Raw genomic sequence first — 54,447 nt, forward strand, 5'->3', positions numbered from 1 at the left:
GCTGAAGCTGTTTTTAGACATACAGGATGGAAAAAATTTATTGGTTTATGCAATGGACCAGTCAATATGATTAAGGATATTGAACATATCTTAAATGTCAAAGAAGATGACCAATTAGATGTCAAGATTGGTGGAATCAATCATATGATCTATGCGTTAGATATTACATTAAATGGAGAAAATGCCAATAGAAAGCTTATTGACACAATGATTGATCAGGGAAATAGGGAATCTTTGAAGAACATTGTTGATATTCCATGGTCAAAAGAATTTTTAAATAGCTATGGATATTTAGGAATTGGGTACTTGCGTTATTATTTACAAAAACAGCAGATGTTAGAACATTGCCAGGAAGATGCCGCAAAAGGACAATGTCGTGCCCAAGTTGTTAAAAAGGTTGAAAAAGAATTGTTTGAAAAATATAAAGATGAGACTCTTGATGTCAAACCAAAAGAATTGGAACAAAGAGGTGGGGCTTATTATAGTGATGCAGCCTGTAATTTGATTTCATCTTTATACAATGATAAAGGAGATATTCAAGTTGTTGATACATTAAATCAAGGAGCTATTTCTAATATGCCAGATGATGTTGTGGTAGAAGTCAGCTGCAAGATTACCAAAGATGGACCTATACCAATTCCTGTTGGAGAATTGCCATTACAGACAGTTGGATTAATTCATCAATTAAAAGCCTTTGAAATTTTAACAACAAATGTAGCATTGAGTGGTAACTATGATGATGCTTTGGTTGCTATGACAATTAACCCACTTGTCCAAAGTGAAATCACTGCCAAAAAGATACTGGATGAAATGCTAGAAGCTCATAAAAAATATTTACCTCAATTTTACAAATAAAAATTGAAAAAGCATCCCATAATTGTCTTTCCTATATTGATTTTAATAATATAAAAGTATGAAAAAAGATGTCTGACTTTGATGAGGTCAAGCATCTTTTTTCGTACTCACAGTTTTATGAATATATGTTTATATAATAATGTTATAAATGTTGACTAAGATAAAGCACAATATCCTGTTTGTTCAATAATATACTGTCCTTGTGAAGAGAGAAGATATTCTTTTAGCTTTTTGACATTATCTTTTTGATTTGACTTTAATGTGACACAATACAAATAAGTAGAAATAGGATATGTTTGATTTTTAATATTCTCAGTTGTTGGCTTAATACCATCTACAGATAATATTTTCACATCTTGTTCTTGATGAAGGCCTTCTAGGAAATATCTAAACGTATATCCAATGGCATCTTTTTCGCCATTATATTGCGCCGTATCACTAATAATACCTGTCATTGCTGAAACATATTCATATTGAAGGGGTTCTTTTAATGAAAGATCACCCATGAAATAAGTCATCATAGCTTGACTGCCAGATCTTTCTGGTCTTTGAAAAGCAAGGATTTCTTTATTTTTTCCACCAACATCTTTCCAATTGGTGATATCCCCGTGATAGATATCTTTAATTTGTTGTGTTGATAAGTTAGATACAGGATTGCCTTTATTTACAAAGAAGACAAAAGCTTCCTGACCAATAGGTGTATACTCAAATTCAACACCAGCTTCTTTAGCTTCTTCCAATTGTGACTGAGATGGTTTGGCTCCAAAAAACATATCAACTTCTCCATTGATTAAACGTGAATAACCGACAGATGTGTTTGTAAATGTAACAATTTTTCCATTGGTATTATAGTTATAGAAGTCTTCTGTTTCACTATAAGCTTTTTCTATCTGATCAATATCTTTATAGACAGCTTTTGCAATGGCACTATAAACAGGATAACAGGCTTCAGCTCCATCGAGAATAGGCATATCTTTTTCGTTTTCAATCACCAAAGTGCTCGGTTCCTGAAGCTCTACAAGCTGACTATTTTCACTATAAGGAGTAAAAGCGGAGAGATCTGTGCTGGAATAACCATTCATATAGTCAAAATCATGTCCACCTTTGTATTTGTGTGATGGGCTAGTTTGATAGATATAGATACTTGTAGTTGTTGTTATGATCATCGCTAAGGACCATAAAATTATACGACGTGTTTGGATTTGAGGTTTTGTCATTGCATAAATAATTATCAAATGAGCTAAGAGAATAACAATAGGACTTATAAAAGCAACGGAATAAAATCCTAAAAAAGTAGCAGAAATAAATAACGGACTAAAAGGAATAGCAATCATATAGAAGATATTCCAGTAGGGAGAAGATAAATAGCCTTGAGATAATATGAAAGAAATAGATAATGCTGTTGAAATTAATATTACAAGGAAAGATTGGAAAAGAAAATAGTTTTCATTCAAATGATTTTTTCTTTTGAGTCTAAATGTGTAAATCCATAAAAAGAGAATCATCAAAAAAGAATAGATTTGAGGTGCAAATGTAAATCCAAAAGCAGGTAAAGAGAGAAGAAAATAAAGTAAGAAATAACGAAAAAAGAAATATTTAAAATATTGCTTCATAGATATAACCTCCTATCTTGATTGTAATACAAAGATGTGTATGATGAGTGAAAAAGTATTTGAATACTTATGTTTTTTATTATTGTTGTTTATGGAGAGAATAAGCAACATGCATCTCAATATTCTTTTGTTAGTGATGGACAAGTTTATAAAAAGATATAGATGATTCCTATATTCTTGATGTTTATATGTTAGATGGAGATTCTTGTTATACAGATGACTAGACTTTATATGATTAGAATCTTCAAGTTATACAAAAAAATCAGCTAAAAAGCTGATTACTCTGTTTCCACTAAAATACAGGCCAAAATAGGTGTAATGCCTTGATCTTTCATATATTGTAATAACTGATCATCATATGTGCCAGGTTGCATCCAGGCATATCGAATACCGATACCAGACATTTCATCTACATAATCGTATGCAAACTTTTTATTTACAACAAAGACGACAACATCTATTGGATGATCAATGGCTTCTAATGATGGATAAATATTATAATCTTCAATCGTTTGATATTTTGGTGAAACACCATAAGTTTGATAACCTTTTTCTAATAAACGTTTAAATATTTTATAACCATATTTTTCTTGATTAGGAGTCACTCCTACAACCGCAAAATGATAATATTTTTCTAAGATATCTTTAGGATTCATAAACTCACCTCAAAAGTATTATAACATATGCCAGATTTTATTCATAATAAAAAAAGATATGAAAGGGTGAAATTCATTTTTATTTGATAATAAGATAATATTATGAAAAGAAATCAAATTGATAATATCACTATTTTATGCTAAGATGATACAGATTAAAGGAGTGATAAAAATGTATGATGTGATTGTTGTAGGAGGTGGGCATGCTGGTATTGAAGCATCTTTAGCCTCATCAAGAATTGGTAAAAAAACATTGCTGGTTACATCAAATTTTGAAAATGTTGGCTCTATGCCATGTAATACATCTATTGGAGGACCAGCAAAAGGAATCATAGTTAGAGAAATTGATGCCTTAGGTGGTCAGATGGGAAAAACAGCTGATGCAACATATTTACAGATGAAGATGTTAAATACAGCGAAAGGGCCAGGTGTTCAATCGTTACGTGCACAAGCGGATAAAAAAGCCTATCCACGTTATATGCAAACTATCTTAAAACAACAGGAAAATTTAGATATTGTTGAAGGTATGGTAGAGGGTTTAATGATTGAAAATCAGACAGTCAAAGGTGTTGTTTTGGATAATGGAAAAACTTATGAAGGAAAAACTGTCATTTTAACAACAGGAACTTATTTAAAAGCTGAAATTCTTGTAGGTGATCAAAAAACACCGAGTGGTCCAGATCAACAAAAACAATCATTATATTTATCTGATCAGTTAAAAGATTTAGGATTCCGTATTCAAAGATTAAAAACAGGAACACCACCAAGAGTAGAAATCAATAGTGTAGATTATTCAAAGACACAATTACAGCCAGGTACCGATGAACCACTTGCTTTTAGTTATGAAACAACAACATTTATTCCTATTGAACAGCAAACTCCTTGTTATTTAACATATACAAATGAAAGAACACATAAAATTATTAGAGATAACTTATCAAAATGTAGTATGTATTCAGGTATTGTCAAAGGAGTAGGACCAAGATATTGTCCTTCTATTGAAGATAAAATAGTGAAATTCTCTGATAAGCCACAACATCAAATTTTCTTAGAACCAGAATCTAAAGAGATGAATACAATTTATGTGCAAGGTTTTTCAACATCCATGCCTCATGATATTCAAGAACAAATGATTCGTACAATCCCAGGATTAGAAAATTGTCAAATCTTAAAATATGCTTATGCTATTGAATATGATGCAATCGATCCACTACAGTTATGGCCATCATTAGAAACAAAAGTCATCAAAAATCTTTTTACAGCAGGACAAATTAATGGAACAAGTGGATATGAGGAAGCTGCAGCACAAGGTTTAATAGCAGGAATTAATGCTGTTAAGAAGATTAATCATGAAGAACCATTGATTTTAAAAAGAGATGAAGCTTATATTGGTGTTATGATTGATGATTTAGTCACAAAAGGAACAAAAGAACCTTATCGTATGTTGACATCTCGAGCTGAATATCGATTATTATTGCGTCATGATAATGCTGATGAAAGATTAAGGCAACATGGTTATGATGCACATTTGGTTAGCAAAGAGGTATATCAGGCTTATTTGGAAAAGATGAAACATATTCATAATGAAATAGAAAGACTAGATAGTATTCGTTTTACACCAAAACATGAAATCAATGAATTATTAGTACAATTAGGTTCTACACCATTAAAAGAAGGTGTCAGTGCTAAAGAATTATTACAGAGACCAGAAATGGATTATCAGAAATTAAAACCCTATATTGATGATGCTCATTTGACATCGGAAGAAGAAAAAAGAGTCACAATTCTTATTAAGTATAAAGGATATATTGATAAGACTTTACGACAGGTAGAGAAACAAAGAAAAATGGAAGAAAAACAGATTCCACAAGATATTGATTATGAAGATGTTTTAAATCTTTCATTAGAAGCTAAACAGAAATTATCTGAAATTCGACCAGTTACAATTGCTCAGGCATCAAGAATTTCAGGTATCAATCCAGCTGATATTTCAGTCTTGTTGATCTATTTGAAACAACATTATTAAGAGGTATATATGAATCAGGAACAATTTATACAAGCCCTTTTAGATAAAGGTATAACATTATCATCAAAACAACTTGAACAGTTTGAAAACTATTATCAGACATTAGTTGAATGGAATCAAAAAATGAATTTAACAGCCATTACTCAAAAAGAAGATGTTTATCTCAAACATTTCTATGATTCATTAACGATTTCATTTGATTATGCATTGTCCAATCAATCTTTATGTGATGTAGGAGCGGGTGCAGGTTTTCCTTCTATTCCTTTAAAGATTGTCTTTCCAGAATTAAAAGTTACAATCGTGGACTCACTTTCAAAACGTATTACATTTTTAAATCATTTAATTCAAGTTTTAGATTTAAAGGATGTTCATGCGATAAGTGCGAGAGCAGAAGAATACGCAAAAACTCATCGTGAATCATTTGATATTGTCACAGCAAGAGCTGTCGCTAGATTAAATATTTTAGATGAATTATGCTTACCTTTAGTGAAAGTTGATGGAGATTTTATAACTTTAAAAGGATTAAAGGCGCAAGAAGAATTACAGGAAGCAAAACAGGGTATAGAAAAACTTGGTGGAAAGGTCATCAAACAGGAAAGCTTCACATTAACAGATGAGAATGATCATCGTTGTAATATTTATATACATAAGGTAAAAAGTACACCTTCTCAATATCCTAGAGATTTTAGTAGAATCAAAAAGAAACCTTTATAACGCATCAATCGATGCGTTTTTTCGTATATGAATATTGATTTAAGTTTATAATAAATAAGTGAACAAATAACTAAATAACTAAACAAATAAGTGAATAACTAAAGAAATAACTTAAATATTAAGTGAAATAATGAAAAATAACTTAAATTTTATTGATTTAAGTGAAATAATGTTTAATCCTGAGTTTAGAAAAATTTTCTCTTTATATAGACAAAAATAATGAGAAAATCAGATAATTATATCTAATTATGCAAACTTCTCTTCTATTTTGTCTTGTGAACAATTATAATAAAAGTATAGGAACATAAGGGGAAAGGGGAGAAATTGATTATGCGATGTGATGTTTGTGATACAAAAATACCACCAGGAAGTGATACATGTCCAAATTGTGGCTATCGTATACGAAAAAGTCATGTTAGCAGTACTGCAGTTAATCAGACAAAAACATCAACTGAATATCCAGAACCTGAAGTTTTTCAAAACCGTAGAAAAAGAGTACGTAGGAATAGGACGCAATATCGTACAAATCAAAATGTATCTTCTTATATAAAAAGGATATTGGTTGTGATTGTTATTGCGGGTGTTATAGCTAATATTGTGCCTTTAATTATCGGTGTTGTCGATCACTTATCTTTTTCAGAGGAAGTTTCAACAATAAGTGGTGAATCTTTTGAAGAAGGCATCAATGATGGATATGATGATGGGACGATGGACTATGCATTAACCTATGAACAGGATATTGAAAGTTTTTTAAAGGATAATTTACAATTAGAAGAAGTTGATGTGAATGAAAGTTACTATATTTATGAAGATGAAGGCGTTCAAGCTTATACAAATATAAGTGGTCATGATGATATAATGAATGTTACAGTGGCATTGACTTTTTATGGACAAACATTGGAAAGACAAAATATAACGATTTCATGGAATAATGATGGTACCATACAAGAATTTCCATTAAGTTTAGATGACAATAAGTTGAATATGATGAATGATAAGTTCAATACTCAAATTCAAGATACAATTTCAAAGTATGCACCTTTGATGGAAACAGATGAAGATGATAAAACACGTCATGTTGTGAGTGATTATACAGATAATAGTAGTCTGTATTTAAGTGAAACCGTTGAAGGAGATCGTCAGGAATGTTTTACGTATCTATCAATAGGTCAGGATATTGGCTAAAGCTAATATCTTTTTTTTGTATATTTTGTTTTCTTTCTTTTTGTCTGAAAGCATTTTATAATGAAATAAAGGAGGGAGAATGATGCGTTGTGATGTCTGTCATACAAAAATACCACCTGGGAGTACAACTTGCCCAAATTGTGGTTATCGTGTAAAAAAAGAAACAACAGCAACTTATGTGCAAAATCAGAATACAACATCTACATCCAAACGTCCTCAAAAGAGCATTCCTTATAAAAGAATAGTTAAGGTTATTCTTATTGTTGTTGTGGCTTTCTTTTTGATAAAAATGTTGATAAGCATAGGCTCTTTCATCATGGCAGCGCCTGAAGAAACATATGTAGAAAATATAACACCTGAAGAAGATTCACCATTACAAGAATATATAGATGATGGTAAGGATGATGGAACAGCTGAAACAGCTTTGCAATATCGTGATGAGATTATAAATTTATTTAATGATTTGGATATGGAAATGATTGATCAATATGAGAATGTCTATGATTATGGGCAAGGAGTCAATGCAAGTTTTAATATTTCAGCTCAAAAAAATAATATTGAGTATACATTGAGGGCGTCATTTGTTCAATCATCACTCACTGATCAGGCAGTGAGCCTTTCATGGGAGAGCGAAGAGAGTATCAGAGAACAGAAACCAGATTTAGATGTTGAAACAATAGAAGTTTTAAGTCATCAAATCCAAAGAGATATGTTGGATATATTGGATCAGTATCGTACAAAACTGCAACAGGAAGATCAATCTTCTTATAAAATTAATCAATATTTGGATGATTATAGTGTTTATTTAAGCGAAAGTTATTATTTGCATATTTATCATTATTATTATTCGGTGAATGCCAAGATGTAAAAGCTATATTTATGATGATGTTGATATGAGAAATGTTTTTTATAAATTCTATTCATAACTCGTGTTTTTTGTTAAAATATAATTAAAGAAAAGAGGGTAGGAGTATGAAAGATATTATATTAGGAAGTACAGGAATTCAAGTTAAACAAAATGCTTTTGGTGCTTTGCCAATTCAAAGGGTTAGCTTAGAAGAAGCTATCAAAATTATAAGAAAAGCTTATGATGGTGATATGCGATTTTTTGATACGGCGAGAGCCTATAGTGACAGTGAAGAAAAATTAGGGAAAGCTTTAAGTATTTATCCACGAGAAAGTTATTATTTAGCAACCAAAACAATGGCCAAAACACCAGAAGAATTTTGGAAACAATTGAATACATCTTTAGAGTTATTACAAACAGATTATATTGATATATATCAGTTCCATTGTGCTGAAACAGTGTATCAGCCAGGGGATGGAACAGGGATGTATGAATGTATGTTGAAAGCTAAAGAAGAGGGTAAAATTCGTCATATTGGTATTACTGCCCATTTAATACAAGTTGCCATGGATGCAGTGGATTCTCATCTTTATGAAACAATTCAATTTCCATTTAGTTATTTATCTTCTTCAAAGGAAGAAGAACTGGTTCAAAAAAGCAAAGAAGCTGATATGGGATTTATTGCTATGAAGGGATTGGCAGGTGGTTTAATTAATCAATCTAAACCAGCGATGGCATATATGAGTCAGTTTGATAATGTTTTACCTATTTGGGGAATTCAAAAGGAAAGTGAATTGGATGAATGGTTATCTTATATGGATGAAACACCTGTCATTGATGAAGATATGAAAGCTTTTATTGAAAAAGAAAAAGAAGAATTGTCTGGTGATTTCTGTCGTGGATGTGGATATTGTATGCCTTGTCCTGTCGGAATTATGATTAATCAATGTGCACGTATGTCATTGATGTTAAGAAGATCACCTTCACAAAACTGGTTAACAGAGGAAATGCAAGCTGAAATGAAGAAAATCGAAAATTGTTTACATTGTGGACAATGTTCTCGTAAATGTCCGTATGAATTAGATACACCAGCATTACTGCAAAAGAATTATGAAGATTATCAAAAGGTTTTATCAGGAGAGGTTAAAGTACAATAGGGAGGAAGACAATGAGTAAGATTATATTTTTAGATGTTGATGGGACATTAATTGACTATGAAGCAAAATTACCTGCTTCTGCTGCAAAAGCTGTGAATGAGGCACGTGCAAATGGACACAAAGTTTACATCTGTACAGGATGTTCAAAAGCAGAAATTGAACAACGTCATTTATGTGAATTAGATGGAATGATTGGTGGTAATGGAGCCTATGTAGAAGATCATGGACATGTGGTGATGCATCAGGGATTATCTAAGGAAGATGTGAAACATATTGTTGATTGGTGTAATGAAAGACATTTAGGTTTTTATTTAGAAGCAAACAGTGGTATGTATTGTAATGATTACATGTATGAACAAGGGCCTGAAACCATGGTTAAATATGCCCAAGGCAAAGGAGCTGACTTATCTCAGGCAGAAGAATCATCAAAACGTTTTATTGATGGATTTATTCATTTGCAGGGAGAAGATCTTTATAGAGATGATGTTAATAAAATCAGTTTCATTTTAAGTAGCTATCAGGATCATTTAGATTCTAAAAAAGAATTTCCTCATTTAATTGCAAATACTTGGGGTGGAAAAGGTGAAGTTGCTTTATATGGTGATCTAGGACCAGCAGGTATTACAAAGAGACATGCTATTGAAGTTTTACTTGAATACTTAGGGGCGGATGCCAAAGATACAATATCTTTTGGTGATGCGAAAATTGATTTATCGATGTTTGAATGCTGTGCATATAATGTCGCCATGGGAAATGGTGGAGAAGAGATTAAAGCAGCTGCAGATTATATTACAACTGATGTCAATGATGATGGATTGTATAATGCTTTTAAATATTTAAAACTCATTGATTAATTGTGTTGCAAAAGAAAAGTTTATAGGACTTTTCTTTTGTTTTTGTTATAAAGATGTTATAATAGAACAACAGGTTATAAGGAGAGGATTTTGTGAAAGAACCGACATATAAATTTATAGATATTCATTCAATAGAAGCCAATGATCATCAGCCAAGAACACATTTTGAAAATGAAAAAATACAAGAACTGGCTGTTTCAATTCAACAAAATGGTTTATTACAGCCTATTGTTGTCAGACCATATCAGGGGAAATATCAAATTGTTGTAGGGGAAAGACGTTATCGTGCTTGTCTTCTGGCAGGTATTGAAGAAGTCCCATGTCTGGTTCAGGAATATGATGAAGAGCAAACAGCAACAGCTGCTATTGTAGAAAATGTTCAAAGAGAAAACTTATCTGCGATTGAAGAAGCATTGGCTTATCAGCAAATCTTAGATACACAAAATATCACACAGGAAGAGCTCGCTAAAAAAGTGGGGAAAAAACAGTCTACAATTGCCAACAAATTAAGACTTTTACAATTACCAATGACAGTTCAGGAAGCAGTCAGAAGAAAAGATATTTCAGAACGTCATGCTAGAGCTTTATTAAAGTTAGATACAACAGCTAAACAAAATAATATGTTAAGAGAAATCATGGATAAAGGTTTAAATGTTGAACAGACTGAACAAAAAATTAAAAGTAAGATTGAACCTAAAAAACCTAAGCCTAAGACAAAGAGTATTTCACAGAATTTAAAAATAGCAATGAATACTATTGATCAGGCAGCAAAAATGGTTGAACAAGCTGGAGTAGAAACAACAGTGGATATTTCAGAAACAGATGAAGAAGTGATTTATGTTATAAAGATGAAAAAATAGTGTTCACTATAAATTTTATTAAAGTCATTTATAATATTGCTATTAGGAAAAGCATATGTTATGATACAAGATAGATATATCTATTATGTTTGCCGCCGGGTAAACTGAAAAGCATTGATTTCGTATCGTTAGGCCATAGAAGATGCGAAAGTCAATGTTTTTTATTTTGTATGGAAGGAGAGATAAAATATGAAAGAAATGCGTCGTAAAAGACAAGCTTTATCAAATGAAGAATGTATAGAGATTTTAAATAGAGGAACTTCAGGGGTTTTGTCATTATGTGGAAATGCAAAGGAACCCTATGGTGTTCCTTTGAGTTATGTATATGATAATCATAAAATCTATTTCCATTGTGCAAAAAGTGGCTATAAACTAGATCTGATAGAAGAAAATGAGAAAGCTTCATTTTGTGTTATTGATCAGGACAACATTGTTCCAGAAAAATATACAACTTATTTTTGTAGTGTTATTGTTTTTGGAAACATACGTGTCATTGAAGATGATAAGGAAAAACGTCATGCGATTGAAACACTAGCAAGCAAATATTCACCAGCAGAAAGTAGGCAAAGTCGTCAAGAAGAAATAGAAAAGTTCTGGAAAACATTATGTATATTGGAACTTGATATCAAAGAGATAACAGGAAAACAGGCTATTGAACTTGTTAAAGAGTCTTGAGGGAGAAAAAATGAAGAAGAGTTGTTTTTATGAATATATCAAATATACATCTTTGAATGTGATGGGAATGATTGGATTATCTTGTTATATTTTAGCAGATACATTTTTTGTTTCAAAAGGACTTGGAACCAATGGATTAACAGCTTTAAATTTAGCTATTCCTATTTATAGTTTTATTCATGGAAGTGGATTAATGATTGGTATGGGTGGAGGAACAAAGTATTCTATTTTCAAAAGTCAGAATCATCATTCATCAGCCAATCAAATATTTACTCATTCAGTAGCACTGGCAGGTGTTTTTGCTCTTGTCTTTGTTTTGATTGGGTTATTTTGTTCAAAATCCATCATTACATTATTTGGTGGAGAAGGTGAAGTCTTTGAAATGGCTGTCACTTATTTGAGAGTTATTTTATTGTTTGCGCCAGCATTTTTATTAAATAATGTCTTACTATGTTTTGTACGTAATGATGGAGCGCCGCAGCTTTCCATGGCAGCTATGATTGGTGGGAGTTTATCCAATGTTGTTTTGGATTATATTTTTATTTTCCCTTGTCAGATGGGAATCTTTGGTGCTGTATTTGCGACTGGGTTAGCACCTATCATCAGTATGATGATTTTATCTCCACATTTTTTACGTAAACAGAATCAGTTTCATTTCACAAAATGTCGAATGCGTATATCCTCTTGTCTAAGTATTTTATCTAGTGGAGTTCCATCATTGGTGACAGAAGTTTCTTCAGGCATTGTGATGATTGTCTTTAATGCTATGATTCTTCATTTAGCAGGTAATGTTGGTGTTGCTGCATATGGTGTCATTGCCAATTTAAGTTTAGTCGTGATTGCTATTTATACAGGTATAGCTCAGGGAATTCAACCATTGATGAGTCGTTATTACGGTATGAATCGTTTTGATTTTATTCATAAAGTATTGCGTTATGCCCTGATTACAATGATCATGGTGTCTGTATTGATTTACAGTATTGTCTTTTTTGGAGCGGAACAAGTGACTCAAATCTTTAATAGTGAACATAACGCTATATTACAAACAATTGCAACAAATGGTTTACAATTATATTTTATAGCTTGTCCATTTGCTGGATTTAATATTATTATATCGATGTATTTAACTTCTACAGAAAATCCATTGCCAGCACATATCATTTCTATTTTAAGAGGTTTTGTAATTATTATACCAATGGCATTTGTATTATCATGGATTTTTCATATTCAAGGAGTCTGGTGTGCATTTCCAGCAACAGAACTTATTGTTGCGGTTATAGGTATGACATTCTTTTTAAGAATTAAAAAAACTGCGTGATTCGCAGTTTTTATCATTTATTCAAATGTGACACAAACAGGTGATGGGATTTCTATAGTAGAATCAGATAAAACTAGTTCTTCTGTTTCTTCATTAAATGTCATAACTTGCAGTAAGTGACTACCCTGACAGGCAATAATCAGATAGCGATCATCAAGAATTTGAAAATCTCGAGGTTCTTTTTGAGTATGAACCATATACAATAATGAAATTTTTCCACTTTCCTGATTGACTCTATACATAGCAATACTATCATGTCCACGATTAGATACAAAAAGATGATGACCACTTTGTGTCAAACGGATAGCCGCGGCACTTGAAAAGCCTTTAAAATGTCTAGGAATACAATGAATAGCTTGAATCAATTGAAAGTGTCCTTGATAATATTTAAAGACCATAATGTTATTCGCAATTTCATTAACAAGATACGCAAAACGACCATCTTTTGAAAAAATCATATGACGAGGGCCAGAACCTGGCATAATATTTAAAGTATAATCAGAGTCTTCTGATAAGACACCATCATGATAACGATACATAATGACTTTATCAGCACCTAAATCAACGGAGTAAACAAATTCCTTATCAGGTGTTATACCAACATAATGAGCGTGAGGACCCGTCTGACGTTTTAAAAGATCTGGACCTAATCCGACATGATGAACAGCACATATTTTTCTGGCAATAGCACCATTTTCTAATTGATATGAAGCAGTTGCACCCACATGGTAATTAGCAGCAAAAAGATAGCGATGTTGCTGATCAACACATAAATGTGTATAAGAACGCCCACTGGAATGATAATTATTATTTAAAATGAGTTCATCTTTGTAGATAGAAAAGCTTCCTAAACCACCACCAGTACTATGAGAATTGGCATTTTTATAGGCAACATATAACATATGATCATCGCATATCATATAAGAAGGGTAATCTTGTGTTTCAATTTGTTGTATACGTTTCATTGATAATGTTTCTTCATCAAATTTCATGATATAAATTCCTTTATCATGATGTTTTCCATAACTAGAGACATAAAAGACTTTCATTGGTTAAACTCCTTTCGCTATATAAATTATTTTATCATAATATTTTATGAAATAAATAAAAAAACAAATGAAAAATAGATAATTAGTAAAAAGAATTAAAAATAAAAATGAAGAAAGGCTTTTCTAATGAAAGAATTTGTAATACAATAGTTACTATATTGAGAAGGAGGAAGCCGAATATGGATGATAAGTTATTATTAAGTTTATTACAAAAAAATGCGAGGATGAAAATTACTGATTTAGCGGCCGCCTTAGATGAATCGAAAGATAATGTTATTGAGCGATTAACAGATTTAGAAAAGAAGAAAGTGATTTGTGGTTATCATACAATTGTCAATTGGGATTTAACAAATACGGAAATTGTAACAGCATTGATTCAAGTCAATGCAAGTCCTGAAAGAGAATATGGTTATGATCGTATTGCAAGTCATATTTATAAATTTGATGAAGTAGATACAATGTATTTATTAAGTGGAAGTTTTGAGTTTGTATGTATTGTGAAAGGAAAGACAATGCAGGAAGTGGCTCACTTTGTGGCAAGTAAACTTGCATGTGTAGATGGAGTGACAGGAACATCAACTTATTTTGTATTAAAACAATATAAAAATAATGGTGTTGTTTTAATTGAAGATGAAGATGGAAAAAATGATAGATTGGTGGTGACTCCATAATGGATTATAATGATATTTTAAGTGATAGAGTCAAAACAATTAAACCAAGTGGTATTAGAAAATTCTTTGATTTAGCTTCACAGATGGAAGATGTGATATCTTTAGGGGTTGGAGAACCAGATTTTACAACACCTTGGGCAATTCGAGAAGCTGCTATTTATTCCATTGAAAAAGGAAGAACGTTCTATACGGCTAATCAAGGATTACAGGAGTTAAGAGAAGAAATCTGTCGATATTATCATGAACGTTTTCATGTGGATTATAATGCTAAGGATAACTGTATTGTGACTGTTGGTGGATCAGAAGGCATTGATATCGCGATTCGTGCAATATTAAATCCTGGGGATGAAATGATTGTTTTGGATCCTGGATATGTAGCTTATACACCAGGAGTAGAGCTTGCTGGTGGGATTCCTGTCACAATTAATTTACGTCAGGAAGATGAATTTAAATTAACACCAGAGCTTTTAAAAGCAGCTATTACTCCAAAAACAAAAGCATTATTGATTAATTATCCATCTAATCCAACAGGTGGGTTTATGACAAAGAGTGATTATGAAAAGATTGTTCCTATTATTAAGGAAGCTGGTCTTATTGTGATATCAGATGAAATTTATGCAGAATTGAGTTATGAAGAAGAATTTTGCTCGATTGCTTCATTTGATGAAATCAAAGATCAAGTCATTGTTGTCAGTGGATTTTCTAAAGCATTTGCGATGACAGGATGGCGTTTGGGTTATGTTCTTGCGAATGCTGTATTTACAAAAGCTATGAATAAAATTCATCAATATATTATCATGTCTGCTCCTTCAGCTGCACAATATGGGGCTATTGAAGGATTAAGACATTGTTATGATGAAGTATTGAAAATGCGTGATTCATATAAAGCAAGAAGAAACTTTTTGGTTAAAACATTTAATGATATGGGGTTAGAAACATTTAAACCTCAAGGAGCTTTCTATGTTTTTCCATGTATTCGTTCAACTGGACTCACATCTGATGAATTCTGTGAAAAACTATTAGAAGATCAAAAAGTAGCTTGTGTTCCTGGAACGGCATTTGGACCAGCAGGAGAAGGATTTATTCGTGTTTCTTATGCTTATAGTCTTGAAGAACTAAAAATTGCAACTCAGAAAATAAAAATCTTTGTAGATAAATGTAGAGCATCACATGATTAGAGTATTATTATGTTGTGGGGGAGGCTTTTCATCAAGTTATGTAGCTGAAAGGATGAAAAAGGAGATTATTGCGAAAGGCTTATCAGATCAACTCGAAATGGAGTTTTCTCCTTTTTCTCTTGTTTTAGAAAAGATAGATAACTTTGATATTATTATTTGTTGTCCACATTTAAATATTTATGTTAAACAGCTACTAGAAAAGACAGATGTTCAAGTCCCTATTTATGTTTTGCCACCAAGAATGTATGGAAATATGGAGATTGAAGAAATCTATCAGGATGTGATAGATTTGCTTGAAATTTATCAGCAGACACATATGAATCCTGTCCATTTTCCAGGTGAGGATAATGTATTAAAAATAACAAGACAAAAAGCCTATAAACATGTTTATCAAAAGTAAGACTTCAAAATTCTTACTTTTTTTGTTGAAATGAGACTATATTTTTTATTGGTAACAGTATAGAATATAAATGTGTGAGAATGAAAGAAAAGAGTATACCAGAAAAGAGGGAACAAAGATGTGGGTATTTTATGCATTTGGCTCAGCATTTTTTGCTGGTATAACTGCTGTCTTGGCAAAATGCGGTATACATCATACCCATTCACATGTAGCGACAACTTTAAGAACAATTGTTGTTTTGATTTTTTCTTGGATGATGGTTTTGATTGTAGGATCATTGGATGAAATAGTAAATTTATCTTATCAAACACTTCTTTTTTTAGTCTTATCTGGTCTTTCGACAGGAGCATCATGGTTATGTTATTTTAGAGCTTTACAATTAGGAAACATTAATAAAGTGGCTGCGATAGATAAAACGAGTGTTGTTTTGACAATGATTTTAAGTTTTATTTTATTTCATGAAGCAGTCAATATTTATAAAATTATGGGAATGATTTTAATGATGAGTGGAACTTTTTTGATGTTGGAGAAAAAAGAAACAAATCAAAAAGAAGAAAATCATTGGTTGATTTATGCTGTATTATCAGTTGTTTTTGCTAGTTTAACAACCATCTTAGGAAAAGTAGGCATTAGTCATATTGACAGCCATTTGGGAACAGCCATTCGTACAAGTGTTGTTTTGGTGATGGCTTGGGTTGTTGTGTTTGCTACACACACTCAAAGTTGCGTTAAAGAAGTTCCAAAAAAGGAACTGATTTATATTTTCTTATCAGGTATTGCCACAGGGGCATCATGGTTATGTTTTTATAGAGCCTTGCAGATTGGACCAGCTAGTCTTGTCACACCGATTGATAAACTGAGTATCTTAGTGACGGTACTTTTCTCTTATATTGTTTTTCGTGAAAAACTATATTTCAAATCTTTTATTGGATTGATAATGATTGTTATAGGAACGCTGATTATGTTGTTTTAATCATAAAGAAAACAGGATGCTTTTAGACATCCTGTTTTTGTTTGTCTTTTTGACTTTCTCTTTTTAACATTTCTTCATAACTGAACATACAGCCACAATAATTTTGACGATACATGCCATATTCTTTTGTCATTTGTGTTGATTTTAAATAACCATTGTTTTTCTTAAAATCAGCATATAAGAATTTTGGTGCATCACTTTGCCATTGATCACCAATTTCATTAATCCATTGACTATTTTTATGTGGTGACACACTTAAAACAGTTGTCCAATAATCATAATGATTGATTTTTGCATAATCAAATGTTTTACGCATTCTCAAGCTATAACAAAGACGACATCTGATACTTCCTTCTGGATAATCTTTTAAAGGATAAAGATGAGAAATCCATTCACTATTATTATAAGGATCTTCAATGACTTGAATGTTTTGATTGAAATCATCATTAGATCTTTCAATAAAAGATAATAATTCATGGAAACGTCTTTGATATTCATCGGATGGATAAATATTGGAATTGGAATAATAGATTGTGATTTCAAAATGCTCGCATAATTCTTTAATCACATTGCTAGAACATGGTCCACAACAAACATGTAATAATAATGTTGGTTTCTGATCACCGATTTTTTGTAGTTCTTCCTGTAATTTTAAATCATAATTGATTTTCATTATTGAATAAACATGCAATCACCAAATGAGAAGAAACGATATTTTTCTTCTACAGCATGATGATAAGCTTTCATAATATAGTCTTTATCAGCAAATGCACTCACAAGCATGACTAATGTTGATTTAGGAAGATGGAAATTGGTAATCAGAGCATCAATAGCTTCAAATTGATAACCTGGATAAATAAAGATATCAGTACTTTCCTGGGTAGCTTGAAATTTTCCATATTTTTTAAAGTTGGCTTCAAGTGTTCTTGTTGAAGTCGTTCCAACACTGATGATGCGCTGTCCATTAGCTTTGGCTTGATTCAGTTTGTTGGCAGTATCTTCATCAATCATATAAAATTCACTATGCATATGATGTTCTAATACATCATCAACTTTCACTGGTCTAAAAGTTCCTAGACCTACATGTAAAGTGACATCTAGGATTTCAACACCTTTTTCTTGAACTTTCTTTAAAATATCTTCAGTAAAATGTAAACCAGCAGTAGGTGCTGCAGCACTTCCTTCTACTTTGGCATAAACGGTCTGATAACGATTAGGGTCTTCAAGCTTTTCCTTGATATAAGGAGGGAGTGGCATTGTTCCAAGATGATCTAAGACTTCATAGAAAATGCCTTCATACATCATTTGAAAATGACGAATACCTTCTTCTCCAATATGTACACATTTGGCTTTTAAAGAACCATCTCCAAAAGTAATGACAGTATCCACTTTCACAATACGTGCATTTCCCACAAGACATTCCCATACATCTTCACCTAAATCTTTAAGAAGCAAGACTTCAACATGACCACCAGTTTCTTCTTTAATTCCATAAAGTCTGGCAGGAATGACTTTTGTATTGTTTCTTACTAAAATATCACCTTTATGAAGATAGTCTAAAATATCATAAAAATGCTTATCTTCAATCGTTCTTGTTTTTCTATCTAAGACCATTAAACGAGAAGTATCTCTTTTTTGTAGAGGAGTCTGTGCAATTAATTCCTCTGGTAAATCATAATCAAATTCGCTAATTTTCATTTAAAACGCCCTTTCATAAACATCTCGACCATAACTATTTAAAAATTCTTCTTTAAAATCTAATAAACGATCTTCTTGAATAGCTTTTCTTATATCTTCACTTAATTGAAGCAAGAAAGCAACATTATGAATAGATAATAAACTCTTTCCAAATAATTCATCACATTTATGTAAATGTCTTAAATAAGCACGTGTATAGTTTTGACATGTATAACAATGACATTTGTCATCGATAGGCGTAAAGTCATATTTATATTTTTCATTATTGATGTTCATACGTCCATGATGTGTCATTAACGCCCCATGTCTTGCGACTCTTGTTGGTAAAACACAGTCAAACATATCAATACCACGAATAGCCCCTTCAATCAAATCAATTGGGTTCCCAACACCCATTAAGTAACGTGGTTTATCCTGAGGGAGCCATTTCACTGCATCATCAATCATTTTATACATGACATCTTTAGGTTCACCAACACTTGTTCCACCGATAGAATATCCAGGAAAATCCATTTTGACTAATTCTTTAGCTGACAGTTCTCTTAAATCCTCAAATTCTCCACCTTGTACAATACCAAATAAAGCCTGATCTTTTCTTTTATGAGCATCTTGACCACGTTTTGCCCAACGCAGAGTTCTTTCCACACTTTTTTTCATATATTCATGTGTAGAAGGATATGGTGCACATTCATCAAAGCTCATGATAATATCAGCTCCTAAATCATTTTGAATTTGAATAGATTTTTCAGGAGATAAAAATAATTTTTTCCCATCAACAATACTTTTAAATGTGACTCCTTCTTCTTCAATCTTTCTTGTCTTTCCTAAAGAGAAGACTTGAAAACCACCACTATCAGTTAAAATAGGACCATCATAATTCATAAATTTATGTAATCCACCAGCCATTTTGACAACATCTTCACCAGGTCTTAACCATAAATGATAAGTATTTGCTAAAATGACTTGAGAATGCATTTCTTTTAATTGTTCTGGAGAAATACCTTTCACTGTTGCCAGTGTTCCTACTGGCATAAACATAGGTGTTTCAACATCACCATGTGGTGTATGTAAAATACCATATCTCGCACCAGATTGTTTACAAACATGTTTTAATTCATACCAAAAACCTTCCATTTTTTCACCTCTTTTTTAGCATACTCATTATACATGAAAGGATGTATAAGTTCAAATTTTATTGATTGAAATTCTATGAAAAAGAAAAGAGTATATAAAATAAAGATAAAGGATGTAACTGTTATAGAATATATTTGGATAGTTTTATTGGGAATTGCTATGGTAGGGAAACCTGATCTATTGTGGAAAATCGAACATTTCTGGGATGTGAAGAATGGAGAACCTTCAGAGTTATATATCGCTTTGATGCGTGTTATGGGAACGTTTTGTATTATTGGTTCTATTATATTTTTAATGACTCTTTTTATTTAAAATCCTCCAATCAAAGTTTATGATCATAGCAGTTCTCAATCATCTATATGTCAATATCATATGACTAAATCTAGATTTAGTAAATCGTGATTTAGTATAAAAAGCTCATGAGATATTCATAAAAGAGAGTTTCCTGTGGATACAAAATATAGACAGAGGAATATATTATTGAACTGTTCATTTCTTTAGTTTTTGCTATGCTTTTGGATCTTCAAATTTATCTCTACTAAAAAATGCTGTTACAAGCTCAGAAAGACAAAAATATTAAGCTTTATGAACTCAATAATATAGTCAATGTTGAGATCTGAAAAATAAATGGGTTGCTTTTTTTATTGGCAACTTTTTAATATATATTGACTTTATTCATATTGCGTCTATGCATATAAGATATAGTTTTTAAATGTTAATAAAATATTATGAAATAAAGGATTGATAAAAAATGGACATATATAAGAAAAAGTATTGTGTCATTTTGGGTATGATTTTATTTGTTTTAATGGGAATAGGATCTCTTTGGGATTATCAAATTTCGCTGTTTTTCTATGATCCTTATAACATCTTTGGTGTTTTCTTGGCTAGTTATGGGCATTTGCCTGCTTTATTATGTATGGCAGTGGCAGGAACTTTATTATTACGTATGATAGATCAGAGCATGAAAATAAAAATGATATTTTATTATGCACTAGCGTTTCTTTTCAATCTTATTGCAGTGATAGGAATGACATTGGGGCCATTATTATATATTCCTGAAATGACAACATTATTAAGCTTAGTAATAGCTATTGGTATTGTAGGAATTGTTGATGTATTGGTTTATCAGTTGAGCCTTCATGTTTCTCATGAGACAATAAAAAAGATTGTGCTTTTCATTTTATTAGTTGTTGTGATTGAACAGCTTGTCATTAATGGGATTAAAATTGTATGGGAAAGACCTCGTATGAGATTGATTAGCAGTCGCAATGATGTGAGTTTTCAGCCTTGGTGGGTTATAGGAAATTCTATCAAAGAACAACTGATGGCATCAGGTATATCAAGTGAGGAATTTAAATCATTTCCATCAGCTCATACGGCCAATGCTGCTTGTGCGATGATATTATGCACGTGGCCTTTACTTGATAAAAGATTAAAAGGAAAAGAAAATTTATTATTTTTTATAGGAGTTTGTTTTACTTTTTTGGTTGCTTTTTCAAGAATTATTATGGGGGCTCATTTTTTAACAGATGTTGTTGTAGGTATGGCTATATGTCTTATGATACAAATCGTCATAGTACAGTTTGTTTTTAAAAAATCAAAGACGAGATTTTATGAGAAATGAAAAAGAGGATATGCATCCTCTAATCAAAAGTTACATATTCATTTTTTAATGGTGGAATGACTTTTAAGTCATCCACTTTTAATAAACAGAAATTTCCATTGATATCTGGATCATATTGAACATCAATTGTTCCTGTAACTTCAATCCATTCATTAGGAATCAGTTGTTTAGCAGATGGATGTTCACAAACCATACCAATTAAAGATGTATCTTCTTCACAACAAACCATAGCTAAACGTCCTAACACAAAACCATCTTCTAACTGTTTATCACGGCCAATGAATTTACCTCTCAGAGTCACTTTCTTGTGATTATATTTATCAGGATGATCTAAAGCATCCATACAGAAAAGACCGAAATCATGATCTAAAACGTTAATATAATCTTGATGAATATCGAATGGTAATTCATCATCTTCTAAAGTATTGACAGTACCATCTTCTTTTTCATAGATAATCTGACATGTAGAATTGATAGCTTTAATATTATTTCTAAGGAATGATTTTTTAATAGAATCATCAATTCTGTTAAAAATCAATAAATCACTATGAACAACATGTTGATATAATAAAGAACGCATATTTTGAATATACAAAGCAAAAGTTTGAGCATTGATAGTTGTTAAAACTTGGACAACTTCCCAACCTTCAGGTTTATCACATTCAATAAGATGATCAACATTAAACATACCATTGACTTCCATTAAAACTTGAGTTGGATGATATTTCTTTTCCATTTCAGTTAAAAAATCAAGGTTGAATTCATCTTCTTTATGAATATATACCAAATCACAATTAAATGATTCAATGTCTTCCTGATTATATTCTTTTTCACCTTGTTCACTGACAATTAATAAAGTCTTTTCGTTGCTGCAGAAATCTGTTGTCGTAATTGTATCAATAATAAATGAAGATTTTCCGCTATCTAAAAATCCTGTAAATAAATAGATTCTTGTATTCATTATTCTACTCCAAACAATTCACAAATTTTATCTTCTAATAAATCTTTACCAATCACACAAAGACGACCAGTATAATCAGCACTACCATAACGAATTTCATATTCTCCAGGCACTAAATCAAAATGTAACCATTTCTTATCTGGTGTAGGTAAAATACCTTTAGCACGCAAGATATCTCCATAATCATGAGATGAAGATAAAATCTGAAGAATTTTGTCTAATTGTTCGTGTGTATAAGTATGAATAGTTTCTTTTCCTAAACTTGTAAATACTTCATCAGCATGATGGTGGTGATGACCACACCCGCATTCATGGTCATGGTGATGCTCGTGATGGCATTCTTCATGGTCGTGGTGATGATGGTGACAACATTCATGATGTTCATCATGATGATGACAATGTTCGCCATGTTCATGATGATGTTCGTGGTGATGGCAATGTTCACCAGGTTCATGATGATGACCACATTCTGGACAAATATCTGCTTCTTTCATTAAAACATCCTGTAAAGAATTTTGATTCTCCATTGTTTGTAAAATCGTTTCGCTACTTAATTCCTCCCAAGGTGTTGTGATAATGGCAGCTGTTGTATTCATAGATTTAATAATATCAATAGCTTCCTGAATCTTATCTTGTTGGACATCCTGAGTACGACTTAAAATAATAGTAGAAGCATATTCAATCTGATTATTGAAGAATTCTCCAAAATTCAATGAATATGTTTTACATTTCTTCACATCAATAACAGTACAGAAACTATTCAATTCGAGTTCTTCACTGTGAACATTTTGAACAGCTTTAATGACATCAGAAAGTTTACCTACTCCTGATGGTTCAATAATAATACGATCAGGATGATATTGAGCAACAACTTGCTTTAAAGCTTCGCTAAAATCACCAACTAATGAACAACAAATGCATCCAGAGTTCATTTCTGTAATTTCAATTCCAGCTTCTTTTAAGAAGCTTCCATCTATACCAATTTCACCAAATTCATTTTCAATTAAAACAACTTTTTCATTTCCTAAACAATCTTGAATAAGCTTTTTGATTAATGTTGTCTTTCCAGCTCCTAAGAAACCAGAAATAATATCTACTTTACTCATTTATTCGACCTTCTTTCTGTTTTGTATTATAGCACTCGTATTTTTAACAAGCAAATGAAATAACATACAATTCTCTTGATAAAAAGATTGAATAAGACTATAATTGTTAGCGTACTAATAATTAGTATGCTAATGAAAGGAGGAAAATCATGAAAACACCTTTTTATATGTTAGTTTTTAAAGCTTTTCATGCGCAAAGACAAAAGAATCGAATGAATATGAATGCTTTTCGTTTATCACCCGGTCAACCGAAAGTATTACGATATATTCAAAATCATAAAGATTGTAAATTAAAAGATATCGCAAAAGAATGTGATATTGAAAGTGCTACAGTAAGTAAGATTCTTGATAACTTAGAAGAAAAAGGCATGATTACAAAAGCTATAAATCCTCAAAATAAACGTGCTTATCAACTGAATTTAACAATTGAAGGAGAAAAGGCTTTAGAAAAGTGGGACGAACATTGTTTAGAAATAGAACAGATTTCTTTAAAAGGATTTAGTGAAAAAGAGAAACAGCAGTTTCAAGACTATTTATCTCGTATGTATACGAATTTAACAGGAAAAGAGATTTTATAGGAGGGGAAAATATGATCAAACGTTTATGGCCATATGCAAAAAAATATCAACGTTATTTTTTACTGGCATGTGCCTGTATTATTGGAGAAACAGTTTTTGAACTTGTGATACCTGTATTGATGGCTAATATTATTGATGTAGGTGTAGCCAATAAAGATACAAATTATATTGTCATACAAGGCATACTGATGATTGTTTGTGCCTGCATTGCTTATGTTTTAGGAGTCTTATATGCTCGTTTTGCAGCTACGGCAGGACAAGGATTTGGAGCCGAATTGAGAAAAGATGAATTTGAAAAAGTTCAGAATTTTTCTTTTGCGAATACTGATCATTTTTCAACGTCGTCTTTAATTACCCGTTTAACAAGTGACGTTATTATCATTCAAAATGCGATATGTAATGGAATTAGACCATTAGTCAGAGCACCCTTTATGCTTTTGTTGGCATTATTTTTTACTTTTACTATTAATGCAAAATTAGCTCTTATATTTTTGGTTTCTACACCTATATTGGGGATTGGATTATTTGTCATCGTAAGAAAAGTTGGACCACTGTTTAAGTTTATGCAATCAAGTATGGATAATATTAATACAATTGTCCAGGAAAATTTAAATGCTATTCGTGTTGTTAAATCATATGTTAGAGAGGGGTATGAATCTGAAAAATTTGAAGGCATGAATGAAAATTTAAGAGAGAATAGTGAAAAAGCCTTTCGTACTTCAGTATGGAATATGCCATTATTTCAATATGTGATGTATCTGACGATTGTTTCTATTTTATTTTTTGGTGGACAGATGATTTTAGCTGGAACGATGAAAGTTGGAGAATTGACTGGTTTTTTAAGCTATGTCATGCAGATATTAAATGCATTGATGATGATTTCTAATGTCTTTTTAATGTTAACAAGATCTATTGCCAGTTGTGAACGTATTATTGAAGTGCTTGATGAAGTACCAGATATACACGATCCACAAAATACATCAGAAATTGTTGAAAATGGTACGATTGATTTTCACCATGTTTATTTTAAATATAAATCAACAGCTAAAGAATATGTCTTAACAGATATTGATTTACATATACCGGCAGGATCAACGATTGGTATTTTGGGAGGAACGGGTTCAGCGAAAACGAGCTTAGTACAGTTGATACCTAGACTTTATGATGTTAGTGAAGGAGAAGTCTTGGTTGATGGACGTAATGTGAAAAATTATTCTGTAGAACATTTAAGAGATAGTGTAGGAATGGTTTTACAAAAGAATACTTTGTTTAGTGGAACGATTAAAGAAAACTTGCTTTGGGGTAATAAAAATGCAAGTGATGAAGACATTGAATGGGCTTGTCACATTGCTTGTGTGGATGAATTTATAAAAAATTTCCCAGAAGGTTATCAAACTGATATGGGACAAGGTGGAGTCAATGTTTCAGGTGGTCAAAAACAAAGATTATGTATTGCCAGAGCATTATTAAAAAAACCAAAAGTTTTGATTTTAGATGATTCTACAAGTGCAGTAGATACGGCCACAGAAGCTAGTATTCGAGAAGGGTTGGCATCTTTAAAAGATACAACAAAAATCATTATTGCTCAACGTGTTTCGAGTGTTCAACATGCTGATCAGATTGTGATTTTAGAAGATGGACATATTCATGCAGTGGGAACGCATGATGAGTTGTTGGCACATGATCACATTTATCAGGATATTTATTATTCTCAATTGGAAGGAGCTGGTTTATAATGGCAAGACAAATTACAAATGCAAAACCTCAAGATATGATGAAAACATTAAGCTCCTTTAAAAAGTATATTGGATATCATAAATATGCTTTAAGCAGTGTAGCTGTTTTAGTTATTATCAGTACAGGAATTAATCTTTGGGGAACATTTCAAATTCGTACGGTCATTAATCAATATTTAATGCCGGGAGATTATCAAGGATTGGTTCGTTTTATTATTTTTATGATTGTTGTCTATATGATTGGAGCGACTTCAACAGCCATTTATAAACAATTGATGGTGCATACGTCTCAAAAGATTGTTAAAGAAATGCGACAAGACTTATTTGATAAAACACAAAAATTACCTATTCAATATTTTGATAGTCATACACATGGAGAAGTAATGAGTCATTTTACAAATGATTTGGATACAGTTCAAGATGCTTTAAATAACTGTTTTGATAATTTAATTCAAAGCTTTATTATGATTGTAGGAACATTGATTTTAATTTTTGTATTAAGTTGGCAATTATCATTAATTGTTTTTGCCTGTATGTTGATTATGTATTTTATGATTCAATATTTAACCAAAAGAAGTAAACATTATTTCTCTAAACAACAGGCGGCATTAGGTGATTTGAATGGATTTATTGAAGAAATGGTTGATGGTGTCAAAGTTGTCAAAGTTTTTAATCATGAACAGGCTAATATTGAAGAATTTAATCGTCGCAATCGTATTTTACAGGAGGCTGCGACTAATGCGTTGACTTATTCAGGAAGAACAATTCCTACAGTTGTTAGTATTTCCTATTTTAATTACGCTATTGTTGCCTGTGTAGGAGGATTTTTAACAATCGGTGGTATCATGGATTTAGGAAGTTTATCTTCATATCTGGTTTTTGTCAGACAGACTGCGCAACCAGTCAATCAATTTACACAACAATTGAATTTCATTTTAGCAGCTATGGCAGGGGCTGAAAGAATATTTGATATGATGTCAGAAAAACCAGAAATTGATGATGGTCAAGTTACATTAACAAGAGTGCGTAAACATAAAGATGGTCATTTAAGTGAATGTCAGGAACATACAGGATATTGGGCATGGCGTCATCCTAGACCAGATGGAAGTATTGAGCTTGTCGAATTAAAGGGTGATGTGCGTTTCCATGATGTGGTGTTTGGCTATGAAGAAAATGTTCCTATTTTAAAAAATATTAATTTGTTTGCGAAACCGGGACAAAAAATTGCATTTGTTGGAAGTACAGGTGCAGGAAAAACAACGATAACAAATCTGATTAATCGTTTCTATGATATTCATAGCGGTAGTATTACTTATGATGGCATTGATGTCAAATTAATTAAAAAAGATGATTTAAGACATTCGATTTCTATTGTTTTACAGGATACGCATTTATTCACGGGAACAATTGCTGATAATATTCGTTATGGAAAACTGGATGCGACAATGGATGAAGTGATAGAAGCAGCAAAATTGGCTAATGCCCATAGTTTTATCAAACGTTTACCAAATGGTTATGAAACCATGTTGAGTGGGGATGGGGCCAATCTTTCACAAGGACAGCGTCAGTTATTGGCTATTGCCAGAGCTGCCATTGCCAATCCACCTGTTTTGATATTGGATGAAGCAACAAGTTCAATTGATACACGTACAGAAAAGCTGATTGAAAAAGGTATGGATCGTTTAATGGAAAATCGAACAGTTTTTGTGATTGCCCATAGATTATCAACGGTCAGAAATTCAGATGCGATTATGGTGTTAGATCATGGTCAAATTATTGAACGTGGGAGTCATGATGAATTGATTGCACAAAAAGGACGTTATTATCAATTATATACAGGACAATTTGAGTTAGAATAAAACCAATGAGACCATAAGCCTCATTGGTTTTTCATCGTCTTTATGGTTTTAATAATTCAACAATACTTCGAATCATAGCACCAGTTGCGCCATCAGGTGTTTTAGCAGTGGCAGCAATATCTAAGTGAATCCATTTGATGCCATCTTCCACAAATTCATTCAACAAGCAGGCTGCCCCGCTGGCTTCTCCACTAAAAGTCATAGGACCATTCTTGAAATCAGCGCTGTTGGATTGGAGTTTTTCAAGGTATTCATCATCCATTGGTAATCGCCATCCTTTTTCATCGGCTGCTTTCATGGCTTGTTCAAATTCTTGATAATAGGCATCATCATTAGCGAAAACAGCAGTATAAACATCCCCCAAGGCTGGTCCAGTCAAGGTTCCTAAATCAATAAGATGACTAGCTCCTAGTTTTTGTGCATACGTGATAGCATCACATAAGATTAGTCGTCCTTCTGCATCTGTGCTTACGACTTCGACTGTCTTTCCTGATAGTGTTGTGATGACATCCTGTGGTTTATAGGCTTTTCCATTCACCAGATTCTCTGTCACTGGGATGATTCCATAAACATTTGTCTTGGCTTGGATACCAGCAAGAATCTTCATGATTCCTAAAACATCTGCTCCTCCACACATGTCATACTTCATGCCATAGCTGTTTGATTTCAGGTTGTATCCTCCTGAATCAAATGTAATTCCTTTTCCTATCACGGCTTTATGTGGTGCATTTCCATTATGCGTATACTTCAATACAATCATGTAGGCAGGTATATGACTTCCCTGATTGACGGACAGAATGCCTCCTGCTTTCATTTCTTCCAAGGCACTCTTGTTGAGTATTGTATATTCAATGTTATACGCCTTAGCCAGTTCGACAGCTTCTTTGACCATGTCTTCTGGTGTCATCAGATTAGATGGTGTATCAGCAAGTCTTCTGGCATAGTTGATGCCTTCTCCATAGATTCTTCCTGTTTCAATATCCTTTTCAACATATCCTGATGATACAATATCCAAATCAGTTATCATTTTCGCATCATGTCCAATCTTACATTCCTGATACTGGGCAATGATATGTGATTCTACCCATATTCTGACAAAGGCATGCTTGTCAATACCTTCATCAAGATGATCAGTCATCAGCTGAACAGGCTCGTTAATATTTTTTGAGATATTCAAAACTAACTTTCTAAGTCTGGCAGTCGTCAGTTCACTGACATCACCAAGACCAACAAAAAGAATATAAGGGAAATCATATTTTCCAAGTGTATAGACTTTTGTGGATTGATTGAAGTCTTTATTAATGATTGTGTTGATATCATATCCTAAGGTATCACATATATCATTCAAGACACTTTGATGGTGATAAATCGGATAAATCATTATTTTATTGTCTGGTTGTTTTAACTGTTTCATGAAACAATCCTCCTTATGATATATATTTTATCACTATTTCAAGTGAAATGAGGATTTTTGTGAAAAAGGCTTATGAGATAGAATGTTCTATCTCATAAGGCCTCTATTCAATAAGTAGAATTGTTGCTTGATATGGAGAAAGTTTTAATTGTTGGTTTTGAATATTGACTTGATCATTGGATAAAAGAACTTGAGCTTTTGAAGATAAAGGAAAATGAGTTTCTTTGTTTTGAAGGTTTTGAATACATAAGATTGTCTGTTGATCATCTTGACGCATATAGGCAATCACATATTCTTCGCTTTCTAATGGAATAAAATCTCCATATACGAGTGTTTGATGATACAAAGGATTCTGTCTTAAAGCAATCATCTGTTTATAATAAGATAAAACAGAATCGGGATCATTCGCCTGTTTAGCAACATTAATATCTTGATAATATTCATTATTCGTAAGCCAAGGTTGAACATCACTAAAACCTGCATATAACTGTGAATTCCAGCTCATAGGAGAACGGGTATTATCTCGACTGCGACGATTGACAAAATCTAAAGCTTCTTTTTCGCTATAACCTTCCTGTAAGGCTCTTTGATATTGGGCGTGAGAGTTTAAATCATCAAAATCATGGATAGATAATCTATGATTATTGATAGTCCCAATTTCTTCTCCTTGATAAATGAAAGGAGTCCCCTTTAAAAACATAAACATTTGACCTAAAGCTTTTGCGGCTTTTGGCGTACGTTCTTGAGGATTACGAATAAGTCTGTTTAAACTTCTTTGCATATCATGATTTTCCAGGAAAGTTCCACACCATCCTGTTTTAAAGATTTCCTTTTGACTTAAAAAGAGCTTTTCTTTGTATTCCTGCATTGTCCAATTTTGAAGTGGGAACCATTCTTCATGTTCAGTAATATCAATATGTGAATAATTAAAATCAAACATCATTGAAAAGCATCCATCTTGACCAATAAAAATACTAAGCTGATCATAAGGAACACCCACAGCTTCCGCCACTGTCATACAATGATGAATATCAAATGTCTTTTCTCTCAACTCTTTGAAAAAGACTTCTATACCAGGCTGATTTCTTGTGAATTCAAAACATGATGAGAGTCCATCTGCGCCATCAACAGGACCATTTTGCCAGGATTGATCCTTTTTTATAAAGTTAATAGCGTCAACTCTAAATCCTGCAATTCCTTTATCTAACCACCAGTTAATCATGCGATAGATGTCTTCTCTCATTTGTGGATTTTCCCAGTTTAAATCAGGTTGCTTTTTAGAAAAAGAATGAAAATAATACATATTGTCTTCGTGAGGGACTTTTTCCCAAACAGAACCACTAAAAACAGAACGCCAGTTTGTAGGAGGCTGGTTATCTTGACCTTCTTTAAAAATATAATATTGTCGATAAGGACTATCAGGATTTTTTAATGCTTCCTGAAACCATGCATGTTCATCAGATGTATGATTAATAACAAGATCCATAATGATTTTGATATCTCTTTCTTTCGCTTTGACAATCAGTTCATCGACATCTTCCATACTTCCAAAATCAGGATGAATTTGATAATAATCAGCAATATCATAGCCATTATCATCCATAGGAGAACAATAAATAGGACAAATCCAAAGCATAGTGACACCTAAATCTTTTAAATAATCAAGTTTTTGAATGATTCCTTGAATATCACCGATTCCATCATGATTACTATCTTGAAAACTTTTTGGATAAATTTGATAAACAATTTCTTCTTTCCACCATTGTGGCATATTGATCACCTCTAAAATGATTATATCATGAAAAAATAATTGATGATAAGATTTTACAAATCTCAAATATCTTCATATAATAAAACAAAGGAGCTGATCAATTATGACATATATAGATGGACATATGCATCTGGAAAATGGACCACTTACAAAAGAATATGTTTTACAATTTGTAGAAGCAGCACATCAAAAGGGATTAGATGAAATTCAAATTTTAGATCACACACATCGTTTTATTGAGTTTGAACCCATTTATGAGGGGTTAAAACAATATGATGTACAAAAGACATGGTTAGCAAATAAAGACATGAAATTTAAAGATCATTTAAGTGATTTCATTGATTTAATGAAAGATATCCAACAAATGGACTTGCCTGTCAAAGTGAAATATGGATTAGAAGTCTGTTATGTTCCAGAATATGAGAACTTTTTAAAAGAATTATTAGGACAATATTCTTTTGATTTTCTGGTAGGTGCTATTCATTCTATTGATGGTATCTTATATGATATGAGTTTTTCAAAAGATTTATTATGGAATCGCTATGATGCCAATGATATCTATAAACGTTATTATGAGCTTGTCTTTCAGTTAATAGAATCACAATTGTTTACACAACTGGCTCATCCAGATACGATTAAACTTTTTCAAATCTATCCTACATATGATTTGAAGCCAACTTATCAACAAATGGCTGAGCTTTTAAAAGCAAATCATATGAAAGCTGAGAATAATGTTGGATGTTACTATCGTTATCATCATCCCGATATGGGCTTATCTGATGAACTTTTACAGATTTTTAAAGAGAATAATGTAGAGCTGATTTATGCATCTGATGCACATCAGCCACAGGATGTAGGAAATTATATTCATGAAGCAACATTACGAATGAACTAGCAAAAATGCTGGTTCTTTTTTTGATAAGAAATGAATATATTGGAAAGGATGAATGATAAATATATGAAATTGTATACAATTTTGATAAAAATAATTACAAATTATGAAAAAATATAAAATAATTTGATTAATTTGTATAAATCATATATAATATCATCAATATTTTAAAAAGGAGGGTGTCGATATGACAACAAAAAGAGTTTATAACTTTTCAGCAGGTCCATCAACATTACCTGTATCTGTATTAGAAAAAATATCTTTAGAAATGTTGAACTATAACGATAGTGGTATGAGTGTAATGGAAATGAGTCATCGATCATCATCCTATCTTGAAATTTTTAATGAAACGAAAGCGATGTTAAAAAAAGTAATGAATATTCCTGATCAATATCAGATATTGTTTATTCAAGGTGGGGCGACACAACAATTTTCAACGATTCCACTGAATTTGATGAAAAATGGAAAAGCTGATTATATCATTACAGGATCTTTTTCCAAAAAAGCTGCCCAAGAGGCACAGAAATTTGGAGATGTTCATATTGCCTATGATGGTAGTGTTCGTCAATTTAAGCATATTCCAACACAGGATGAATTAGATATCAGACCAGATGCATCTTATGTGCATTTGTGTTCTAATAATACGATTTATGGAACGGAATGGAAATATGTTCCCGATACAAAAGGAATTCCAATTGTAGCGGATATGTCTTCTAACATTTTATCTAAACCTATCAATGTCAATGATTATGGAATGATTTATGCTGGTGCACAGAAAAATATGGGAATTGCTGGATTGGCAGTAGTTATTGTAAGAGAAGATTTGATCAAAGACCATCAGGAAAAGATTCCTGTACTGATGGAATATGATACTATGGCTAAAAATGATTCTATGTATAACACACCACCAACTTTTTCAATTTATGTATTAGGAGAAGTTTTGAAATGGATTGATTCATTGGGTGGACTTGAAGTTATGCAGAAAAGAAATGAAGAGAAAGCAAAGCTGTTATATGATTACTTGGATCAGTCAGATTTCTATATTGCACATAGTGATCCGGATAATCGTTCTTTAATGAATGTCACTTTTACGTGTCCGAATGCCGATTTAGATGCAAAGTTTGTGAAAGAATCAGTGGCTGCAGGTATGACGAATTTAAAAGGTCATCGTTCTGTAGGTGGGATTCGTGCTTCTATTTATAATGCAATGGAAAAAGAAGGCGTTGAAACATTAGTTGCCTTCATGAAAAAATTTGAAGAAGAAAATAGGTGATCAAAATGTATAAAATGAAATTAATGAATAAGATTTCTCCTAAAGGAACAGATTTGTTTGGGGAACAATATCTTGTAGGAGAAGATCAAAATGATGAGGATGGTATTCTCGTACGCTCTGCCACTTTGCATGATTATGATTTTCCGCAATCATTAAAAGCTATTGCACGTGCTGGTGCTGGTGTTAACAATATTCCTATTGATAAATGCAGTGAAAATGGGGTTGTTGTCTTTAATACACCAGGAGCGAATGCCAATGCAGTCAAGGAACTTGTTTTATGCGCATTGTTTTTATCTTCACGACAGATTGTTGAAGGAATTGATTGGGTGAAAACATTGGATGGTCAAGATAATGTAGGAAAACTGATTGAAAAGGGGAAAAGTCAGTTTGTGGGACCTGAACTAGAAGGTAAAAAATTAGGGATTATTGGATTAGGGGCTATTGGTGTCAGAGTTGCGAATGCGGCTATTAAATTAGGCATGGAAGTTTATGGCTATGACCCATATATTTCAGTCGATGCAGCATGGGGTATGAGCAAGTGGGTCAAGAATGCTCAAAATGAAGATGTGATTTTTAGTGAATGTGATTATATCACATTACATGCGCCAAGTACGCCAGAAACAAAAGGCATGATTAATAAAGAAAACATTGCGAAAATGAAAGATGGTGTACGCCTTCTTAACTTTGCAAGAGCAGATTTGGTCAACTCTCAAGATATCTTAGATGGAATTGCACAGGGGAAAATCAAAAAATATATAACGGATTTTGCGACGGAAGATATTATTAATCAAAAAGATATTATTGTCATGCCACATTTAGGTGCTTCTACACCTGAATCCGAAGATAATTGTGCCATTATGGCGGTTAAAGAAATGAAAGATTATCTGGAAAATGGAAATATTACAAATTCTGTCAACTTACCATCAGTCAAAGAACCACGTACAACGAAATATCGTATTTGTTTAATTCATAAAAATGTTCCAAATATGTTAGCACAGTTTGCTACATTTTTGGCAAATAAGCATATCAATATTGAAAATATGGTTAATAAAGCTAAGGGTGAATATGCCTATACCATTATTGATACTCAAGATGCTATTGATATACAAAGTTTTAAAGATTTGAAATATGTGATTAAAGCTAGAGTTATCGAATAAAAATGCAGATTTATGTCTGCATTTTTTACGTTTTTGATAAAATTTTTGGATGAAAATGAATTCTATGATAGAATAATGTCAAAGGGGAAAGATGTATATGAAGAAAATTATTGTTTTTTTAATGGCATTTATTTTATTTGGATGTTCATCGCCACAATCTACACAAGCAGAAACAGCTACAGAACCAGAAGTCAATGTTTTAGAGTCTTCTGAAAATTATACGTTCAATCAGCAACTGGAATTTGAAATTATGCGTACATCCTTAACTGATGAAATTGCACCAACAAATAAAAACAAAAGCTATCAATATTTAAAACCAGCAGATGATTATCATATTTTTATTGATGTTGTGGTCAAGACAAAAAATCTATCAGATCAAGAATATGAGCTTGCTGATATATATAGTGGAGAAATTGAATTTCATAATCAAAAACATGATATACAAATGGCAATTGAAAACTTGAATTATACGCAAATCAGTACAACAGATACATTAAAACCACAAGAAGAAAGATATATACATCTTTATTGTGAAGTCGAAAAAGAAAATAATACTGAAACTGCAGTTTTAACACTTCGTGTGATGAATCAAAAAGATTATCAATATACATTTTCATTAGAACGAGTTCAGGAAAGTTCACAAATGAAATCTGTAGGAGATATGATTGTGTGTTCTCAATCTGAATTAACAATATTGAACTATCAACAAAGTGAACGTATTGAACCATCACAAAAAGGTATTTTTTATAGTTATTATCCCACAGATAGTGAAGATCAAATATTTGTAGTATTATCACTAACGTTAAAAAATACATCATCTCAGGATATTGATCCAAGCAGTTATGTTTATTGTGAATATGAGATTGATGGAGAGACGATAAGTTCACAGATTCTTCTAGAAAGTGAAGATCATAAATCTATTTCAAAAAAAGGAAGTATTCTATCTGGTCAGACGAGAACAATATATTTAGCTATGCCTATTTTGAAATCACAAAGCAAAGAACAAGGTACAACTACATTATTTGTAGAGGGGAATACTTTTGTAATTGACAATCAAAATTATACAACACTATAAAATCAAGATGGTTATTGATTTTTGATCAATGACCATCTTTTAACGTCTTATGAGAATTTATGTTTTTCCTTTTAAGATTATAATTATACATAAAAATTTGAAAATGACTACTTTTTTGCTTATCGATATTGACAAATATGACAAATGGGAGTATTCTAATTATGAAGTTAGTAATGCCTAACTTATTATTTTTAAGAATAAGTTAGCTTTAACTAATTGAAGGAAGGAATGATTATGATGCCATTAACATTAGCTGGTGTTGGAGAAGTGAATACAATTCGCAAAATAGGTGGCAATGAAGAAACAAGACGTTTTTTAGAAAATCTTGGTTTCGTTGCTGGCAGTGAAATTACAGTTTTATCAGCCATTGAAGGTAATGTCATTGTCAATATTAAAGATTCAAGAATTGCCATCAATAAAGATATGGCACGTCATATTATGGTATAGCCAAAGGGAGGAGAGATGACGATGAACTTAAGCGAAGCGAAAGTTGGAAGTACAGTCACTGTTACAAAGATAGAAGGGGATAGTGCTTATAAACGCCGTATTATGGATATGGGAATCACAAAAGGAACAAGCCTATATATTAGAAAGGTTGCGCCATTGGGAGATCCTGTGGAAATTACGGTCAGAGGATATGAGTTATCTGTACGAAAAATGGATGCTCAGTGCGTGATGGTCAAATAAAGGGGGATATAGAAATATGAATATTAAAATTGCTCTTGCGGGTAACCCTAACTGTGGAAAAACAACAATGTTTAATGCTCTTACTGGAGCGAACCAATATGTTGGAAACTGGCCAGGTGTTACAGTAGAGAAAAAGGAAGGAAAATTAAAAGGAAAGAGAAAAGATGAAGATATCATCATTACTGATTTACCTGGTATTTATTCTCTTTCACCATATACATTGGAAGAAGTTGTCAGTCGTGACTACATTTTAAATGAAAATCCAGATGTTATCATTGATTTGGTTGATGCAACAAATATTGAAAGAAACTTATATTTAACAACACAATTAATTGAAACAGGTGTTCCTGTTGTCATTGCGTTAAATATGGCAGATTTATTAGAAAAAAGAAATATCAAAATTGATACAAAACGTCTTTCAATGTTGTTGAACTGTCCAATTATTGAAACATCAGCTTTAAAACAGACGGGATTAAATGCTTTGATTGATGAAGCTATTAAAGTTGCACATAAAAAAGAAGTAGCTTTACCAAAAGATATCTTCTCATCAGATTTAGAAAAAGCAATTGCTGAAGTAGAAAAATTGCTTCCAGCTTCTATCAGTGAAGGGAAGAAGAGATGGTATGCTGTTAAATTATTGGAAAATGACAGCAAGGTGATTGAAAGTATTGGTAATCAAATTCAAAATAAAGCTACTATTGATCAACAACGTCAAGTATTAGAAAAGAAACATGATGATGATATGGAAAGTATTGTCACAGATGAACGTTATCAATTTATTCAAAAGATTATTTCTACAACTGTGAAAAAAGGTGGAGAAAAATTAACGGTTTCAGATAAAATTGATAAAATTGTGACGAATCGTATTTTAGGTATTCCTATCTTTATAGCCGTTATGTTTGTTGTATATTATGTTTCTGTCACAACGGTAGGAACTTGGGTGACAGATTGGACAAATGATGTCTTTGTTGTAGCGATTCAAGATGCTGTTGGAGGTTTCTTGACAAGCATTGGTTCTGGTGAAGTTGTTCAAGGACTGGTTGTAGATGGAATTATTGGTGGTTTAGGAGCTGTTCTTGGTTTCGTACCACAGATGGCTATTTTATTCTTATTCTTATCTATTTTAGAAGATTGTGGATACATGGTACGTATTGCCTTTGTCATGGACCGTGTATTTAGACACTTTGGATTATCTGGAAAGAGCTTTATTCCACTATTGATTTCTTCAGGATGTGGAATTCCTGGAATCATGGCCTCTAAAACAATTGAACAAGATAATGATCGTCGTTTGACAATCATGACAGCAACTTTCATTCCATGTGGAGCGAAATTACCTGTTATAGCATTGATGGGTGGAGTGGTTGCTGGAGAAGCTGCTGGATATACAGAAAGTTCATTTGTTGCGCCAATGATGTATTTTATGGGAATTGTTGCTGTATTGGTTGCTGCTATTATTTTAAAGAAAACAAAACCATTTTCTGGTAAACCTGCTCCATTTGTTATGGAATTACCTCAATATCATATTCCATCAGCTAAAACTGTATTATTGCATGTATGGGAAAGATTGAAAGGATTCATCATTAAAGCTGGTACAATCTTATTCTTGGCATGTGTTGTGATGTGGTTCTTAGGTGCTTATGGATTTGTAGATGGACAATTCGGATTAGTAGAGAGTGGCGATAGCTTATTAGCTATGATTGGTGGATTTATTGCTCCAATCTTTAAACCACTTGGATTTGGAAACTGGCAGGCTGTTGCAGCATCACTTTCAGGATTTACTGCGAAAGAAGCAATTGTATCAACAATGGGATTATTAGCAAATGTCGCTGGTGATGTCGAAGATGCAGTGAATGTTGCACAAGGTGTGCAGGCTTGGTTCCCAACAACTTTATCTGCTTTCTCATTTTTGATCTTCAACTTATTAGATTCACCATGTCTTGCCGCTATCGCAACGATGGCTCAACAGATGCAATCTCGTAAATGGTTCTGGTTTGCAATTGTTTTCCAAAATGTTTTTGCCTATGTTGTATGTTTATGTATTTATCAGATTGGAACATTCTTAATGGGTGGTGCTTTTGGAATCTGGACAGCTATTGCATTTGTCTTAGCAGCTGTGATATTATTCTTATTGTTTAGACCTGATCCATATAAAAATCAGAAAGTTTATTCTAGAAGATCAGTTCAAGTGAATTCATAGTCAAATAACTGGATACTTTGGTGTCCAGTTTTGGCATATCAAAGGAGTTGAAAAAAATGGCAGATATTATTGTGCTTTTATTAATTATGGGATATTGTGGATTTGTCATTTTCCGTCGACATCGTCAAAAGAAAAATGCAACGCAAAATGGCTGTCAAGGCATTTGTGCGGGATGTAGTGGTTGTGGAGATTTCAGTCATTTAAAAGAAACGTATTTTGCTGATAAAAGGAAAGAAGAAAGGAAAATATAAATGGGAAATTCAACGGGTTCAATGTTTTATATGTTCATCATTGTGATTGGTGTTTATATTATAGGCATGTTAGCCTTTTTAGGATTTCAACAAATAAAAAAGTGGTTCAATAAGCGTCGTGATTTAAAGTTCCAGGAAAGAAGGGATCATCATGGTTGATGTGATTATTATCATTATTGTCATTATTTTATTAGGATTTGCATTGAAAGGAAGTATTAAACATTTTAAAGGTGAAGGAGCTTGTTGTGGTGGAAGTCATGAAAATTTAAATGCTGAAGAAAAGGTATTGTCTTCACCGATAATCGGTAAAATGACTTTAAAAATTCAAGGAATGCATTGTGATAACTGTGTCAAACATGTTATGAATGCCATTAATACAATAGATGGAGCAAGTGCTAAAGTGGATCTTCAATCAGAAACAGCTGTGGTTTCTTATGATCGACCTCTTCATGAATCTGATTTGTACCGAGTTGTGGAAGAGGCAGGTTATCAGATTGTATCAATAGTTAATGAATGAAAAAATAAGTGTGATAAAAACAATGTATTTTTCAAAAATATTGATGAAAACTATTGACAATATATGAAAATATTGTATACTATAATTGTAGTTAGTTAAAGCTAACTATTAATTAAATAAAGAAGTTAGCAAAAACTAACCATTATATATCTCAGCGTGCAAAATCAGATATATAATACTTAAAAAAGGATATTGATTGAATTATAGTTACCCTCATACTCCTATTCATCGTCATTTAGATTATAAAAGCCAGATTAGATCTAGACATACTTGTAACTATAATGATAAATCCCATCCTTTAACAAACACAATCATGTGTATGATGAAAAGTAATCTTCGGATTACTTTTTTTCTATGACCTAAAAAGTTGCGTTTGAAATTTAAATATGATAATGTATGTTTTAGGTGATGAATATGAAAAAGATGGAAATGAGACATACAAAAATATTAGAACTCTTAACTGAAAAAAAGAAAGTAGATGTCACAGAGTTATCACAATCTTTAGGGGTGTCACAGGTCACAATTAGAAAAGATTTGGATTTATTAGAAAAAAAGGGCCTGATCATTAGAGAACATGGCTTTGCGACTTTAAATGGAGAAGATGATATGAATAATCGTTTGGCTTATCATTATGAAGTCAAACAGAAGCTTGCGAAAGCTGCCTGTGCGTTTATTGAAGATGGGGAAACGCTGATGATTGAATCAGGATCATGCTGTGCCCTGCTGGCGCAGGAGATTGCGACAACGAAAAAAGATGTGACCATTATTACTAATTCATCATTTATAGCTGATTATATTCGCCAATTTCCTCAAATCAAAATAATTTTGCTGGGAGGAGAATATCAAAAAGAAGCACAAGTTGTTGTTGGACCCATGACAAGACGATGTGTGGAAGCTTTTTTTGTAGATAAGTTCTTTATTGGAACAGATGGCTTTTCTAAAAACACGGGCTTTACTGGTAATGACTATATGCGTAGTGAAACAGTCAGAGATATGGCAAAACAGGCAACGCATGTCGTTGTCATTACAGAATCATCAAAATTTCAGCAGGTAGGATTGGTGAATTTATTGCCAACAAATCAGGTTTCCTGTGTTGTTACAGATGATCAGATTCCTGCAGAAAGTGAAGAATATTTGACACTTCAAGGCATTACAGTTCAAAAAGTCAAATAAAAAAGGAGCTAAGCTCCTAGAAAAAACAATCAATCTGATTTTGAATAAATACATTTTGATAATCTTTTAAGTCCTCATTATGAAGGGCTTTTTTATTTTTATAGGCATATTCTTTATTTAACATTTCATATTTTTTTTCACCAAACTGATGAAATGGCAATAACTGTACACGTTTGATATGAAGGGATTGAAAGAGTTCAACAAATCCTCTAGCATCCTCTAAAGAATTATTAAAATCAGGAATGACAGGAATACGTGGTAAAATTTCAATATGATGTTCATGTGCCCACTTTAAGTTTTCGATAATACGTTCATTATGAACACCTGTTTTTAAAAAATGTTTTTCACTTTGATAATGTTTAACATCAAATAATAATAGATCAAATAATGGTGCTAAATCCTGAAAGATAACAGGTTCAACATAGCCAGTCGTTTCAATCGCAACATGAATCTGATGCTCTTTTAAAGCCAAAACAAGGTCTTTCACGAATGTAGGTTGGCTCATACCTTCTCCACCAGAAATCGTGACACCACCATCTGATTCTTCATAAAAGGGTAAATCCTGTAGACAGATACGAACGATTTCCTCAATACTTTGGTATTCTCCTTCCACAGACAAAGCTTTTTGTGGACATGTTTCAATACACTTCAAACATCCAATACATTGATCGAATTGTACATGAATATGACCGTCTTGATGCGTTAAGGCATGCTGAGGACAATGGTTGACGCATTGAAGACAATGAACGCATGATTGAACATCATAGAGAATTTGAACTTTCTCAAGTTGCGATTCAGGATTAGAGCACCATTCACATCTTAATGGACAACCTTTTAAAAAGACAGTCGTTCTAATACCTGGACCATCATGAATGCTGAATTTTTGAATGTTGAAAATAATTCCTTTTGACATAAGTATTCCTCTTTTCTATTCCTATCTTATCATAAATAATAAATATGGTAAATAAAAACTTTCAAATGAAATAAATAATATTTTTTTTGAAATATTTTATTGACAATATATCAGGGTGTGATAAGATTTAATTGAAAAATGAACTTTAAAAACTTTCAAATGAAATAAAAGGAGGAAATTTCATGAAAAATGTTGAACACTTTGGAGATTTAACACCACGTATGAATCATTTTAGAGAGGCAGTGTTGGATAAAAAGCCATATATCGATGCACAAAGAGCATTATTGGCGACAGAAGCCTATCAAAAATATCAGAACCAGCCAGCTGTTATGAAGCGAGCATTGATGTTGAAAAATATTTTAGAGAAAATGTCTATTTATATTGAAGATGAGACTTTAATTGTAGGAAATCAGGCGTCTTCTAATAAAGATGCACCGATTTTTCCTGAATATACAATGAAGTTTGTAATGGAGGAATTAGATACGTTTGAAAAACGTGATGGAGATGTTTTCTATATTACAGAAGAAACAAAAGAAGCTTTGCGCTCAATTGCACCATTTTGGGAAAATAATAACTTAAGGGCTAAGGGAGAAGCTTTGCTTCCTGAAGAAGTCAGTGTTTTTATGGAAACAGGATTCTTTGGGATGGAAGGAAAACTCAATTCAGGAGATGCGCATTTAGCTGTAGAATATCAGAAAGTTTTAGAAATTGGATTAAAAGGGTATGAGGAAAGAGTTTTAAAATTGAAACAGGAACTGGATTTATGTGTACCTGAAAATATTGATAAATATCAATTTTATAAAGCTGTTTTAATTGTTATTGAAGCAGTGAAAACATTTGCCAATCGTTTTAGTGAACTAGCCAAAACAAAAGCGGAAAATGAAACCGGTTTAAGAAAAGAAGAATTACTGGAAATCAGTCGTATTTGTGCTAAAGTGCCTTATGAACCCGCACAAACATTTCATGAAGCAATTCAATCTGTGTGGTTTATTCAATTGATTTTACAGATTGAATCTAATGGGCATTCTTTGTCTTATGGGCGTTTTGATCAATATATGTATCCATATCTTCAACATGATTTAGATCAGAATCTTATCACTGAAGATGCGGCGGTAGAATTGCTTACGAATTTATGGATCAAAACTCTCACAATTAATAAAGTACGTTCACAAGCTCACACTTTTTCAAGTGCAGGAAGCCCAATGTATCAAAATGTAACGATTGGTGGTCAGACAACGGATAAAAAAGATGCAGTCAATAAGTTATCTTTCCTGGTTTTAAAATCAGTAGCACAGACACGTTTGCCACAGCCTAATTTAACAGTCAGATATCATGCTCATATCAATCAAAAATTCTTTGATGAAGCAATAGAAGTCATGAAATTAGGTACTGGAATGCCTGCTTTTAATAATGATGAAGTCATTATTCCTTCTTTTATTGAAAAAGGTGTAAAAGAAGAAGATGCTTATAATTATTCAGCTATCGGTTGTGTAGAAACAGCTGTGCCTGGAAAATGGGGTTATCGTTGTACAGGTATGAGTTATATGAATTTCCCTCGTATTTTATTGATTGCGATGAACAATGGTGTTGATATGACTTCTGGAAAACGTTTTGTTGAGCCATGTGGATATTTTACAGAAATGAAATCTTATGAGGAGCTTATGGAAGCATGGGATAAAGTCGTAAGAGAATTAACAAGAATGAGTGTTATTGTTGAAAATGCAATTGATTTGGCTTCTGAAAGAGATGTTCCAGATGTTTTATGTTCAACTCTTACAGAAGATTGCATCGGACGTGGAAAGACGATTAAAGAAGGTGGAGCTATCTATGATTTTATTTCAGGACTACAAGTAGGTATTGCCAATATGGCTGATAGTCTAGCAGCTATTAAAAAACTTGTTTTTGATGAAAAGAAAATTACTCAGCAACAATTATGGGATGCGCTTGTTGATGATTTTAGTAGTGAAGAAAGTCAAAAAATCCAACAAATGTTAATCAATGAAGCTCCAAAATATGGTAATGATAATGATGAGGTTGATCAATTGGTTATTGAGGCTTATGCATCTTATATTGATGAAATGAAGAAATATCCAAATACACGTTATGGTAGAGGACCAATTGGTGGTATTCGTTACGCAGGGACATCTTCTATTTCTGCTAATGTTGGACAAGGATTTGGCACAATGGCAACACCAGATGGTAGAAAGGCACATACACCACTTGCTGAAGGATGTTCACCAGCTCATAGCTGTGATAAGAGTGGACCAACGGCTGTCTTTAAATCAGTTGCCAAATTGCCAACGCATGAAATTACTGGTGGTGTTTTATTGAACCAGAAAGTCACACCACAAATGTTATCAACAGAAGAAAATAAACAGAAACTAGAAATGTTAATGAAGACATTCTTTAATAGATTAGAAGGATATCATGTCCAATATAATGTTGTATCAAAAGAAACTTTAATTGATGCTCAAAAACATCCTGAGAAGCATAAGGATCTGATTGTAAGAGTTGCAGGTTATTCGGCTTTCTTTAATGTGTTATCTAAGGCAACACAGGATGATATCATTGGAAGAACTGAACAGAGTTTATAAGGAGGATATTATGGAATTTATTATTGATACAGTGAATTTAGAGGAAATTCAAGAAGCAGTAGAGTATATGCCAATAGTTGGAGTGACAAGCAATCCATCAATTGTCAAAGCAACAAGCCCGGCTCATTTCTTTGATCATATGCGACAAATCAGAGAAATTATTGGAAAGGAAAGAAGCCTTCATATTCAGGTCATCGCTAAAGACTGTGATGGAATGGTCAAGGAAGCACATCGCATCTTAAAGGAAATCGATGAAGATGTTTATATCAAAGTGCCTGTTTCTTATGAAGGTGTCAAAGCCATCAAGATCTTAAAAGCAGAAGGACATCATGTCACAGCGACAGCTGTCTATGATTTGATGCAAGCATATATGGCATTGGCAGCAGGAGCGGACTATATTGCGCCATATGTCAATAGAATAGGAAATCTAGGAGCCGATCCAATGGAACTGATCAACGAGCTTTCCAATAGAATCATCATGGATGGATATGAATGCAAGATTCTTGCAGCCTCATTTAAAGGTGTACAGCAGGTTAGAGATGCCTTCAATAATGGAGCACAATCTATCACAGCACCAGTAGCAGTCTTAAAGCAAGTCTTTAAGAATCCAAATATAGAAGAAGCAGTCGATGATTTTAATAGTGATTGGTATTCTATTTATGGAGAGAATCAAGGAATCTGTGATTTATAAGTGATTGGGTATTTTATGAAAAATCATAAAATACTTTTTTTCATGCACGTTATTTTACTTTGCTTTCAAAGTTCTTTACAATAGATATAGGAAGGTGAAAAGAATGAAAGTTTTAATTATTGGAGGAGTTGCTGCAGGAGCGACAACGGCAGCAAGACTTAGAAGACTAAATAAAGATGTAGAAATTATTGTTTTTGAAAAAGGAAATTATGTGTCTTATGCTAACTGTGGTTTGCCTTATTATGTTTCTGGAGAAATTCAAGGAAAAGATGATTTGTTATTGATGACACCACAATTATTTCAAGATCGTTTTCAGGTTGATGTCAGAGTGGCGAATGAAGTCACAGCCATTCATCCTGAAAGTAAAAGCGTTTCTGTTTATAATCATTTAAGTGGAGAAACTTATGAAGAAAATTATGATCTACTGGTTATTGCGACAGGATCATCTCCTATTCGATTACCAATTCCGGGGATTGATCATCCAGATATTCAACAATTGTGGACAATTGATGATTTTGAAAAAATACGTCAAAAAGTGGAAACGGAAAATATTCAAACAGCATGTATTATTGGTGGAGGATTTGTAGGTATTGAAACAGCAGAAAATTTAAAGGAATTAAATGTGGAAGTTGATGTTGTAGAAAAAGGACCACAAATCTTAAATAATTTAGATTTTGAAATGGTACAGCCAATACATAAATATTTAAATAAAAAGGGTGTGCATTTGTATTTGAATACTGAATTATTGGCTTTTGAAGATGATCAATCAAAAATACAAGTTAAGACAGATCGTTTTATAAAGAGTTATGATTTGGTGATTCTTTCAGTCGGTGTGAAACCACAAAGTGAATTAGCCAAAGCGGCAGGTATTCAATGTAACCAAAAAGGTGGCATTGTTGTGGATGAATATTTAAGAACCAACATACCAGACATTTATGCCGTTGGAGATGTTATTGAAGTTGAACATTATATTAATCATCAAAAAACAATGATTCCTTTGGCAGGGCCAGCCAACAAAGAAGGAAGAATTTTAGCTGATAATTTAATGGGGCATACTCAAAAATATCAAGGATCATTAGGAAGTAGTATTATTAAAGTTTTCAAGATGGCAGCAGCCAGTACAGGTTTTAATGAAAAGCAGTTACAGGCAAATGGTTTAGTCAGACATCAAGATTATGAAGTCGTGATTATTCAACAAAAATCTCATGCTGGATATTATCCTGGAGCAAAGCCATTAACAATCAAAGTGATTTATGATCTTGAAGAAAAAATTCTAGGAGCACAGGTTGTTGGCTATGAAGGTGTTGATAAACGTATTGATGTCATTTCAACAGCCATTCATTATCATGGAAAAGTGACAGACTTAAAGGATTTACATATTGCTTATGCTCCACCATTTGCTTCCGCTAAAGATGCAGTCAATATGGTAGGCTATGTTGCCGAAAATATCAAAAATGGTTATGTTCGTTTGATGTTGCCCGATGAATATCAGCAAGTTAAAGAAGATGTCATCACATTAGATGTCAGAGAAAACGATGAGAGAAAAGCAGGGTATATTGCAGGCTCTTATCATATTCCATATGGAGAATTGGTAGAACGATATCAGGAATTGGATCCAAAGCAGACAATTGTGATTTATTGTGCCGTAGGAGTCAGAGCTTATAATTGTGCTAGAATTCTTATGCAAAGAGGATATCAAAAAGTTTACGTTTTAAGCGGTGGTTTAGGATTTTATCTAGATTATTGCTTTCAATAATCAATATTTTTTACATAAACTTAACAAATTTTATACAAAAATATGATTTTTCCACTACCTAAAAAGATATACACTATGTGTGTCAATAAAGACGAATGATAAAAAAGGAAGGGTTAAAATATGAAAAAATTCGGAGCTTTATTATTAGCATGTGTATTAAGCTTTAGCTTGGTAGGATGCGGAAATAATGGTGGAGGTAGTGATGATGCTGCTTCAGGAAGTGGAGATGTGAGTGGAACAGTTGCATTAAATGGTTCAACATCAATGGAAAAACTTGTTAATGGATTAAAAGAAGCTATTGTGGAAACTTATCCAAATTTACAATTAGAACCACAATTTACTGGTTCAAGTGCTGGGGTTGAAGCAGTTACAAATGGAACTGCTGATATCGGAGATGTATCAAGAGCTTTAACTGATGAAGAAAAAGCAGGTGGTTTAGTAGAAAATATTGTTGCTTTAGATGGTATCGCAGTTGTCACTGATGCAGCTAATACTGCTACTAACTTAACAACTCAACAATTAAAAGATATCTACACTGGAAAAATCACTAACTGGAGTGAAGTAGGTGGAGCTGACCAAAATATCGTTGTTATTGGACGTGAAAGTGGTTCAGGAACAAGAGATGCATTTGAAGAAATCTTAGATATTGCTGATCAATGTAAATTAGCTCAAACATTAAATGAAACAGGAGCTGTTGCTGCAGCTGTACAATCTACACCAGGATCAATTGGATATATTTCATTAGATGCATTAAATGATAATGTTAAAGCATTACAATTAGATGGTGTTGCACCAAGTGAAGAAACAGTAAAAGATGGTTCATATACTTTACAAAGACCATTCGTTATGGCTACTAAAGGTGAAGTTAGTGAACAATCAGCACAAGTTCAAGCTGTATTTGACTTCATTAATAGTGATGCAGGACAAGAAGTTATTTCATCAGTTGGTTTAGTTTCAGCAAAATAGTTATAAAAAGGAGCAATGATTTGCTCTTTTTTTATGTCTTTAGAAAAAAGATTTGTAAAGAAAATGTTAAGTAAAAACAATAAGAAATCATTAAAAAACGTATTTCTTAACATAAACTTAACATTTTTTATACAAAATATTGCTATTTCTTTTGATAGAAAAGATATACACTAGCAATGATTTAAGGAGTCTAAAGATAAAAGAAGGGGTTTAATATGGAAAGAAAGATGACATCTATTATTGCAAATAGGAAAACAAAATCAATGGTAGAAAAAATAGCAGCCATTATTTTTACATGCTGTGCTGTTGTATCTATCGTTGCTGTTGTGGGAATTACTGCATATATGTTCGTTTCTGGAACTCCTGCTATTTTTAAGGTAGGTTTGACAGAAATCTTGTTTAGTAATGTTTGGGCACCAACTGCAGCAGATCCGCAATATGGTATTCTTAACATTATCTTAACATCAATTGTTGGTGTGTTTTTCGCAATTTTGATTGGAGTGCCAATTGGTATTTTAACAGCAGTCAATTTGGCAGAGATTGCCAATCCTAAAGTTCGTAATGTTGTTAAGTCAGCAGTTGAGCTATTAGCTGGTATTCCATCAGTGGTTTATGGGTTATTAGGAATATTGATCATTAACCCATTAATGTATCAGTTGGAATTAATGATTTTTGCTGGATCAAAGACACATCAGTTTACCGGTGGAGCCAATTTGATTTCTGCTATTTTGGTATTAGCAATTATGATTTTACCAACATTAATTAATATTACAGAAACTTCATTAAAGTCTGTACCTGATGATTATCGCAAAAGTTCATTAGCATTAGGCGCTAGTCAAATGCAAACAATTTTTAAAGTTGTTTTGCCAGCTGCTAAAAATGGTATTATGTCAGCGGTTGTTTTAGGGGTTGGAAGAGCGATTGGAGAAGCAATGGCCATCTTGCTTGTCGCAGGAAACTCAGTTAATTTCCCGCTTCCATTTAACTCTGTTCGTTTTTTAACAACAGGAATTGTTTCTGAAATGGGATATGCTTCAGGAACACATCGTGAAGTGTTGTTTACAATTGGTTTGGTTTTATTTGTCTTTATTTTAGCAATTAACCTGATTTTAACATTTATTTTAAAACGAGGTGGAGAAGATGGACAATAGTATATTTAATAAAAAGAGCAGAATGAGTGATAAAGTATTGAGTTTCCTCATTCAATTATCCACTGTGATTTCGGTAGGTCTATTGGTTGTTATTATTGGATATATTTTAATAAGAGGTATTCCTAGTTTTAACTTTGGATATCTTGTCAATGCAACAAGTGTATTAAAGGATACAGTCGGAATTTTACCTAATATTATTAATACAGTTTATATGATTGTTGTAACATTGCTGATTGCTGGTCCTATTAGTGTTGGTGGAGCCATTTATTTAAATGAGTATGCAAAAAATAAAAAATTTGTTGAAATTATTTCATTTACAACTGAAGTTTTAGCAGGTATTCCATCTATTATCTATGGTTTATTTGGTATGTTGTTTTTTGGGAATTTATTGGGTTTAGGATATTCTATTTTAACTGGGGCATTGACTTTAGCTATTATGATCTTGCCAATCATTTCTAGAAATACACAGGTTGCTTTGCAGGCAGTGCCAAAAAGTTATAGAGAAGCAGCATTAGGAATTGGAGCAACAAAATGGTATATGATTCGAACTGTTCTTCTTCCAAGTGCAATTCCGGGAATCTTAACTGGTGTCATTTTAGCGATGGGAAGAATTGTTGCTGAATCTGCAGCACTATTATTTACAGCCGGAAGCTTAGCAGCAATGCCAAGAGGATTGTTTGAACATTTATTCTCAAGTGGTGGAACTCTAACAATTCAATTGTACTTAGAAATGGCGAAAGCTAACTATGACGTTGCATTTGTTATTGCATTAATTTTGGTTATTGTTGTTTTGGTATTGAATTTCTTAGCAAAATGGATTTCAAAAAGATTTGATGTAAATAAGGTTGATTAAGGAAGGGTTTAAAGATGAGTGTAAAAATTAGTTCTAAGAATTTAAATCTCCATTACGGAGAGAAACATGCATTAAAAGATGTCAATTTAGATATTGTTGAAAATAAGATTACAGCGTTTATTGGTCCTTCTGGATGTGGAAAATCTACATTCTTAAAGACATTAAATAGAATGAATGATTATGTTAATAATGTAAAAATCGATGGTGAAATTACTTTAGATGGAGAAAACATCTATGATTCACGTGTTGATACGACAGTTTTACGTAAAAAAGTAGGGATGGTTTTCCAACAGCCAAATCCATTTCCAATGAGCATTTATGATAACATTGCTTATGGTCCTAGAATTCATGGGATTAAAAATAAGAAAAAATTAGATGAAATTGTTGAAAAAAGTTTAAAAGCTGCAGCCTTATATGATGAAGTTGCTGATCGTTTACATACATCAGCACTTGGATTATCAGGTGGACAACAACAACGTTTATGTATTGCCAGATGTTTGGCAGTAGAACCAGAAGTTATTTTGTTAGATGAACCAACAAGTGCTTTGGATCCTATTTCTACATTAAAAATTGAAGAACTTTTAATGGAATTAAAAGATAAATATACAATTGCCATTGTGACACATAATATGCAACAAGCGTCACGTATTGCTGATTATACAGCTTTCTTCTTGGTTGGAGAAATGGTAGAATATGGAGAGACAAAGGATATTTTCTCAATGCCTAAAGATAAACGTACTGAGGATTATATTACAGGTCGTTTTGGTTAATATTGTTGTGTTTTGATTGGAAAGTAAATATAATGGAGGTATGTAAAAATGATTAGAAAACTATTTGATGAAGAATTAGAGAAGTTGAATGTTGATTTAACGAAGATGGGTCATCTTGTAGAAGTTGCTATTGAAAATATGATTGACGCATTTAAAAATCAGGATAAAGCTCTTGCAAAAGAAATTATTACAAATGACCGTTTGATTAATGATATGGAAAGAACTGTTGAATCAAGAGCATTTAATTTGATCTTACGTCAACAACCAATTGCAACGGATTTAAGAAATGTAACATCTGCTTTAAAGATTGTTACTGATTTGGAAAGAATTGGTGACCAGGCAGCTGATATTGCAGAAATTATCTTAAATTTTGAAGGAGAACATGCTTATAAGACTGTTGAACATATTCCAACAATGGCTAAAAAAGCTAAGATTATGGTTCATGAAGCTATTGATTCATTTATTAAAAAAGATTTATCAACTGCACGTTTAGTAAAAAGCATGGATGATGAAATTGATGCGTTGTTTAAAGAAGTTATTCAGGAAGTTACAGAAATTATTAAGGAAAACAGTGAAAGAATTGATTATTGTATTGATTTCTTAATGATTGCGAAATACTTAGAAAGAGTTGGCGATCATGCAGTCAACATTTGCGAATGGTTAGAATTTAATCAAACAGGATCTGTAAATGATCAAAGATTGATTTAGGAGGAAATAATAATGAACGAACGTATTTTTGTCATTGAGGATGATGAGAATATTCAAGAGATAGTTAAATTATCTCTTGAATCTAATGGATATCAAGTAACTTTATTTGATAATGCTATTGATGCCATTATAGAAATAAAAAGAGAAGCTCCAGATTTGGCTATTTTTGATGTTATGTTACCACAAATGGATGGAATTTCAGCAGTTAAGAAAATTAGAGAAACAAATACTGAAATGCCTATTTTAATTTTGAGTGCAAAAGACAGTGAAATTGATAAAATTCATGGACTCGATAGTGGTAGTGATGACTATATGACAAAACCATTTGGGGTTTTAGAGCTTTGTGCACGCGTTCGTACATTGTTAAGAAGAGTTCATCCTAAATCAAAAGTTTTAAAAACACCTTCTTTATCTATTGATAAATCCACACATGTTGTTAAACATCATCAGGAACCTATGGATTTAACACATAAAGAATATCAATTACTTGTTTATCTGATTGAAAATAAAGATCGTGTTGTTGAAAGAGATGAATTATTAAATAATATTTGGGGATATGATTTTATTGGGGAATCAAGAGCATTAGATGTGCATATACGATCACTTCGTAAAAAGTTAAATGATGATGGAGAAAAATATATTAAAACAATTCGCTCGGTAGGATATCGATTTGTCGAAAAAGAGGAGGATAAATATGACTAAGTCTATCCTCCGTTATTTTATTATCATTTTAATTGTGGCTTTATTGAGTAGTTGTACGATATCTGCGATGTTGGTATCCAATGGTATATTGGATACCACAAAACATGATATGCTTTATTCTTTAAAGCTTATTGATTATGCATTGGATTATGATGCACCTCTTGAAAGTCAAATAGAAAAATTGAATCCACTCGCTTATAGTGATGATACACGTATCAGTGTTATTGATGTTCAGGGGGATGTTGTTGCGGACACTGCAAGAGACTCTATTTCGGAAAATCATCTGGAGCGTCAAGAGATTCAAGAAGCTCTTAAAAACGGAGAAGGCTATGCCCAAAGAAAATCTGAGACAACTGGAGAGGAAACTCTCTATGTTGCTTTATATAATCATGATGATTATGTCGTGCGTCTTTCTATACCTTATCATGGCATTACAGATTATTTATCAACACTTGTACCGGCTTTTGCGATAAGCAGTGTTGTTTCCTTTGTGATTGCTTTTATATTGTCAAGAAAACTCGCTGTAACAATATCTAAACCTATTATTGAAATTAGTGATAGTCTGGATCATATGAGTAAAGATTTTAGAGTTGATTTAAAGGACTATGATTATCAGGAATTTAATGTTATTGTTGATACGATTTATAATTTATCGCATAGACTTCGTAAATCTATGCGAGAAGTTAAGTTGGAAAGAGTAAAAATTGATGAAATTTTAAAGCAGATGAATGAAGGATTTGTTTTATTGGATGAAAACTATAAAATTCTCAGTATTAATGAAAAAGCTATTTCGATATTGGGAAATATGAAAGTTCACGATCACATTCTAGATTATTTGTATTTCCCGGATATTATACGAGCCTTACAAAATAATATTACGAAACAACAGGTTGAAATTAAAATTGAAGAAAATATTTATGCTTGTTATATTTCGCGAGTGGATTTTGGTACTACATTATTGTTTGTGGATATTACAGCTTCTAAGAAAGCAGAGAAAATGCGTAGTGAATTTTTCTCTAATGTTTCTCATGAATTAAAGACACCAATGACTTCAATTAGAGGATATAGTGATTTATTGGCTCAAGGTGTTGTTCAGGATGATAAACAAAAACAAATAATGTTAGAGAAGATTCAAACGGAAGTTGACAGTATGTCGAGATTGATTAATGACATATTGATGCTATCGAGACTGGAAAGTATGGATGTTGAAGCAGAAATAATGCCAATTAAAATGAAAAGTATTGTGGATGAAGTTTTAGAAAGTTATGAAGTTGAGATTGCGAAACACGATATCCATATGAAATATGATTTTGACGATATTGTTTATGAAGGGAATCACCAACAGATATATACATTATTAAATAATATTATTGGAAATGCAATCAAATATAATAAGGATCATGGTGAAGTATCGATTGATATCGAAACACAGGGTGATGGCATGAAGATTGTTGTAGAAGATACAGGAATTGGTATTCCATTAGCTGACCAGGGACGTGTATTTGAAAGATTTTATCGTGTGGATAAAGGAAGAAGTAAACAACGAGGAGGAACTGGCTTAGGTTTAGCGATAGTTAAACATATTGTTTCTCATTATAAGGGAACGATTGATTTGAAAAGCGAGTTAAATGTTGGAACAAAAATTGAAATTGTTTTACCACATCAAAAGAGGACTGATTAATTCAGTCTTTTTTGTTTGAAAATTAAAATAATGGATATACTTAGTCGTGGTGATGAGAATGAATCAATCATATTGGCAAAAAACAGTGAAGATGCCAGAGTGTCCAATAGTTAATACAGATTTAAAAGCAGATATAGTGATTATTGGAGCAGGGATGGCAGGAGTGTCTTTGGCTTATCAGTTAAAAGATTTACCATATCGTGTGATTGTGGTTGAAAAGGACATGATTGGCTATCATACAAGTGGACATACAACGGGGAAATTGACTGTTCTTCATGGCATAAATTATGATTTATTAAATAAGTATTATGATATTCATTATGCGTATCTTTATTATTTATCTAACGTAGAGGCTTTGGAAACAATCAAGTCCATTATTGAAAAGGAACATATTGAGTGTGATTTTTGCGAAAATGAAGCCTATTTGTATACCAATGACCCACAATATGTTCCTCTGATTCAAGATATTGAACAGTTGTTTCATGCTTTTCATGTGGAGACATTAAAAGACCCACAATACTTAGAATCCATTGGTTTAAAACATCAGGCTGTTTTTCATCCATTAAAATATATCAAAGCTTTAGTTGAAAAGTGTCAAGAGAGTGGAGTCGATTTTTATGAACATAGTCAAGTTGAACGTGTTATAAGGAATCATAATAATTATATTTTAGATGTCAATCATAAGCAGATAGAGTGTCAATATGTTGTTCATGCGACGCGATATCCTTTTATAAAGAAAGGAATGTTTTTTGCAAAAATATTTCAAACTAAAGAAAATATTGATTATCGAAAACAAAATGGTATGAAAAGTTTGTTGAGCGTAGATATTCATAAGAGTTATAGACCGGTCAAAGATGGTGGATTATATATTGATCAGGAAAGTCAAAATTGGTATGCCTTAGATAGTGTACCATTAAGAGGTGTCCCATATATTGGAGAAATAAAACCAGATAGCAAGGAATATGTTATTTATGGCTTTCAAAAATGGGGAATGACATTGTCACAAGTTGCAGCAACATTAATTAAAGATTTAATTTTAAAGAGAGAAAATGCTTATAAAGAATTATATAGTTGTCAGTATTTTTCATTTTCTTTTTTAAAAGAGTATCAAAGAAAGATCATGAATCATTATTATATGGGATTTATCAAACCGAGATTTGATTATTTGACAATGAATGAAATTCATAAAGAAGAAGGCGGGATAGTCAGATATCATGGTAAGCTACTTGCTATATATAAGGATAAGCAAGGATTATGTCATGTTTTCTCGCCTTATTGTCCACATATGAAATGTATTATACAGTTTGATAAGAAAAATAAGATCTGGATTTGTCCTTGTCATCAATCTACATATGATGTTTATGGAAGAAAATTAGATGGACCAAGTCTAAAATCATTAAAAATGAAAAAAATTTAAAAAATGGGTAAAGGAAAAAGTGTAGTTATAATGGGGTTTTTTTAAGATGAAGAAAGAAGAAGAACAAAAAAATGCAAAAAAAATGAAAAAAAGGGTTGCAAAAGGAGG

At 32.3% G+C, this 54,447-nt stretch carries 52 protein-coding genes (1 of these 52 cut by a window edge); 41 read left to right on the top strand and 11 right to left on the bottom strand.

Features of this window, described 5'->3' with window-relative positions; all coding sequences use genetic code 11:
* Positions 1-855 carry the 3' portion of a 6-phospho-beta-glucosidase gene (locus ACZYT4_RS05200; RefSeq protein ID WP_463783134.1) on the top strand. 462 nt of this gene lie to the left of the window's left edge, so 855 of the gene's 1,317 nt are visible here — the last part of the coding sequence; the start codon falls outside the window, past its left edge; it ends in the stop codon at positions 853-855.
* A 155-nt stretch (positions 856-1,010) separates the two neighbouring features.
* On the opposite strand, the gene ACZYT4_RS05205 is transcribed toward ACZYT4_RS05200, so the two are convergent.
* Together ACZYT4_RS05205 and ACZYT4_RS05210 are read right to left on the bottom strand one after the other, a co-directional pair.
* Positions 1,011-2,468, bottom strand: coding sequence for a PstS family phosphate ABC transporter substrate-binding protein (locus ACZYT4_RS05205; protein ID WP_463783137.1), 1,458 nt, complete (start codon positions 2,466-2,468; stop codon positions 1,011-1,013).
* A 278-nt stretch (positions 2,469-2,746) separates the two neighbouring features.
* A complete protein-coding gene (locus tag ACZYT4_RS05210; RefSeq protein WP_463783140.1) occupies positions 2,747-3,124 on the bottom strand; it encodes a CoA-binding protein in 378 nt (125 codons plus the stop codon).
* Positions 3,125-3,296: 172 nt separating this feature from the next.
* On the opposite strand from ACZYT4_RS05210, the gene mnmG reads away from it, so the two are divergent.
* From mnmG to ACZYT4_RS05255, 9 genes are all read left to right on the top strand, one after another.
* Complete coding sequence (mnmG, locus tag ACZYT4_RS05215) at positions 3,297-5,150, top strand: tRNA uridine-5-carboxymethylaminomethyl(34) synthesis enzyme MnmG (RefSeq protein ID WP_463783141.1); 1,854 nt, start codon at positions 3,297-3,299, stop codon at positions 5,148-5,150.
* Between the two features lie 9 nt (positions 5,151-5,159).
* Positions 5,160-5,864, top strand: a complete 705-nt coding sequence (gene rsmG / locus ACZYT4_RS05220) for a 16S rRNA (guanine(527)-N(7))-methyltransferase RsmG (RefSeq protein WP_463783145.1) — start codon at positions 5,160-5,162, stop codon at positions 5,862-5,864.
* Positions 5,865-6,194: 330 nt separating this feature from the next.
* Positions 6,195-7,049, top strand: coding sequence for a hypothetical protein (locus ACZYT4_RS05225; protein ID WP_463783147.1), 855 nt, complete (start codon positions 6,195-6,197; stop codon positions 7,047-7,049).
* An 82-nt stretch (positions 7,050-7,131) separates the two neighbouring features.
* Positions 7,132-7,917 carry a zinc-ribbon domain-containing protein gene (locus ACZYT4_RS05230; RefSeq protein ID WP_463783149.1) on the top strand — a complete coding sequence of 262 codons (786 nt, stop codon included), beginning with the start codon at positions 7,132-7,134 and terminating at the stop codon, positions 7,915-7,917.
* 104 nt (positions 7,918-8,021) lie between these two features.
* Positions 8,022-9,053: an aldo/keto reductase gene (locus tag ACZYT4_RS05235; RefSeq protein ID WP_463783153.1), complete on the top strand. Its 1,032-nt coding sequence runs from the start codon at positions 8,022-8,024 to the stop codon at positions 9,051-9,053.
* 11 nt (positions 9,054-9,064) lie between these two features.
* A complete protein-coding gene (locus tag ACZYT4_RS05240; protein WP_463783155.1) occupies positions 9,065-9,907 on the top strand; it encodes an HAD family hydrolase in 843 nt (280 codons plus the stop codon).
* 92 nt (positions 9,908-9,999) lie between these two features.
* A complete protein-coding gene (gene noc / locus ACZYT4_RS05245) occupies positions 10,000-10,767 on the top strand; it encodes a nucleoid occlusion protein (protein WP_463783157.1) in 768 nt (255 codons plus the stop codon).
* Positions 10,768-10,956: 189 nt separating this feature from the next.
* Positions 10,957-11,442 carry a pyridoxamine 5'-phosphate oxidase family protein gene (locus ACZYT4_RS05250; protein ID WP_463783159.1) on the top strand — a complete coding sequence of 162 codons (486 nt, stop codon included), beginning with the start codon at positions 10,957-10,959 and terminating at the stop codon, positions 11,440-11,442.
* A 10-nt stretch (positions 11,443-11,452) separates the two neighbouring features.
* On the top strand, positions 11,453-12,760 hold the full coding sequence (locus ACZYT4_RS05255) for an MATE family efflux transporter (RefSeq protein ID WP_463783161.1): 1,308 nt from the start codon (positions 11,453-11,455) through the stop codon (positions 12,758-12,760).
* 17 nt (positions 12,761-12,777) lie between these two features.
* Here the strand turns inward: ACZYT4_RS05255 and ACZYT4_RS05260 are convergent, their stop codons facing one another.
* Entirely contained in the window at positions 12,778-13,809 is a 1,032-nt protein-coding gene (locus tag ACZYT4_RS05260; RefSeq protein ID WP_463783163.1) for a lactonase family protein, read from the bottom strand.
* Positions 13,810-13,988: 179 nt separating this feature from the next.
* On the opposite strand from ACZYT4_RS05260, the gene ACZYT4_RS05265 reads away from it, so the two are divergent.
* The 4 genes from ACZYT4_RS05265 to ACZYT4_RS05280 all read left to right on the top strand — a co-directional run bounded on the left by ACZYT4_RS05265 (position 13,989) and on the right by ACZYT4_RS05280 (position 17,031).
* A complete protein-coding gene (locus tag ACZYT4_RS05265) occupies positions 13,989-14,480 on the top strand; it encodes an Lrp/AsnC family transcriptional regulator (RefSeq protein ID WP_463783166.1) in 492 nt (163 codons plus the stop codon).
* The gene (locus tag ACZYT4_RS05270; protein WP_463783170.1) at positions 14,480-15,658 is read left to right on the top strand and encodes an aminotransferase class I/II-fold pyridoxal phosphate-dependent enzyme; all 1,179 of its coding nucleotides are present in this window, start codon (positions 14,480-14,482) and stop codon (positions 15,656-15,658) included. Before ACZYT4_RS05265 ends, ACZYT4_RS05270 begins: the two co-directional genes overlap by 1 nt.
* Positions 15,651-16,058: a PTS sugar transporter subunit IIB gene (locus ACZYT4_RS05275; RefSeq protein ID WP_463783175.1), complete on the top strand. Its 408-nt coding sequence runs from the start codon at positions 15,651-15,653 to the stop codon at positions 16,056-16,058. Before ACZYT4_RS05270 ends, ACZYT4_RS05275 begins: the two co-directional genes overlap by 8 nt.
* A 118-nt stretch (positions 16,059-16,176) precedes the next feature.
* Positions 16,177-17,031 carry an EamA family transporter gene (locus ACZYT4_RS05280; protein WP_463783177.1) on the top strand — a complete coding sequence of 285 codons (855 nt, stop codon included), beginning with the start codon at positions 16,177-16,179 and terminating at the stop codon, positions 17,029-17,031.
* Between the two features lie 22 nt (positions 17,032-17,053).
* On the opposite strand, the gene ACZYT4_RS05285 is transcribed toward ACZYT4_RS05280, so the two are convergent.
* The 3 genes from ACZYT4_RS05285 to tgt are packed head-to-tail and all read right to left on the bottom strand — an operon-like array spanning position 17,054 to position 19,863.
* Entirely contained in the window at positions 17,054-17,704 is a 651-nt protein-coding gene (locus ACZYT4_RS05285; protein WP_463783179.1) for an epoxyqueuosine reductase QueH, read from the bottom strand.
* Positions 17,704-18,729, bottom strand: a complete 1,026-nt coding sequence (gene queA / locus ACZYT4_RS05290) for a tRNA preQ1(34) S-adenosylmethionine ribosyltransferase-isomerase QueA (RefSeq protein ID WP_463783181.1) — start codon at positions 18,727-18,729, stop codon at positions 17,704-17,706. The genes ACZYT4_RS05285 and queA overlap by 1 nt, the downstream gene beginning before the upstream one ends.
* The gene (gene tgt, locus ACZYT4_RS05295) at positions 18,730-19,863 is read right to left on the bottom strand and encodes a tRNA guanosine(34) transglycosylase Tgt (protein ID WP_463783184.1); all 1,134 of its coding nucleotides are present in this window, start codon (positions 19,861-19,863) and stop codon (positions 18,730-18,732) included. It abuts the gene before it with no gap.
* A 75-nt stretch (positions 19,864-19,938) separates the two neighbouring features.
* On the opposite strand from tgt, the gene ACZYT4_RS05300 reads away from it, so the two are divergent.
* Positions 19,939-20,175, top strand: a complete 237-nt coding sequence (locus ACZYT4_RS05300; protein WP_463783188.1) for a DUF6199 family natural product biosynthesis protein — start codon at positions 19,939-19,941, stop codon at positions 20,173-20,175.
* 439 nt (positions 20,176-20,614) lie between these two features.
* Entirely contained in the window at positions 20,615-21,490 is an 876-nt protein-coding gene (locus tag ACZYT4_RS05305; RefSeq protein WP_463783190.1) for a phosphatase PAP2 family protein, read from the top strand.
* Positions 21,491-21,509: 19 nt separating this feature from the next.
* Here the strand turns inward: ACZYT4_RS05305 and ACZYT4_RS05310 are convergent, their stop codons facing one another.
* Both ACZYT4_RS05310 and ACZYT4_RS05315 read right to left on the bottom strand, forming a co-directional pair.
* Positions 21,510-22,451 (bottom strand): TIGR03943 family putative permease subunit, encoded by a 942-nt coding sequence (locus ACZYT4_RS05310; RefSeq protein WP_463783194.1) that lies wholly within the window; start codon positions 22,449-22,451, stop codon positions 21,510-21,512.
* Positions 22,451-23,557, bottom strand: coding sequence for a CobW family GTP-binding protein (locus ACZYT4_RS05315; RefSeq protein WP_463783197.1), 1,107 nt, complete (start codon positions 23,555-23,557; stop codon positions 22,451-22,453). The genes ACZYT4_RS05310 and ACZYT4_RS05315 overlap by 1 nt, the downstream gene beginning before the upstream one ends.
* Before the next feature lie 149 nt (positions 23,558-23,706).
* On the opposite strand from ACZYT4_RS05315, the gene ACZYT4_RS05320 reads away from it, so the two are divergent.
* Genes ACZYT4_RS05320 through ACZYT4_RS05330 form a run of 3 tightly spaced genes read left to right on the top strand, consistent with a single transcriptional unit; the run spans position 23,707 to position 27,730 of the window.
* Positions 23,707-24,135: a MarR family winged helix-turn-helix transcriptional regulator gene (locus ACZYT4_RS05320; RefSeq protein ID WP_463783198.1), complete on the top strand. Its 429-nt coding sequence runs from the start codon at positions 23,707-23,709 to the stop codon at positions 24,133-24,135.
* 11 nt (positions 24,136-24,146) lie between these two features.
* Positions 24,147-25,871 (top strand): ABC transporter ATP-binding protein, encoded by a 1,725-nt coding sequence (locus ACZYT4_RS05325; RefSeq protein ID WP_463783200.1) that lies wholly within the window; start codon positions 24,147-24,149, stop codon positions 25,869-25,871.
* Positions 25,871-27,730: an ABC transporter ATP-binding protein gene (locus ACZYT4_RS05330; RefSeq protein ID WP_463783202.1), complete on the top strand. Its 1,860-nt coding sequence runs from the start codon at positions 25,871-25,873 to the stop codon at positions 27,728-27,730. The genes ACZYT4_RS05325 and ACZYT4_RS05330 overlap by 1 nt, the downstream gene beginning before the upstream one ends.
* A 40-nt stretch (positions 27,731-27,770) precedes the next feature.
* On the opposite strand, the gene ACZYT4_RS05335 is transcribed toward ACZYT4_RS05330, so the two are convergent.
* Entirely contained in the window at positions 27,771-29,144 is a 1,374-nt protein-coding gene (locus ACZYT4_RS05335) for a M17 family metallopeptidase (RefSeq protein ID WP_463783204.1), read from the bottom strand.
* Positions 29,145-29,247: 103 nt separating this feature from the next.
* Complete coding sequence (locus ACZYT4_RS05340; protein ID WP_463783206.1) at positions 29,248-30,915, bottom strand: glycoside hydrolase family 13 protein; 1,668 nt, start codon at positions 30,913-30,915, stop codon at positions 29,248-29,250.
* 103 nt (positions 30,916-31,018) lie between these two features.
* On the opposite strand from ACZYT4_RS05340, the gene ACZYT4_RS05345 reads away from it, so the two are divergent.
* From ACZYT4_RS05345 to ACZYT4_RS05395, 11 genes are all read left to right on the top strand, one after another.
* Entirely contained in the window at positions 31,019-31,810 is a 792-nt protein-coding gene (locus ACZYT4_RS05345) for a PHP domain-containing protein (protein ID WP_463783208.1), read from the top strand.
* Between the two features lie 184 nt (positions 31,811-31,994).
* Positions 31,995-33,080, top strand: coding sequence for a 3-phosphoserine/phosphohydroxythreonine transaminase (serC, locus tag ACZYT4_RS05350; RefSeq protein WP_463783210.1), 1,086 nt, complete (start codon positions 31,995-31,997; stop codon positions 33,078-33,080).
* Between the two features lie 5 nt (positions 33,081-33,085).
* Complete coding sequence (locus ACZYT4_RS05355; protein WP_463783212.1) at positions 33,086-34,237, top strand: 3-phosphoglycerate dehydrogenase family protein; 1,152 nt, start codon at positions 33,086-33,088, stop codon at positions 34,235-34,237.
* 97 nt (positions 34,238-34,334) lie between these two features.
* On the top strand, positions 34,335-35,312 hold the full coding sequence (locus tag ACZYT4_RS05360; RefSeq protein ID WP_463783214.1) for a hypothetical protein: 978 nt from the start codon (positions 34,335-34,337) through the stop codon (positions 35,310-35,312).
* A 234-nt stretch (positions 35,313-35,546) separates the two neighbouring features.
* Entirely contained in the window at positions 35,547-35,759 is a 213-nt protein-coding gene (locus tag ACZYT4_RS05365) for a FeoA family protein (RefSeq protein ID WP_463783216.1), read from the top strand.
* Between the two features lie 21 nt (positions 35,760-35,780).
* A complete protein-coding gene (locus ACZYT4_RS05370; protein ID WP_463783218.1) occupies positions 35,781-35,999 on the top strand; it encodes a FeoA family protein in 219 nt (72 codons plus the stop codon).
* 16 nt (positions 36,000-36,015) lie between these two features.
* On the top strand, positions 36,016-38,196 hold the full coding sequence (feoB, locus tag ACZYT4_RS05375) for a ferrous iron transport protein B (RefSeq protein WP_463783221.1): 2,181 nt from the start codon (positions 36,016-36,018) through the stop codon (positions 38,194-38,196).
* 56 nt (positions 38,197-38,252) lie between these two features.
* A complete protein-coding gene (locus ACZYT4_RS05380) occupies positions 38,253-38,447 on the top strand; it encodes a FeoB-associated Cys-rich membrane protein (protein WP_463783222.1) in 195 nt (64 codons plus the stop codon).
* A complete protein-coding gene (locus ACZYT4_RS05385) occupies positions 38,448-38,606 on the top strand; it encodes a hypothetical protein (RefSeq protein ID WP_463783224.1) in 159 nt (52 codons plus the stop codon).
* Positions 38,599-38,964, top strand: coding sequence for a heavy-metal-associated domain-containing protein (locus ACZYT4_RS05390; RefSeq protein ID WP_463783226.1), 366 nt, complete (start codon positions 38,599-38,601; stop codon positions 38,962-38,964). The genes ACZYT4_RS05385 and ACZYT4_RS05390 overlap by 8 nt, the downstream gene beginning before the upstream one ends.
* 423 nt (positions 38,965-39,387) lie before the next feature.
* The gene (locus ACZYT4_RS05395) at positions 39,388-40,137 is read left to right on the top strand and encodes a DeoR/GlpR family DNA-binding transcription regulator (protein WP_463783258.1); all 750 of its coding nucleotides are present in this window, start codon (positions 39,388-39,390) and stop codon (positions 40,135-40,137) included.
* Between the two features lie 16 nt (positions 40,138-40,153).
* On the opposite strand, the gene ACZYT4_RS05400 is transcribed toward ACZYT4_RS05395, so the two are convergent.
* Positions 40,154-41,050, bottom strand: a complete 897-nt coding sequence (locus tag ACZYT4_RS05400; RefSeq protein ID WP_463783228.1) for a glycyl-radical enzyme activating protein — start codon at positions 41,048-41,050, stop codon at positions 40,154-40,156.
* A 182-nt stretch (positions 41,051-41,232) separates the two neighbouring features.
* On the opposite strand from ACZYT4_RS05400, the gene ACZYT4_RS05405 reads away from it, so the two are divergent.
* From ACZYT4_RS05405 to ACZYT4_RS05455, 11 genes are all read left to right on the top strand, one after another.
* A complete protein-coding gene (locus ACZYT4_RS05405; RefSeq protein WP_463783230.1) occupies positions 41,233-43,644 on the top strand; it encodes a glycyl radical protein in 2,412 nt (803 codons plus the stop codon).
* A gap of 10 nt (positions 43,645-43,654) precedes the next feature.
* Entirely contained in the window at positions 43,655-44,335 is a 681-nt protein-coding gene (locus tag ACZYT4_RS05410) for a fructose-6-phosphate aldolase (RefSeq protein WP_463783233.1), read from the top strand.
* 103 nt (positions 44,336-44,438) lie between these two features.
* A complete protein-coding gene (locus ACZYT4_RS05415; protein WP_463783234.1) occupies positions 44,439-46,091 on the top strand; it encodes an FAD-dependent oxidoreductase in 1,653 nt (550 codons plus the stop codon).
* A 120-nt stretch (positions 46,092-46,211) separates the two neighbouring features.
* Positions 46,212-47,057, top strand: a complete 846-nt coding sequence (locus tag ACZYT4_RS05420) for a phosphate ABC transporter substrate-binding protein (protein ID WP_463783236.1) — start codon at positions 46,212-46,214, stop codon at positions 47,055-47,057.
* Positions 47,058-47,272: 215 nt separating this feature from the next.
* Positions 47,273-48,208: a phosphate ABC transporter permease subunit PstC gene (pstC, locus tag ACZYT4_RS05425; protein WP_463783238.1), complete on the top strand. Its 936-nt coding sequence runs from the start codon at positions 47,273-47,275 to the stop codon at positions 48,206-48,208.
* Positions 48,198-49,061, top strand: a complete 864-nt coding sequence (pstA, locus tag ACZYT4_RS05430; protein ID WP_463783241.1) for a phosphate ABC transporter permease PstA — start codon at positions 48,198-48,200, stop codon at positions 49,059-49,061. Before pstC ends, pstA begins: the two co-directional genes overlap by 11 nt.
* A 14-nt stretch (positions 49,062-49,075) precedes the next feature.
* The gene (pstB, locus tag ACZYT4_RS05435) at positions 49,076-49,831 is read left to right on the top strand and encodes a phosphate ABC transporter ATP-binding protein PstB (protein WP_463783244.1); all 756 of its coding nucleotides are present in this window, start codon (positions 49,076-49,078) and stop codon (positions 49,829-49,831) included.
* A 48-nt stretch (positions 49,832-49,879) separates the two neighbouring features.
* Positions 49,880-50,539: a phosphate signaling complex protein PhoU gene (phoU, locus tag ACZYT4_RS05440; RefSeq protein ID WP_463783247.1), complete on the top strand. Its 660-nt coding sequence runs from the start codon at positions 49,880-49,882 to the stop codon at positions 50,537-50,539.
* A gap of 12 nt (positions 50,540-50,551) precedes the next feature.
* On the top strand, positions 50,552-51,241 hold the full coding sequence (locus tag ACZYT4_RS05445) for a response regulator transcription factor (protein WP_463783249.1): 690 nt from the start codon (positions 50,552-50,554) through the stop codon (positions 51,239-51,241).
* Positions 51,234-52,922 (top strand): sensor histidine kinase, encoded by a 1,689-nt coding sequence (locus tag ACZYT4_RS05450; protein WP_463783252.1) that lies wholly within the window; start codon positions 51,234-51,236, stop codon positions 52,920-52,922. The genes ACZYT4_RS05445 and ACZYT4_RS05450 overlap by 8 nt, the downstream gene beginning before the upstream one ends.
* 58 nt (positions 52,923-52,980) lie before the next feature.
* Complete coding sequence (locus ACZYT4_RS05455; RefSeq protein ID WP_463783255.1) at positions 52,981-54,339, top strand: FAD-dependent oxidoreductase; 1,359 nt, start codon at positions 52,981-52,983, stop codon at positions 54,337-54,339.
* Positions 54,340-54,447 lie beyond the last annotated feature (108 nt).

Source organism: Massilimicrobiota sp. mt181, assembly GCF_055420065.1.

What these genes read in the sequence shown, in the direction of transcription:
- ACZYT4_RS05205 (WP_463783137.1), bottom strand. Translation starts at nt 2,468, where the DNA reads ATGAAGCAATATTTTAAATATTTCTTTTTTCGTTATTTCTTACTTTAT.
- ACZYT4_RS05210 (WP_463783140.1), bottom strand. Translation starts at nt 3,124, where the DNA reads ATGAATCCTAAAGATATCTTAGAAAAATATTATCATTTTGCGGTTGTA.
- mnmG (WP_463783141.1), top strand. Translation starts at nt 3,297, where the DNA reads ATGTATGATGTGATTGTTGTAGGAGGTGGGCATGCTGGTATTGAAGCA.
- rsmG (WP_463783145.1), top strand. Translation starts at nt 5,160, where the DNA reads ATGAATCAGGAACAATTTATACAAGCCCTTTTAGATAAAGGTATAACA.
- ACZYT4_RS05225 (WP_463783147.1), top strand. Translation starts at nt 6,195, where the DNA reads ATGCGATGTGATGTTTGTGATACAAAAATACCACCAGGAAGTGATACA.
- ACZYT4_RS05230 (WP_463783149.1), top strand. Translation starts at nt 7,132, where the DNA reads ATGCGTTGTGATGTCTGTCATACAAAAATACCACCTGGGAGTACAACT.
- ACZYT4_RS05235 (WP_463783153.1), top strand. Translation starts at nt 8,022, where the DNA reads ATGAAAGATATTATATTAGGAAGTACAGGAATTCAAGTTAAACAAAAT.
- ACZYT4_RS05240 (WP_463783155.1), top strand. Translation starts at nt 9,065, where the DNA reads ATGAGTAAGATTATATTTTTAGATGTTGATGGGACATTAATTGACTAT.
- ACZYT4_RS05250 (WP_463783159.1), top strand. Translation starts at nt 10,957, where the DNA reads ATGAAAGAAATGCGTCGTAAAAGACAAGCTTTATCAAATGAAGAATGT.
- ACZYT4_RS05255 (WP_463783161.1), top strand. Translation starts at nt 11,453, where the DNA reads ATGAAGAAGAGTTGTTTTTATGAATATATCAAATATACATCTTTGAAT.
- ACZYT4_RS05260 (WP_463783163.1), bottom strand. Translation starts at nt 13,809, where the DNA reads ATGAAAGTCTTTTATGTCTCTAGTTATGGAAAACATCATGATAAAGGA.
- ACZYT4_RS05265 (WP_463783166.1), top strand. Translation starts at nt 13,989, where the DNA reads ATGGATGATAAGTTATTATTAAGTTTATTACAAAAAAATGCGAGGATG.
- ACZYT4_RS05270 (WP_463783170.1), top strand. Translation starts at nt 14,480, where the DNA reads ATGGATTATAATGATATTTTAAGTGATAGAGTCAAAACAATTAAACCA.
- ACZYT4_RS05275 (WP_463783175.1), top strand. Translation starts at nt 15,651, where the DNA reads ATGATTAGAGTATTATTATGTTGTGGGGGAGGCTTTTCATCAAGTTAT.
- ACZYT4_RS05280 (WP_463783177.1), top strand. Translation starts at nt 16,177, where the DNA reads ATGTGGGTATTTTATGCATTTGGCTCAGCATTTTTTGCTGGTATAACT.
- ACZYT4_RS05285 (WP_463783179.1), bottom strand. Translation starts at nt 17,704, where the DNA reads ATGAAAATCAATTATGATTTAAAATTACAGGAAGAACTACAAAAAATC.
- queA (WP_463783181.1), bottom strand. Translation starts at nt 18,729, where the DNA reads ATGAAAATTAGCGAATTTGATTATGATTTACCAGAGGAATTAATTGCA.
- tgt (WP_463783184.1), bottom strand. Translation starts at nt 19,863, where the DNA reads ATGGAAGGTTTTTGGTATGAATTAAAACATGTTTGTAAACAATCTGGT.
- ACZYT4_RS05300 (WP_463783188.1), top strand. Translation starts at nt 19,939, where the DNA reads ATGAAAAAGAAAAGAGTATATAAAATAAAGATAAAGGATGTAACTGTT.
- ACZYT4_RS05305 (WP_463783190.1), top strand. Translation starts at nt 20,615, where the DNA reads ATGGACATATATAAGAAAAAGTATTGTGTCATTTTGGGTATGATTTTA.
- ACZYT4_RS05310 (WP_463783194.1), bottom strand. Translation starts at nt 22,451, where the DNA reads ATGAATACAAGAATCTATTTATTTACAGGATTTTTAGATAGCGGAAAA.
- ACZYT4_RS05315 (WP_463783197.1), bottom strand. Translation starts at nt 23,557, where the DNA reads ATGAGTAAAGTAGATATTATTTCTGGTTTCTTAGGAGCTGGAAAGACA.
- ACZYT4_RS05320 (WP_463783198.1), top strand. Translation starts at nt 23,707, where the DNA reads ATGAAAACACCTTTTTATATGTTAGTTTTTAAAGCTTTTCATGCGCAA.
- ACZYT4_RS05325 (WP_463783200.1), top strand. Translation starts at nt 24,147, where the DNA reads ATGATCAAACGTTTATGGCCATATGCAAAAAAATATCAACGTTATTTT.
- ACZYT4_RS05330 (WP_463783202.1), top strand. Translation starts at nt 25,871, where the DNA reads ATGGCAAGACAAATTACAAATGCAAAACCTCAAGATATGATGAAAACA.
- ACZYT4_RS05335 (WP_463783204.1), bottom strand. Translation starts at nt 29,144, where the DNA reads ATGAAACAGTTAAAACAACCAGACAATAAAATAATGATTTATCCGATT.
- ACZYT4_RS05340 (WP_463783206.1), bottom strand. Translation starts at nt 30,915, where the DNA reads ATGCCACAATGGTGGAAAGAAGAAATTGTTTATCAAATTTATCCAAAA.
- ACZYT4_RS05345 (WP_463783208.1), top strand. Translation starts at nt 31,019, where the DNA reads ATGACATATATAGATGGACATATGCATCTGGAAAATGGACCACTTACA.
- serC (WP_463783210.1), top strand. Translation starts at nt 31,995, where the DNA reads ATGACAACAAAAAGAGTTTATAACTTTTCAGCAGGTCCATCAACATTA.
- ACZYT4_RS05355 (WP_463783212.1), top strand. Translation starts at nt 33,086, where the DNA reads ATGTATAAAATGAAATTAATGAATAAGATTTCTCCTAAAGGAACAGAT.
- ACZYT4_RS05360 (WP_463783214.1), top strand. Translation starts at nt 34,335, where the DNA reads ATGAAGAAAATTATTGTTTTTTTAATGGCATTTATTTTATTTGGATGT.
- ACZYT4_RS05365 (WP_463783216.1), top strand. Translation starts at nt 35,547, where the DNA reads ATGATGCCATTAACATTAGCTGGTGTTGGAGAAGTGAATACAATTCGC.
- ACZYT4_RS05370 (WP_463783218.1), top strand. Translation starts at nt 35,781, where the DNA reads ATGAACTTAAGCGAAGCGAAAGTTGGAAGTACAGTCACTGTTACAAAG.
- feoB (WP_463783221.1), top strand. Translation starts at nt 36,016, where the DNA reads ATGAATATTAAAATTGCTCTTGCGGGTAACCCTAACTGTGGAAAAACA.
- ACZYT4_RS05380 (WP_463783222.1), top strand. Translation starts at nt 38,253, where the DNA reads ATGGCAGATATTATTGTGCTTTTATTAATTATGGGATATTGTGGATTT.
- ACZYT4_RS05385 (WP_463783224.1), top strand. Translation starts at nt 38,448, where the DNA reads ATGGGAAATTCAACGGGTTCAATGTTTTATATGTTCATCATTGTGATT.
- ACZYT4_RS05390 (WP_463783226.1), top strand. Translation starts at nt 38,599, where the DNA reads ATGGTTGATGTGATTATTATCATTATTGTCATTATTTTATTAGGATTT.
- ACZYT4_RS05395 (WP_463783258.1), top strand. Translation starts at nt 39,388, where the DNA reads ATGGAAATGAGACATACAAAAATATTAGAACTCTTAACTGAAAAAAAG.
- ACZYT4_RS05400 (WP_463783228.1), bottom strand. Translation starts at nt 41,050, where the DNA reads ATGTCAAAAGGAATTATTTTCAACATTCAAAAATTCAGCATTCATGAT.
- ACZYT4_RS05405 (WP_463783230.1), top strand. Translation starts at nt 41,233, where the DNA reads ATGAAAAATGTTGAACACTTTGGAGATTTAACACCACGTATGAATCAT.
- ACZYT4_RS05410 (WP_463783233.1), top strand. Translation starts at nt 43,655, where the DNA reads ATGGAATTTATTATTGATACAGTGAATTTAGAGGAAATTCAAGAAGCA.
- ACZYT4_RS05415 (WP_463783234.1), top strand. Translation starts at nt 44,439, where the DNA reads ATGAAAGTTTTAATTATTGGAGGAGTTGCTGCAGGAGCGACAACGGCA.
- ACZYT4_RS05420 (WP_463783236.1), top strand. Translation starts at nt 46,212, where the DNA reads ATGAAAAAATTCGGAGCTTTATTATTAGCATGTGTATTAAGCTTTAGC.
- pstC (WP_463783238.1), top strand. Translation starts at nt 47,273, where the DNA reads ATGGAAAGAAAGATGACATCTATTATTGCAAATAGGAAAACAAAATCA.
- pstA (WP_463783241.1), top strand. Translation starts at nt 48,198, where the DNA reads ATGGACAATAGTATATTTAATAAAAAGAGCAGAATGAGTGATAAAGTA.
- pstB (WP_463783244.1), top strand. Translation starts at nt 49,076, where the DNA reads ATGAGTGTAAAAATTAGTTCTAAGAATTTAAATCTCCATTACGGAGAG.
- phoU (WP_463783247.1), top strand. Translation starts at nt 49,880, where the DNA reads ATGATTAGAAAACTATTTGATGAAGAATTAGAGAAGTTGAATGTTGAT.
- ACZYT4_RS05445 (WP_463783249.1), top strand. Translation starts at nt 50,552, where the DNA reads ATGAACGAACGTATTTTTGTCATTGAGGATGATGAGAATATTCAAGAG.
- ACZYT4_RS05450 (WP_463783252.1), top strand. Translation starts at nt 51,234, where the DNA reads ATGACTAAGTCTATCCTCCGTTATTTTATTATCATTTTAATTGTGGCT.
- ACZYT4_RS05455 (WP_463783255.1), top strand. Translation starts at nt 52,981, where the DNA reads ATGAATCAATCATATTGGCAAAAAACAGTGAAGATGCCAGAGTGTCCA.